This is a genomic window from Natrinema sp. SYSU A 869, from assembly GCF_019879105.1.
Taxonomy (GTDB): Archaea; Halobacteriota; Halobacteria; order Halobacteriales; family Natrialbaceae; genus Natrinema.
Genome location: NZ_CP082249.1, coordinates 2,095,352 through 2,150,879, shown reverse-complemented (window position 1 = coordinate 2,150,879; position 55,528 = coordinate 2,095,352). Strand labels below are relative to the sequence as shown.

General features: G+C 63.9%; 55 protein-coding genes, 1 tRNA gene and 1 pseudogene (2 of these 57 cut by a window edge). 27 read left to right on the top strand and 30 right to left on the bottom strand.

Going from position 1 to position 55,528, the window contains the following annotated elements; genetic code table 11:
- On the bottom strand, positions 1-87 hold the start of the coding sequence (gene merB, locus K6I40_RS18850) for an organomercurial lyase (RefSeq protein ID WP_222915382.1). The gene continues 567 nt to the left of window position 1, outside the view; the window shows 87 of its 654 coding nt (coding positions 1-87); it begins with the start codon at positions 85-87; its stop codon lies beyond the left edge, outside the window.
- Positions 88-303: 216 nt separating this feature from the next.
- Here merB and K6I40_RS18845 point away from each other — a divergent pair, with 216 nt between their 5' ends.
- The 4 genes from K6I40_RS18845 (at position 304) to K6I40_RS18830 (ending at position 3,130) form a co-directional block, all read left to right on the top strand.
- Entirely contained in the window at positions 304-1,476 is a 1,173-nt protein-coding gene (locus K6I40_RS18845) for an ISH3 family transposase (protein WP_222913236.1), read from the top strand.
- A gap of 200 nt (positions 1,477-1,676) precedes the next feature.
- Entirely contained in the window at positions 1,677-1,952 is a 276-nt protein-coding gene (locus K6I40_RS18840; protein ID WP_222920406.1) for a helix-turn-helix domain-containing protein, read from the top strand.
- 83 nt (positions 1,953-2,035) lie between these two features.
- Complete coding sequence (locus tag K6I40_RS18835) at positions 2,036-2,554, top strand: hypothetical protein (protein WP_222915380.1); 519 nt, start codon at positions 2,036-2,038, stop codon at positions 2,552-2,554.
- Between the two features lie 69 nt (positions 2,555-2,623).
- On the top strand, positions 2,624-3,130 hold the full coding sequence (locus K6I40_RS18830; protein ID WP_222915378.1) for a hypothetical protein: 507 nt from the start codon (positions 2,624-2,626) through the stop codon (positions 3,128-3,130).
- Positions 3,131-3,298: 168 nt separating this feature from the next.
- Here the strand turns inward: K6I40_RS18830 and K6I40_RS18825 are convergent, their stop codons facing one another.
- From K6I40_RS18825 to K6I40_RS18795, 7 genes are all read right to left on the bottom strand, one after another.
- Positions 3,299-3,457, bottom strand: a complete 159-nt coding sequence (locus tag K6I40_RS18825) for a hypothetical protein (protein WP_222915376.1) — start codon at positions 3,455-3,457, stop codon at positions 3,299-3,301.
- Between the two features lie 419 nt (positions 3,458-3,876).
- Complete coding sequence (locus tag K6I40_RS18820) at positions 3,877-4,032, bottom strand: hypothetical protein (protein ID WP_222915374.1); 156 nt, start codon at positions 4,030-4,032, stop codon at positions 3,877-3,879.
- Positions 4,033-4,211: 179 nt separating this feature from the next.
- Entirely contained in the window at positions 4,212-5,546 is a 1,335-nt protein-coding gene (locus K6I40_RS18815) for an oligopeptide/dipeptide ABC transporter ATP-binding protein (RefSeq protein WP_222915372.1), read from the bottom strand.
- Positions 5,539-6,705, bottom strand: coding sequence for an ABC transporter ATP-binding protein (locus K6I40_RS18810; protein ID WP_222915370.1), 1,167 nt, complete (start codon positions 6,703-6,705; stop codon positions 5,539-5,541). The genes K6I40_RS18815 and K6I40_RS18810 overlap by 8 nt, the downstream gene beginning before the upstream one ends.
- Before the next feature lie 2 nt (positions 6,706-6,707).
- Entirely contained in the window at positions 6,708-7,739 is a 1,032-nt protein-coding gene (locus K6I40_RS18805; protein WP_222915368.1) for an ABC transporter permease, read from the bottom strand.
- Between the two features lie 2 nt (positions 7,740-7,741).
- The gene (locus tag K6I40_RS18800; protein ID WP_222915366.1) at positions 7,742-8,743 is read right to left on the bottom strand and encodes an ABC transporter permease; all 1,002 of its coding nucleotides are present in this window, start codon (positions 8,741-8,743) and stop codon (positions 7,742-7,744) included.
- Between the two features lie 120 nt (positions 8,744-8,863).
- Complete coding sequence (locus tag K6I40_RS18795) at positions 8,864-10,444, bottom strand: ABC transporter substrate-binding protein (RefSeq protein ID WP_222915364.1); 1,581 nt, start codon at positions 10,442-10,444, stop codon at positions 8,864-8,866.
- A 335-nt stretch (positions 10,445-10,779) separates the two neighbouring features.
- Between K6I40_RS18795 and K6I40_RS18790 the strand changes: the two genes are divergently transcribed.
- Positions 10,780-11,199, top strand: a complete 420-nt coding sequence (locus K6I40_RS18790; RefSeq protein ID WP_222915362.1) for a PPC domain-containing DNA-binding protein — start codon at positions 10,780-10,782, stop codon at positions 11,197-11,199.
- Position 11,200: 1 nt separating this feature from the next.
- Complete coding sequence (locus tag K6I40_RS18785) at positions 11,201-14,851, top strand: DNA polymerase II large subunit (RefSeq protein WP_222915360.1); 3,651 nt, start codon at positions 11,201-11,203, stop codon at positions 14,849-14,851.
- A gap of 413 nt (positions 14,852-15,264) precedes the next feature.
- Here K6I40_RS18785 and K6I40_RS18780 read toward each other — a convergent pair whose 3' ends face one another.
- Entirely contained in the window at positions 15,265-16,176 is a 912-nt protein-coding gene (locus K6I40_RS18780; RefSeq protein ID WP_222915358.1) for an alpha/beta hydrolase, read from the bottom strand.
- A 414-nt stretch (positions 16,177-16,590) separates the two neighbouring features.
- Between K6I40_RS18780 and K6I40_RS18775 the strand changes: the two genes are divergently transcribed.
- The 3 genes from K6I40_RS18775 (at position 16,591) to K6I40_RS18765 (ending at position 18,311) form a co-directional block, all read left to right on the top strand.
- Positions 16,591-16,929 carry an anaerobic ribonucleoside-triphosphate reductase gene (locus K6I40_RS18775; RefSeq protein WP_222915356.1) on the top strand — a complete coding sequence of 113 codons (339 nt, stop codon included), beginning with the start codon at positions 16,591-16,593 and terminating at the stop codon, positions 16,927-16,929.
- Between the two features lie 104 nt (positions 16,930-17,033).
- Positions 17,034-17,327, top strand: coding sequence for a hypothetical protein (locus tag K6I40_RS18770; RefSeq protein WP_222920405.1), 294 nt, complete (start codon positions 17,034-17,036; stop codon positions 17,325-17,327).
- 75 nt (positions 17,328-17,402) lie between these two features.
- A complete protein-coding gene (locus tag K6I40_RS18765) occupies positions 17,403-18,311 on the top strand; it encodes a ketopantoate reductase family protein (protein ID WP_222915354.1) in 909 nt (302 codons plus the stop codon).
- A gap of 135 nt (positions 18,312-18,446) precedes the next feature.
- Here the strand turns inward: K6I40_RS18765 and K6I40_RS18760 are convergent, their stop codons facing one another.
- Positions 18,447-18,815, bottom strand: a complete 369-nt coding sequence (locus K6I40_RS18760) for a NifU family protein (protein ID WP_222915352.1) — start codon at positions 18,813-18,815, stop codon at positions 18,447-18,449.
- A 79-nt stretch (positions 18,816-18,894) separates the two neighbouring features.
- Positions 18,895-19,212: a DUF5783 family protein gene (locus tag K6I40_RS18755; RefSeq protein ID WP_222915350.1), complete on the bottom strand. Its 318-nt coding sequence runs from the start codon at positions 19,210-19,212 to the stop codon at positions 18,895-18,897.
- A 217-nt stretch (positions 19,213-19,429) separates the two neighbouring features.
- Between K6I40_RS18755 and K6I40_RS18750 the strand changes: the two genes are divergently transcribed.
- Positions 19,430-19,822: a hypothetical protein gene (locus tag K6I40_RS18750; RefSeq protein ID WP_222915348.1), complete on the top strand. Its 393-nt coding sequence runs from the start codon at positions 19,430-19,432 to the stop codon at positions 19,820-19,822.
- Between the two features lie 33 nt (positions 19,823-19,855).
- Here the strand turns inward: K6I40_RS18750 and K6I40_RS18745 are convergent, their stop codons facing one another.
- Both K6I40_RS18745 and K6I40_RS18740 read right to left on the bottom strand, forming a co-directional pair.
- Complete coding sequence (locus tag K6I40_RS18745) at positions 19,856-20,665, bottom strand: hypothetical protein (protein WP_222915347.1); 810 nt, start codon at positions 20,663-20,665, stop codon at positions 19,856-19,858.
- Entirely contained in the window at positions 20,662-21,597 is a 936-nt protein-coding gene (locus K6I40_RS18740) for a hypothetical protein (protein WP_222915345.1), read from the bottom strand. The genes K6I40_RS18745 and K6I40_RS18740 overlap by 4 nt, the downstream gene beginning before the upstream one ends.
- A 459-nt stretch (positions 21,598-22,056) precedes the next feature.
- Between K6I40_RS18740 and K6I40_RS18735 the strand changes: the two genes are divergently transcribed.
- Both K6I40_RS18735 and K6I40_RS18730 read left to right on the top strand, forming a co-directional pair.
- A complete protein-coding gene (locus K6I40_RS18735) occupies positions 22,057-22,545 on the top strand; it encodes an NAD(P)H-binding protein (protein ID WP_345779446.1) in 489 nt (162 codons plus the stop codon).
- Between the two features lie 334 nt (positions 22,546-22,879).
- On the top strand, positions 22,880-23,635 hold the full coding sequence (locus K6I40_RS18730) for a PHP domain-containing protein (protein WP_222915343.1): 756 nt from the start codon (positions 22,880-22,882) through the stop codon (positions 23,633-23,635).
- A gap of 385 nt (positions 23,636-24,020) precedes the next feature.
- Here K6I40_RS18730 and K6I40_RS18725 read toward each other — a convergent pair whose 3' ends face one another.
- On the bottom strand, positions 24,021-25,559 hold the full coding sequence (locus tag K6I40_RS18725; RefSeq protein WP_222915341.1) for a DHH family phosphoesterase: 1,539 nt from the start codon (positions 25,557-25,559) through the stop codon (positions 24,021-24,023).
- A gap of 74 nt (positions 25,560-25,633) precedes the next feature.
- Complete coding sequence (locus tag K6I40_RS18720) at positions 25,634-26,725, bottom strand: CapA family protein (RefSeq protein WP_222915339.1); 1,092 nt, start codon at positions 26,723-26,725, stop codon at positions 25,634-25,636.
- 202 nt (positions 26,726-26,927) lie between these two features.
- Between K6I40_RS18720 and K6I40_RS18715 the strand changes: the two genes are divergently transcribed.
- The 3 genes from K6I40_RS18715 to K6I40_RS18705 all read left to right on the top strand — a co-directional run bounded on the left by K6I40_RS18715 (position 26,928) and on the right by K6I40_RS18705 (position 29,592).
- Positions 26,928-27,800 carry an NAD(P)H-binding protein gene (locus K6I40_RS18715; RefSeq protein ID WP_222915337.1) on the top strand — a complete coding sequence of 291 codons (873 nt, stop codon included), beginning with the start codon at positions 26,928-26,930 and terminating at the stop codon, positions 27,798-27,800.
- 86 nt (positions 27,801-27,886) lie between these two features.
- A complete protein-coding gene (locus K6I40_RS18710) occupies positions 27,887-28,570 on the top strand; it encodes a DUF4166 domain-containing protein (protein ID WP_222915335.1) in 684 nt (227 codons plus the stop codon).
- Positions 28,567-29,592, top strand: coding sequence for a YndJ family transporter (locus tag K6I40_RS18705; RefSeq protein ID WP_222915333.1), 1,026 nt, complete (start codon positions 28,567-28,569; stop codon positions 29,590-29,592). Before K6I40_RS18710 ends, K6I40_RS18705 begins: the two co-directional genes overlap by 4 nt.
- 32 nt (positions 29,593-29,624) lie before the next feature.
- Here K6I40_RS18705 and K6I40_RS18700 read toward each other — a convergent pair whose 3' ends face one another.
- Genes K6I40_RS18700 through hemC form a run of 3 tightly spaced genes read right to left on the bottom strand, consistent with a single transcriptional unit; the run spans position 29,625 to position 32,332 of the window.
- Positions 29,625-30,368 (bottom strand): uroporphyrinogen-III synthase, encoded by a 744-nt coding sequence (locus tag K6I40_RS18700; RefSeq protein ID WP_222915331.1) that lies wholly within the window; start codon positions 30,366-30,368, stop codon positions 29,625-29,627.
- Positions 30,369-31,169, bottom strand: coding sequence for a uroporphyrinogen-III C-methyltransferase (gene cobA, locus K6I40_RS18695; RefSeq protein WP_222915329.1), 801 nt, complete (start codon positions 31,167-31,169; stop codon positions 30,369-30,371).
- Positions 31,170-31,183: 14 nt separating this feature from the next.
- Positions 31,184-32,332, bottom strand: a complete 1,149-nt coding sequence (gene hemC / locus K6I40_RS18690; protein ID WP_222915327.1) for a hydroxymethylbilane synthase — start codon at positions 32,330-32,332, stop codon at positions 31,184-31,186.
- Between the two features lie 184 nt (positions 32,333-32,516).
- Here hemC and K6I40_RS18685 point away from each other — a divergent pair, with 184 nt between their 5' ends.
- Together K6I40_RS18685 and K6I40_RS18680 are read left to right on the top strand one after the other, a co-directional pair.
- Positions 32,517-32,882, top strand: a complete 366-nt coding sequence (locus K6I40_RS18685; protein WP_222915325.1) for a group 1 truncated hemoglobin — start codon at positions 32,517-32,519, stop codon at positions 32,880-32,882.
- Between the two features lie 72 nt (positions 32,883-32,954).
- Positions 32,955-34,139 (top strand): HAMP domain-containing sensor histidine kinase, encoded by a 1,185-nt coding sequence (locus tag K6I40_RS18680; protein ID WP_222915323.1) that lies wholly within the window; start codon positions 32,955-32,957, stop codon positions 34,137-34,139.
- 55 nt (positions 34,140-34,194) lie between these two features.
- Here the strand turns inward: K6I40_RS18680 and K6I40_RS18675 are convergent, their stop codons facing one another.
- From K6I40_RS18675 to hemB, 3 genes are all read right to left on the bottom strand, one after another.
- A complete protein-coding gene (locus K6I40_RS18675) occupies positions 34,195-35,541 on the bottom strand; it encodes a glutamate-1-semialdehyde 2,1-aminomutase (RefSeq protein ID WP_222915321.1) in 1,347 nt (448 codons plus the stop codon).
- Positions 35,542-35,928: 387 nt separating this feature from the next.
- Positions 35,929-37,620, bottom strand: a complete 1,692-nt coding sequence (locus K6I40_RS18670) for an ammonium transporter (protein ID WP_222915319.1) — start codon at positions 37,618-37,620, stop codon at positions 35,929-35,931.
- A gap of 493 nt (positions 37,621-38,113) precedes the next feature.
- A complete protein-coding gene (gene hemB / locus K6I40_RS18665; protein ID WP_222915317.1) occupies positions 38,114-39,127 on the bottom strand; it encodes a porphobilinogen synthase in 1,014 nt (337 codons plus the stop codon).
- Between the two features lie 263 nt (positions 39,128-39,390).
- Between hemB and K6I40_RS18660 the strand changes: the two genes are divergently transcribed.
- From K6I40_RS18660 to K6I40_RS18645, 4 genes are all read left to right on the top strand, one after another.
- Entirely contained in the window at positions 39,391-40,563 is a 1,173-nt protein-coding gene (locus K6I40_RS18660) for an MFS transporter (RefSeq protein ID WP_222915316.1), read from the top strand.
- A 135-nt stretch (positions 40,564-40,698) separates the two neighbouring features.
- On the top strand, positions 40,699-40,848 hold the full coding sequence (locus K6I40_RS18655) for a hypothetical protein (protein ID WP_222915314.1): 150 nt from the start codon (positions 40,699-40,701) through the stop codon (positions 40,846-40,848).
- A 65-nt stretch (positions 40,849-40,913) separates the two neighbouring features.
- Positions 40,914-41,717 carry a helix-turn-helix domain-containing protein gene (locus tag K6I40_RS18650; protein ID WP_222915312.1) on the top strand — a complete coding sequence of 268 codons (804 nt, stop codon included), beginning with the start codon at positions 40,914-40,916 and terminating at the stop codon, positions 41,715-41,717.
- A 273-nt stretch (positions 41,718-41,990) separates the two neighbouring features.
- Positions 41,991-42,314 (top strand): ferredoxin family protein, encoded by a 324-nt coding sequence (locus tag K6I40_RS18645; RefSeq protein ID WP_222915309.1) that lies wholly within the window; start codon positions 41,991-41,993, stop codon positions 42,312-42,314.
- A 16-nt stretch (positions 42,315-42,330) separates the two neighbouring features.
- Here K6I40_RS18645 and K6I40_RS18640 read toward each other — a convergent pair whose 3' ends face one another.
- Together K6I40_RS18640 and K6I40_RS18635 are read right to left on the bottom strand one after the other, a co-directional pair.
- Complete coding sequence (locus tag K6I40_RS18640) at positions 42,331-42,495, bottom strand: DUF6757 family protein (RefSeq protein ID WP_222915307.1); 165 nt, start codon at positions 42,493-42,495, stop codon at positions 42,331-42,333.
- A 56-nt stretch (positions 42,496-42,551) separates the two neighbouring features.
- Positions 42,552-43,331 carry a PHP domain-containing protein gene (locus tag K6I40_RS18635; RefSeq protein ID WP_222915305.1) on the bottom strand — a complete coding sequence of 260 codons (780 nt, stop codon included), beginning with the start codon at positions 43,329-43,331 and terminating at the stop codon, positions 42,552-42,554.
- Positions 43,332-43,490: 159 nt separating this feature from the next.
- On the opposite strand from K6I40_RS18635, the gene K6I40_RS18630 reads away from it, so the two are divergent.
- Positions 43,491-43,778: a DUF2795 domain-containing protein gene (locus K6I40_RS18630; protein WP_180839737.1), complete on the top strand. Its 288-nt coding sequence runs from the start codon at positions 43,491-43,493 to the stop codon at positions 43,776-43,778.
- Positions 43,779-44,119: 341 nt separating this feature from the next.
- Here K6I40_RS18630 and K6I40_RS18625 read toward each other — a convergent pair whose 3' ends face one another.
- Both K6I40_RS18625 and K6I40_RS18620 read right to left on the bottom strand, forming a co-directional pair.
- Positions 44,120-45,181: a zinc-dependent alcohol dehydrogenase family protein gene (locus K6I40_RS18625; protein ID WP_222915303.1), complete on the bottom strand. Its 1,062-nt coding sequence runs from the start codon at positions 45,179-45,181 to the stop codon at positions 44,120-44,122.
- A gap of 113 nt (positions 45,182-45,294) precedes the next feature.
- A pseudogene (locus tag K6I40_RS18620) lies at positions 45,295-46,301 on the bottom strand (DUF5784 family protein).
- A gap of 181 nt (positions 46,302-46,482) precedes the next feature.
- Between K6I40_RS18620 and K6I40_RS18615 the strand changes: the two are divergent.
- Positions 46,483-46,656, top strand: coding sequence for a DUF5786 family protein (locus K6I40_RS18615; RefSeq protein ID WP_222920404.1), 174 nt, complete (start codon positions 46,483-46,485; stop codon positions 46,654-46,656).
- Between the two features lie 93 nt (positions 46,657-46,749).
- Here the strand turns inward: K6I40_RS18615 and K6I40_RS18610 are convergent, their stop codons facing one another.
- Complete coding sequence (locus K6I40_RS18610; protein WP_222915301.1) at positions 46,750-47,865, bottom strand: YkgJ family cysteine cluster protein; 1,116 nt, start codon at positions 47,863-47,865, stop codon at positions 46,750-46,752.
- 121 nt (positions 47,866-47,986) lie between these two features.
- On the opposite strand from K6I40_RS18610, the gene K6I40_RS18605 reads away from it, so the two are divergent.
- Positions 47,987-48,232, top strand: coding sequence for a hypothetical protein (locus K6I40_RS18605; RefSeq protein WP_222915299.1), 246 nt, complete (start codon positions 47,987-47,989; stop codon positions 48,230-48,232).
- Positions 48,233-48,377: 145 nt separating this feature from the next.
- On the opposite strand, the gene K6I40_RS18600 is transcribed toward K6I40_RS18605, so the two are convergent.
- A tRNA-Gly gene (locus K6I40_RS18600) sits at positions 48,378-48,466 on the bottom strand.
- A 215-nt stretch (positions 48,467-48,681) separates the two neighbouring features.
- Here K6I40_RS18600 and K6I40_RS18595 point away from each other — a divergent pair.
- Entirely contained in the window at positions 48,682-50,556 is a 1,875-nt protein-coding gene (locus K6I40_RS18595; RefSeq protein WP_222915297.1) for an ATP-dependent DNA helicase, read from the top strand.
- 302 nt (positions 50,557-50,858) lie between these two features.
- Here the strand turns inward: K6I40_RS18595 and K6I40_RS18590 are convergent, their stop codons facing one another.
- The 3 genes from K6I40_RS18590 to K6I40_RS18580 all read right to left on the bottom strand — a co-directional run bounded on the left by K6I40_RS18590 (position 50,859) and on the right by K6I40_RS18580 (position 54,377).
- The gene (locus K6I40_RS18590) at positions 50,859-52,154 is read right to left on the bottom strand and encodes a class I SAM-dependent methyltransferase family protein (RefSeq protein ID WP_222915295.1); all 1,296 of its coding nucleotides are present in this window, start codon (positions 52,152-52,154) and stop codon (positions 50,859-50,861) included.
- Complete coding sequence (locus tag K6I40_RS18585; protein WP_222915294.1) at positions 52,147-53,271, bottom strand: 60S ribosomal export protein NMD3; 1,125 nt, start codon at positions 53,269-53,271, stop codon at positions 52,147-52,149. Before K6I40_RS18585 ends, K6I40_RS18590 begins: the two co-directional genes overlap by 8 nt.
- Before the next feature lie 347 nt (positions 53,272-53,618).
- The gene (locus tag K6I40_RS18580) at positions 53,619-54,377 is read right to left on the bottom strand and encodes a creatininase family protein (RefSeq protein WP_222920403.1); all 759 of its coding nucleotides are present in this window, start codon (positions 54,375-54,377) and stop codon (positions 53,619-53,621) included.
- A gap of 142 nt (positions 54,378-54,519) precedes the next feature.
- Here K6I40_RS18580 and htpX point away from each other — a divergent pair, with 142 nt between their 5' ends.
- Together htpX and K6I40_RS18570 are read left to right on the top strand one after the other, a co-directional pair.
- Positions 54,520-55,407, top strand: a complete 888-nt coding sequence (gene htpX / locus K6I40_RS18575; RefSeq protein ID WP_222915292.1) for a zinc metalloprotease HtpX — start codon at positions 54,520-54,522, stop codon at positions 55,405-55,407.
- Between the two features lie 24 nt (positions 55,408-55,431).
- Positions 55,432-55,528, top strand: the 5' end (the start) of a protein-coding gene (locus tag K6I40_RS18570; protein ID WP_222915290.1) for a hypothetical protein. 557 nt of this gene lie beyond the right edge of the window; 97 of the gene's 654 nt are visible here — the first part of the coding sequence; the start codon lies at positions 55,432-55,434; the stop codon falls past the right edge of the window.

Sequence of the window (55,528 nt, the reverse complement as noted above, 5' to 3'; positions counted from 1 at the left end):
GCGGTCGACCGCCGGTTCGGTCTCATCCGTCGCTGTTGCAGGGTGGGTTTCGACTGTGCGACAACACTCGCAGGTTTGTTCCGTCATATACCATTACTTCGACCCACGAAGTACTTGTACTGTCGAGTCCGAAGTAATGGAGTAACTGCGGTGAACCAAAGCGATGACAGAAACCACCGACGACCGACCCGAACCGTCCGATTCGCCCTGTGACATCGACTGCTACTGTCGGTAGTTCCCATCGAATCAGAAGTTAGTCGAGACTGATGAGGTTAGATTCTCAGGAAGCGTCTGAATGGGTGTATGAAGTGCCTCTACCATCCAGACACCGTTCTTACGGCCTCTGACCTTGAAACCTTAGCGCTTGATCTCCTCTCTGAGATCCCGATCCCCGGAGTCGAAGGCTGCGGCTTCGACTCCGGGATTATCCGACAGACGCTCCTCCAGGCCGCTGTCGATCAGAAATCCATCAAGGCTGTCACTGACACCACTCGTGGAACGTACTCCGATGACTACACGCTTGCCCAACTTCACACGGTCCCGCCTGCTGAACTCGAAGCAATCGCTAACCGCCTTCTCTGTCAGCAGGCGGCGATGATCCTCGGCGCTGGGCCGAGGATCATCTGCCTCGACTTCGTCGATATCCATTATCATGGCTGTCCACACGCTGAACCTGGTGTAATCTGTCACACGAAGCCTCGCGATGGCACCTCCCAGTGCCATCGCTACCTTGCTGGATTTGTTCTTTGTCGGGCCAAACCACTGGTCGTCGCAGTCACACCCGTTCGTGGTGATGAACCGAAGAGCGACGCGGTCGAGCGAGTGCTCGACCACGTCGCGGCCCTCCCCTTTGATGTCGCTGGCGTTCTTGCCGACCGTGGGTTCTACGACGGAACGTCGATCGAGCGACTGAATGCAGTCGCATCAGTCGCTCTTCCAGTCGTGCGGCGCGGAAAACAGATGGCAGAGAAACTCGACACGACGGTGTCCTACTGGACGGAGTACGTGATGTACGAGGGGAGCGAGCGGGAACTACGCTTCCCGCTCGCGGTCTGTGTCTCCTACCAGCAGGGCAATCGAGGTAAACACGGCTTGCTCGTTCGGGCGTACGTGGCGTGCGATCTGACCGATCGCACGCCGAAAGATGTCGAAGCACTCTACCAGAAGCGCTCAGCGATCGAGACAGCTTTCCGAACGATACGTGAAGCGCGTGCACGAACCAGCACGACTGATCCAGTCGTGCGGCTGTTGTTCGTTCTGGTGAGCTTCCTGTTGCGGAATCTCTGGGTGATCGTTCGGTGGGGCGTGCTCGCCACGCCGCAGCGCGGCGGGCGAGCACTGCCTGTCTGGTTCCGGTTCGAGGTCTTCCGCGAGTGGATTGATCACGCACTCGACGACACGTTACGGCGGAAATGGGAAGCACCGACGAACTGTACCGGGATTCCGGCGACCTATAGCCAGCTGGACGCGGGCTGAGATCGCCCGCGTCCAGCGGCAACCCTATACCGGAGCGACGGCCTCGCATCGTGTCTGGCGCGACGGCTCTCTCACTGTCGTGAGATCGCCGTCTGAGCGTGCCGCAGGGAATCACTCGGTCTGATCTCTTTCAGTCCTTCTAAAAATCGAGTCAGCAATCAGGATCGATGGGAACTACCGACTGTCGGCTTGACGGGCTGATGGAGCTGCTCAGTCGCCGGTACGCGATGCAACTGATCTGCGTCGTCGGCGCGATCGGCCCCGCGCGCTACGGCGAGATCGAGGACGCCTTCGAGGACGTGAGTAGTTCGACGCTCTCGACGCGCCTCGACGACCTCGTTGAGGCCGGCTACCTCTCCCGCGAGCAGTACGCGGAGATTCCCCCGCGTGTCGAGTACGATCTCACCGATGACGGCGACGAACTCTGCCGCCGACTGCAACCGCTACTCGAGTGGGCCGCCGATCGAGAGGCGTAATTCCGGAGTCGTCTCGAGACGCAGATTCTCACGAGCGACCGGCCGCCCGTACCGTTTAGTGCACTGCGCTGGTCGCTGCCCCTATGGGGCGCTCTCGACCGCGACGCGATGCGGGACTGGACTCGAGCGACGAGCCTGGACTCCAACGCGACGACTCCCGTCCGTCCGTCGGTACCGTCCTCTCGACGCTGATCCCGCAAGCCGTTGCCCGGCGTGCGATTTCCGTTTCCGTCACGACTGACCAGGACGTCTACGAGCGCGACGCTCCCGTCGATATCACTGTCAATTTCAAAAATCTGCTCCCGGTCCCAGTCGAACTCCCGACGCCCAGCCAGCGCCGCTGGGGCTGGACCGTCGACGGCCATCTCGAGGCCAGCGATGAACGGCTCTATACCCGAGAGCAGCCCGCCACCTTCGATTTCCGCGGCGGCGAGCGAAAGCGAGTCTCAGTGACGTGGCACGGCCGCCTCGAGCGAGCACGGAACGGAAATCGTCGCGAATCCGTGATTCCGGAGCCCGGTGAGTACGAGATTCGGGCGTTCGTCGCGACGGATGAAACCGGTAGCTGCCCGAGCGATTCGACGACGATTGCCCTGCGATAGCGAGGGGTCCATCCGTCACCGATATCCATCACCGGTAACAGTTTGACCGTCTGTGCCGTGGTACCACATATGTCCCTCGAGCAGGTGTTCACGCAGCTCCCGGCACCCAGTTCGCATACGTTTCCCGACTACTCGCTCCCGCAGGGCGATCCGGTCTCGCCGATCGCGGTCACTCGAGCGGAACTCTCGCAGCTACTCGACCTGTACGAGACGTTCCGGGCCGTCGATCCGACCGGGTGGGACTCGAACTCGGTTCTCGGGGCGGCGACGACGTACATGCAACGAACGTTCGGACTGCCGCAGTATCGGCCGGACGAGCAGTTACACGACGATATCGCGGCGATGCTCAACGACTTCTCTGACGATCTCGGCGGCCGATCGATCGGCGTCGTCGACGCGACGCCCGACCATCATTGGACGCTGTACTTCTTCCTTGTCAGTTGCCGCGGCTATCACACCGCGCCCCACATTCGATTCGACCCCGACGAGGCGGCGGTAGAGACGCTCTACGACATCTACCAGCGGGTGACCGACCAGGACCTGTACGTCAAGCACCCGTCGTCGGCGCTCGATTGAATCGGGAGAGCGCGTCAGCGCCGTCGGGTTCGAACCCGAAAACGCGGCCGTTCCGGTGGCGAATACGTGCTAACTTCGGACTACGCCATCGCTACCGGGATATCGTGGATTGATTATGAGTGGGAAAAAAGGGGCCGCGTCCGCGGCTTCCGTTCATCGGATCGTTCCTCACCCAGTGAGGAAGCCACCGGGTAGAATGCGCGTCGCGGGACGGCCGTCCTCGTCCGTTGTCTGCCCCTCACCGAGCGCCGGGGAGTAAGCGATGGTTCGTCGAGCCTTCGCGATTCGCTGCGTGCCTGCCGTGACGGTGGTGAAAATCTTACTCATACATGAGTAACAAAGCGCGGCATGCGTATAAGTATTTTTGAGATGAAAGATCGTGGCAGTGCGATGGCGACGGCTGAATTTTCCCGACTCGTTTGAACGTGGGCATTGAATCTTCTCGAGCCGAAATTTGACTACGTATCCGACGGGAAATGTGGGGATCCGAGGGTGTATATCAAATATACGCAATCGGATACTACTGGTCCGATGGGTCACCGATGCGGGTGGCAGGTAGCGGTAGGCTCGCCGTGATTCGCTCTCTCTCGGTCGCAGCCGCTATCGGAATGCGGAGAGCATCGAGAGCGGCGGTGACCCGCTCTCGGAGTGCAAAAGTCATAGATCGTCCGCAACTCGCCGTATCGTCCGGGCCCCGTTCGACGGGAACCGAACCGTCGGTGCATTCGCGGCGGGTCTCGGTCTGCTTACCCGGTCAGAAACCCGCCCGGCGAAACCTGCGTCTCGGGGTGGCCGTTATCGCTCGTCTGGACGCCCGAGAACGACGGCGAGTGTTCAATCGTTCGCTGTACCTTCGCGCCGGTTTCCGTGTGTGCTGCCAGGATGGCGAGTATCTTACTCATACACGAGTTAATAATTGCGGCAGCCGTTTAAGCATTATTACGATTATCGATCGTGTTAGATAATCCTGACTCGAACTATGAGTGAACCATTCTCACGATCCCGTCGCGTCCCATTAGTCTCCCCCTGAACGGTCGGCAGAACCGCTCGGTGAGGTCCACTCGAGCGCGCGCCTCGATCATCACCGGTGCAGGTGACAGGCCGCGAAGTGTTCGCTGTCGCCGTCTCCGGACTCAAGTTCGTACGCCGGTCGCTCCTGCGCGCAGATACTCCGCTCGGCGAAGGACTTGAGCAATAGGTCGGTCGCCTCGGTCCAGCGCTCGGGTTTATCGTCGTCATCGCCGCCCGCGTTCCGGTCGCTGGCGATGAGTTCGATCGCTTCCTCAATGATTGACCCTGCCTCGCCCCGCGGCGGGTCGCCGTCGAAGAACTCGGTCTCGATCCGGGCGGCCGGCATCGGTTCGAATGTCCGTCGCTTGACCGCTCGCATGAACGCCCGTGTCTGTGCCCACTCCTCGTCGGTCCAGTTGTACGCGTCCGGGGCGATCAGGCGCGGGCACCGCGTCCGGAACCGACAGCCCGAGGGTGGATCGACCGGACTCGGAACCTCTCCCTCGAGCACGCCGCGCGAGCCGCCCTCCCGCGGGTCGGGGACGGGAATCGACTCGAGCAGGGCGCGCGTGTATGGGTGCTGTGGGTTCTCGAACAGTTCCTCTTTCTCCGCTAACTCGACGATGTGACCGAGGTACATCACCGCCACGCGATCGCTGATGTGACGGATCACCGAGAGGTCGTGAGCGATGAAGAGATAGGTGAGGCCGAACTCGTCTTGGAGTCGTTCCATCGTGTTCAGCACCTGCGCCTGAATGGAGACGTCGAGCGCGGAGACTGGTTCGTCACAGACGACGAAATCAGGATCGACCGACAACGCCCGCGCGAGGTTGATCCGCTGGCGCTGCCCGCCGGAGAAGGCGTGGGGATGGCGGTTGTAGTGGCGCGGATCGAGCCCTACCTTCTCGAGGAGGTCCTTCGCCCGCGCTTCTCGACCCTCGTCGTCGAGTATCCCATGGGCCTGCATCGGCTCCTCGATGATCTGGCCGACCTTCATCCGCGGATCGAGCGACGACTGAGGGTCCTGAAAGATCATCTGCATGTCCGAACGCGTCTGTCGCAGGGCCTCGCCGCCGAGATCAGCCAGGTTCTCCCCTTTGAAGTAGATATCACCCTCCGTCGGCTCGAGCAGGCGCAGGACCGTCCGCCCGAGCGTACTCTTGCCGCAGCCGGACTCGCCGACGAGCCCGAGCGTCTCGCCGGGCTGAATCTCGAGGGAAACGTCGTCGACCGCCTTCACGGTCTCCCGGTCGACGCTGATCGGCGGAAACTGGCTCGAATCGAACTGTACACTCGCCAGTAGTCCCGACTCCTGATCGAAGTACTTCGTGACGCCCTCGAGCTCGAGCAGCGGTCCCGCTCGGTCGTATTCGCTGTCCTCGTCCAGTCGAATGCCGCTACTCATGGCCCTCACCTCCACTCTCGTCGCCGGTCGGATTCGGTACGAGTCCGGAATCGGGGCCATCAATCCGCTGGCTGCGTTCGTCTCCTACCGCTCCCTCGAGCGGCGGGCTGTCCTCGTAGCCGACGTCGAAGACGTCGTGTTTCACGCAGGCCGCCCGATGGGGCTCGCCGTCGGCGTTGGCGACCACCTTCGCTTCGGGATGGACCCGCTTACACACCTCCCGCGCGTCGGGACAGCGCGGATGGAACCGGCAGCCCGGCGGCGGATCGATCGCTTCGGGCATCACGCCCTCGATCGCCTCGAGGTCGGTGACGGTCCGGTCGGGACGGGGAATCGAGTTCAGCAGGGCATTCGTGTAGGGGTGCTTGGTGTCGTAGAACAACTCGTCCACCGGCGCTTGTTCGACGATCTCGCCGAGGTACATAACGTTCACCCGGTCGCAAATCTCGGCGACGACGCCGAGGTCATGGGTGACCCAGATAAAGCTCGTCCCGTACTTCGCCTGCAGCTCGTCGACGAGATCGAGGATCTGCCCCTCGACGGTGACGTCCAGGGCCGTCGTCGGCTCGTCGGCGATAATGAGGCTCGGCTCGCAGGCGAGCGCCATTGCGATGAGCACGCGCTGGCGCATCCCGCCGGAGAACTGGTGGGGGTACTCCTCGTAGCGCTCCTCAGGGTCGGGAATGCCCACCTCTCGGAGCATGTCGATCGCTTCCGCTTTGGCCTCGTCTTCGGACAGCCCGCGGTTGAGTTCAATGAACTCCCGCAGTTGGCCGCCGACCGTGAAGACAGGGTTGAGCGACTCCATCGGATCCTGAAAGATCACCGCGATCTCGTTGCCCCGGATCCGGGTCCGTATCTCCTCGTTCGAGAGCATGTCGTCGCGCTCCCGGAGCTGGCCGTCGGGCCCCTCCTCGAGGCCGAAGATCGTCTCGCCCTTGTAGGTAATCTCGCCGCCGACGATCTCGCCAGGGCTCTCGACGAGCCGCAATAGGCTCATCGAGGCGACCGATTTGCCGGCACCGCTCTCGCCGACGAGGCCGACGATCTCGCCCTCGCGGACCTCGAAGGAGATGCCGTCGACTGCGCGCACTGTGCCTGCCTCGGTGAAGAACTGCGTCTTGAGGTTCTCGACGCGGAGTAGTGGTTCGGAGTTCATGGTTAGTCGTCGATTCGTGGGTCGAGGGCGTCCTGCAGGCCGTCGCCGAACAGGTTGAAGCCCATGATGGTGATCATGATCGCGATGCCCGGCCAGATCGAGAGCCAGACGTTCGAGTGCATGTAGCCGTGGGCGATGTTGAGCATCTGGCCCCAGTCGGGAGTCGGCGGCTGTGCGCCATAGCCTAAAAAGGAGAGCCCGGCGACGATGAGGATCGTCACACCGATCTGGAGCGTCGCGTACACCAGCACCGGCGCGAAGCTGTTGGGCACGACGTGTCGCATGATGATGTTCCGATCCTTGACGCCGGCCGCTCGCGCCGCTTCGATGTAGTCCATTTCGCGGACACTTAGGACCCGACTCCGGATGATGCGGGCGAAGACAGGGACGAACGCGATGCCGACGCCGAGTACCGCGTACCAGATGTTTGCCCCGCCGACGAAGACGGTGAAGACGATGATGAGGATCAGTGGCGGGATCGCGTACACCGTCTCGACCATCCGCATCAGGATGTCGTCCACCCGACCGCCGTAGTAGCCGGCGACGGCACCGACGATCGTTCCGCCGGCGAGCCCGATGAACGTCGAGACGATCCCGACGAACACCGACACCTGCGTCCCGTAGACGATCCTCGTGAAGTAGTCCCGCCCCGTGTGGTCAGTCCCCAGCGGATGCTCGAGCGTGCCGCCCGCCGGCAGCGGGTTCCACGACTGCTCGGCCAGCGGGAAGTACGGCGGCATGTGCTGTGTGCCTTCGCCCGGCGGGGGAATGTGCGTGGGATGATCGAATATCGGCAACAGCCTCGCGAACGTGTAATCCGACGCGCGGCCGAACGTGAGCGTCGAGAGATTGCTGTCCACGACGGCATAGATCGCGACGAACAGCACGACGGTCACGACGTACAGCCCCCAGCGGGCCGTCGTATCGCGTTTGATTCGCGCGACGGTGTATCGCCAGCCGACGCGGGCCTCGACCTCTTCCTCTTCGGCCGCCGATTCCGTCCCGCTCTCGAGTTGTGATTCGCCAACTGCCATGATTACTCCCTCTCACCGTAGGTGACTCGCGGGTCGACGTACGCGTATGAAATGTCGGTAATGACGACGCCCACGACGAACAACGCACCGAGAATCATCGTGACGCCCATGACCAGTTGGTAGTCGTTCTGCTGGATCGCCTCGACGAACAACTGCCCCATCCCGTTGATGTTGAACACCGTCTCGACCAGCACCGCGCCGCCAATCGCCGTCGACAGGTTGAGGCCGACGATCGTGATGATCGGCAGCTGAGCCACCTGGAAGGCGTGCTTTCGCAGGATCGTCCGCTCTGGCACGCCGTACGCGCGGGCCAGTTTGACGTACTCGCCCTGCAGCGACTCTATCATCTGCGTGCGCTCGACGCGCATAATCGTCGCCATCTGTAAGGTCCCCAGCGCAATCATCGGCAACAGCAGGTGTCTGGCTGACTCGTAGTAGAGCTCGAGGTGACTGTCGATCCCCGGATAGGACTCGGGCGGTCGCCACGGGTAGTAGAGCCCGCTCGAGGGCAACCAGCCGAGCTTGACGGCGAAGATCAGGATCAGGACGATCCCGATCCAGAACGATGGGGTACTGACGCCGACGAGTGCCGCGATCCGCGAGGCGTGATCGGTCGGTTCGTTGCGTCGGTCGGCAGCCACGATGCCGAGCGGAATCGCCGTCACCAGCGCGAACGCGTATGCTGACAGGACTAGCAGGAGCGTCGGCCCAATCCGGTCCATCATCAGGGCGGTGACCGGCCGCTGATAGTGGATACTCCGGCCGAGATCTCCCTGTAGCAGACCTGCCATGTAGGTCACGTATCGCTCGTGGAGCGGTCTATCGAGGCCGTATCGCCGTTCGATCGCTCTGACCAGTTCCTCGCTGTGTTCCTGTCCCTGGAGCATGAGGCTGACCGGATCGCCCGGGCCCAGATTGGCGAGCAGGAACGTGATGACGGAGATCCCGATCAGGACGGGGATCGCCTGCAAGAGCCGGTATATGGTGTATTTGAGCAGTTTCATTGGTTCGCAAATCGGTCCGTTCGCTCGTCGGTATCGGACTGCGTCGGCGTCGCGACGACCGGATCGACGGGCGATCTCCGCTCCCGCCGACCGCGGTCAGGCACCGTCGGTTCCGCCGACTTACTCCATCGATACGTTCGTGTGGTCCGCGATGAGGTCCGGGTTCCTCGTGACCTCCGGGTGGGCCTGGAGGTCCTGGACGTAGTCCCGCGAGGCCATCGTGTTGTCCTGCGTGAACGCGGGCAGCGCGGGCAGCTGGTTGACGATTTCCCGGATGACAGGTTCGTAGAGGTCGTATCGCTCCTGCTGGTCTGCCGAGTTACGCCCGTCGGCGATCGCCTGATGGAAGCCGTCGCTGCCGCCGTAGTAGTGGCCCTGGTTCGTCCCCGCCTGGCTCTCGTGGAACAGCGAGTAGAGGTAGAAATCGGGATCGGGGCCGCCGGTCCAGCCCAGCAGGTACATCTGGTAGTCGTCGGCGCTCCCGCTGGTATAGGTATCGACCAGCGTCGCGAAGTCGAGCACCTGCACGTCGGCTCCGTAGCCGATCTCGTCGAGCCGGGTCGCGATCCGTTCTGCCAGTTGCGCGCGGATCCCCTCCGGCGTGATAATCGTCGGCGTAAAGCCGTCCGGCGCGTGTTCGTCGAGCAGCGACTGGGCCTGGTCGGGATCGTACGACGGCAACATTTCCTGATACTCGTCTTGGGGAAACTCCCAGACCTCATTGACGACCGGCGGAATCGGGCTGTACATCGGCGAGGTCACGTTCGCCGCGTTGGACTCGATGAAGTCCTGCATCGAGAACGAGTGGGCGATGGCCCGTCGCACCTCGGGGTTCGTCGTCGGCCCCTCGTTACAGTTGAAGGCCATGTACATGAACGTCGGACTCTCCGCCGAGTGGAGAGTCACACCGCCCTCGTTCTCGAGGACGTCCCAGTCGTCGTTCGGAATGCCCGCGATGGCGTCGGTGTTCTCCGCTCGGATGTCCGAGACCCGCCCCGCCTCGTCGTCGTGGGCGACGAAGCGGACCTGCTCGAGGTTCGGCTCGAGGTCATCCCAGTAGTCGTCCCACCGTTCGATCTCGACGTACTCGTTCTCCTGGAGGCCGGCAAATGTGAACGGCCCGGAGCCGATCGGATCCCTGTTAAACGCCTCGCGGTCCTCGGTCCGAACCGACTCGGGGACAACCGTCACGCCCATCGTCTGGAGTTCGAACGGGCCGTAGGGATCTTCTCCGAGGTCGACCTGCAACTGGTAGTCGTCGATGACCTCGGTGCTCTCGATCATATTGTACTCCGAGGCGTTCTCCGTCTCCTCCTCGACGGGTGCGGTAAACGAGTGGGCGACGTCCGAGGCGGTCACATCGTCGCCGTTGTGGAACTCCGCGGCCTCCTCGATTTCGAAGATGTACCGGGTGCCGTCGCGCTCGACGGTCGGCTCGCCCGTCGCGAGATTCGGCTGGAGCTCGAGGCCCTCGTCGAACTCGTAGAGCCCGTCGAAGACGTGTTGAATGATCTGGAAACTGTACGCGTCGTTCGAGACGACGGGGTCGAACTGCTCTTCGCGCGACTGTTCCTGCGTGAAGTGAAACTGCTCCCCGTTACCGCCACCACCACCACCGATGCACCCTGCGATAACTGCCGCCGAGACGGCGGCCCCCGAACCGAGAAGTCGCCGTCGCGTCGTTGACTGATTCGGCACCATCTTGGTAGGTGATATCAACCCACCTATTTTGGTATCTACAGGGTAAGATATGCAAATCAGCCGTTACTGACGGATAATACACTAGTACCGGATCGAATGGGTCCAATTCTTGTACACTGATGCGGTTCATTGCACATCGCTGCCGACTTTTTCCACGTGCGAAACGTATATCATATATTTCACGATAGAATACAGGTTTCTCTACATATACGTTACTGCGGCTCCCGGCCGTTGGATAGTTGCGAGCGGGGAGTCCACGCCCACGTTCGAGGCCGGTCGCCGTCCGTGCGACGCGACCGGTGGGCTTTTTCTGCCGGCCAACACAGTAGACCAGTATGAACTATCGAGCCGTCGAAACCACGGGTGAGTACGTCGCCCGCCTCGAGACCGGTGCCGACTGGCGGGCCGAGATCGAGTCGCTCGCGGACGACGTCGAGGCCGACGCCGCTTGGTTCACCGCGCTCGGCGCGGTCCAGGACGCCGAACTGTGGTTCTACGATCAGGATGAGTGTGAATACTACCCAATCGAGTTCGATGAACCGCTCGAGGTCGCCGGCTGTACCGGGAATGTCTCCTGGCTAGACGACGAACGGTTCGCCCACACGCACGCGGTCCTCTCGGACGACGAGGGAACCACCTACGCCGGCCACCTGAACGAGGCGACGGTCTGGGCCGGTGAGGTCCATATGCGCGTCTTCGAGGAGCCCCTCGAGCGCGAGTACGACGAGACCACCGAGCTGGACCTCTGGCTCTGACATGCGCACGGAAGACGAAGCATATTTTCAGGGGCTCGAGGACCAGCTCGACGAGGCCCTCGCGGTCGCCGAGCGGGCCAAACAACGGGGCGGTGACCCCGAGCCCGAGGTCGAGATTCCGGTCGCCAAGGACATGGCCGACCGCGTCGAGAACATCCTCGGGATCGACGGCGTCGCCGAACGGGTCCGCGAACTCGAGGGCCAGATGTCCCGCGAGGAGGCGGCCCTCGAGCTCGCGGAAGACTTCGCGGAGGGACGCGTCGGCGACTACGAGACGAAAGCGGGCAAGGTTGAGGGGGCAGTCCGTACCGCGGTCGCCCTACTGACCGAAGGCGTCGTCGCCGCCCCCATCGAGGGGATCGACAAAGTCGAAATCCTCGAGAACGATGACGGCACGGAGTTCGTCAACGTCTACTACGCAGGCCCGATTCGCTCCGCGGGCGGGACGGCACAGGCGCTCTCGGTGCTCGTCGCCGACTACACACGCGCACTCGTGGGCATCGAACAGTTCACTGCCCGCGAGGAGGAGGTCGAACGCTACGCCGAGGAGATCGCCCTCTACGACAAGGAAACCGGACTGCAGTATACCCCGAAGGCAAAGGAGGCAAAATTCATCGCCAAACACCTCCCGATCATGTTAGACGGGGAGGCCACCGGTGACGAGGAGGTCTCCGGATTCCGGGATCTCGAGCGAGTCGACACGAACAGCGCCCGGGGTGGGATGTGTCTCGTCCTCGGCGAGGGAATCGCGCTGAAGGCCCCGAAGATCCAGCGGTACACCCGCAACTTGGACGAGGTCGACTGGCCGTGGCTGCAGGACCTCATCGACGGCAACTACTACGATGACGACGGAGACGCTGCCGGCGATGACGATTCCGACGGCGAGGCTGACGACGATGCGACTGCCGAGGCCGATGCAGACGAAACGGCGGCAGACGACGAACCCGACGGCGACGAAGCGGACGGCCCGCCCCGCGTCGAGACCTCCGAGAAGTACCTCCGGGACCTGATCGCCGGCCGGCCGGTCTTCTCTCACCCCTGTTCGAAGGGGGGCTTCCGACTGCGCTACGGCCGCGCGCGCAACCACGGCTTCGCGACCGCCGGCGTCCACCCCGCCGCGATGCACCTCGTCGACGACTTCCTCGCGACGGGTACCCAGATCAAGACCGAACGCCCCGGAAAGGCCGCCGGCGTCGTCCCCGTCGACTCCCTCGAGGGGCCGACGGTCAAACTCGCGAATGGCGACGTCCGCCGGATCGACGACCCCGAGGACGCCCTCGAGATCAGAAACGGCGTCGAGGCCATCCTCGATCTCGGTGAATACCTGGTCAACTACGGCGAGTTCGTCGAGAACAACCACCCGCTCGCGCCAGCTTCCTACACCTACGAGTGGTGGGTCCAGGATCTCGAGGCTGCGGGCGTAGACGTCCAGGCGCTCGAGGACGACCCCCGTATCGATCTCGAGTTTCCCGACACCGAGGAAGCCCTGGAGTGGGCCATGGAGTACGACGCGCCGCTCCATCCCGAGTACACCTATCTCTGGCACGACATCGCCGTCGACCAGTTCCGGACGCTGGCCGCGGCAGTCGCGGACGGCCACGTCGACGGCGACGTCGAGAGCGACGACAGCGTGCTCGTCCTCGAGTACGACGAACCGGTCCGTGACGCCCTCGAGACGATCGTCCTCGAGCACCGCCAGCGCGCGGACGAGGACCACATCGAGATTGACGACTGGCGACCGCTCGTCCGGACGCTCGGCTGTGAGCCCCGACGAACCGCCGCCGACGGGGCCGCGCTCAAGCCCGAGGCACGGGACGGGGAGCAGGCGACGACCGTCGAACTCGAGCGCACGTGGTCCGACGACGATCTCACCGAACGCGCCCGGACATGGGGCCATGAGGTCGATGGCGACAACGCCATCGAGGCGGTCAACGAGGTCGCGCCGTTTCAGGTGCGCGAGCGAGCGCCGACCCGGATCGGTAACCGAATGGGCCGTCCCGAAAAATCGGAGAGCCGCGACCTGAGCCCGTCCGTTCACACGCTGTTCCCGATCGGCGAAGCCGGCGGCGCACAGCGCAACGTCGCCGACGCCGCCAAACACGCCGAGACGATGTCGGACACGCCCGGCGTCGTCGAACTGCAGGTCGGTCGCCAGCGCTGTGAGTCCTGTGGCACGGAGACGTTCAAGAACCGCTGCCCCGACTGTAACACCCGCACGATACCGGACTACCGCTGTCCCGACTGTGACGAGCGTCTCGAGCCCGACGAGGCCGGCCGCGTCGAGTGCGATCACTGCGAGCGCGAGGGCACCTGCGTCGAGCCCCGCGAAATCGACGTCAACGAGGAGTTTCGGAACGCCCTCGAGTCGGTCGGCGAACGCGAGAACGCCTTCGAGATCCTGAAAGGCGTCAAGGGACTCTCCTCGCAGAACAAGGTCCCCGAACCGATCGAGAAAGGAATCCTGCGCGCGAAACACGATGTCTCCTCGTTCAAGGACGGCACCGTCCGCTACGACATGACCGACCTGCCGGTCACGTCCGTCCGCGCGACCGAACTCGATATCGACGTCGGTCAGCTCCAGGCGCTGGGCTACGAGGAGGACATTCACGGCGAACCGCTCACCCACGAGGACCAACTGGTCGAGCTCCGCGTCCAGGATATCGTTCTCTCGAACGGCGCGGCCGAGCACATGCTCCAGACCGCCGACTTCATCGATGACCTCTTGGAGCAGTACTACGGCCTCGAGCCCTACTACGAGTTCGAGGACCGCCAGGAACTTGTCGGCGAACTCGTCTTCGGGATGGCGCCCCACACCTCCGCAGCAACTGTCGGCAGAGTGATTGGTTTCACGAGCGCGGCGGTCGGATACGCTCATCCGTACTTTCACGCCGCGAAACGCCGAAATTGCGATGGCGACGAAGACTGCGTAATGCTCCTTCTTGACGGATTGCTTAACTTTAGTAAATCGTTCTTGCCGGATCAACGAGGCGGGAAGATGGACGCCCCGCTCGTCATGTCCTCCCGCATCGATCCCTCCGAGATCGACGACGAGGCCCACAACATGGACGTCGTCACGCAGTATCCCCGCGACTTCTATCTCGCGACCCGCGAGCAGGCCGACCCCGGTGAGGTCGACGTCGAGATCGCCGAGGACACGCTGGGTACCGATACGGAGTACACCGGCTTCGAACACACGCACGACACCACCGACATCGCCATGGGTCCCGATCTCTCCGCCTACAAGACGCTCGGCTCGATGATGGACAAGATGGACGCCCAACTCGAGCTCTCGCGCAAACTCGCGGCCGTCGACGAGACGGACGTGGCCGAGCGGGTCATCGAGTACCACTTCCTGCCGGACCTGATCGGGAACCTCCGAGCGTTTTCGCGGCAGGAGACTCGTTGTCTCGACTGCGGCGAGAAGTTCCGACGAATGCCCCTGACCGGCGATTGCCGAGAATGCGGCGGCCGCGTCAACCTCACCGTCCACAAGGGGTCGGTCAACAAGTACATGCAGACCGCGATCCAGGTCGCCGACGAGTACGACTGTCGAGACTACACGAAACAGCGCTTAGAAGTACTCGAGCGGTCGCTCGAGAGCGTTTTCGAAAATGACAAGAACAAGCAAAGTGGGATTGAAGACTTCATGTAAGCCGAAATTTTGCTCTGTCGTTCGAGAGAGCTTCGCTCTCTCGTGATGACGAGACGCCGAAGGCGTCTCGAACCACGGTCTATCGCGCTGGCGGCATCGCCGCCAGCGCGATGTCCCTCGGCAAAATCTTCAAAAGAGCGCGCAGCGCTCTTTTGGACTGGGCGATTCCGGAGGAATCGCTTGCAGTCGGGCGGCAGCGCCGCCCGACGACCTCGCGGAGCTTCGCTCCGCTCAGTTACGATCAAAAGCACTCCTCCTTCCGTTCCGGGACGCAGAACGCCCCCTCCACGTCAGTCGTCGGCCCGCTCGCGGTCGGAATTGGGTAGCGGCCTGCCCTCCCCCGGGTCGCACGGCTCTTGCGTTGCTCGAGCCGTGCTCCCGGCCGAATACAGAATGAGACGAACGAAACGGAACTAGTCGCCGCTGACGCGAGTCACGCCGGGCATTCCTTCCTTGGTGTACTGCGGTGTCGGTGAATACCGGGGGTCCGGGAGCCAGTTTCGGAGGCTTTCGTTGAACCGCTCGGGGCGCTCTCGAGGCGTCCAGTGGCCGCAGTCGTCGACGAGGTCTAGTTCGGCATCCGGAATCAGATCCGCCGCTCGCTTTGACCACTCGACGGGGACGAGGGGGTCTTCCCGGCCGTGGATCAGCAGCGTCGGTACGGACAGGGACTCGAGATCGTCGACGAAGTTCGTCGCGACGCGGCCGTTGAAGGAGAGTTCGTTGTTCTGGAACTCCTCGAATGCCTGTATCGACCCGGGTTCCATCAGTTTCCGTCTGATGTCGTCGACGAAGCGATCGGGCAACCCACCGGCGTCCGCGACGAGACCATCGAGGACCATGCGGACGCTCTGGGTGGAGGTACTGGCCGCGATTTTTCCGAACTCGGTTGCGCCGGGAACCTGTGACAGGACCTTCCACTGGAGTGCATTCGGCAGTTTATTGCCGAGTCCGTAACTGTCGACGAGCGCCAGTTGCTCGACGCGGTCGGGATTGTCCAGTGCGTAGCCGAGCGCGACGCCACCGCCCATCGAGATGCCGGCCAGCGAGACGCGCTCGAAGGGAAGCGTCTCGAGGAACCCTTCGAGGACGTCGACGTAGGTCTCGATAGTGTGATCGACATCGCCCGTACTGTTCCCGTATCCGGGCCAGTCGAGCGCGTAGACGCGATAGTCGTCCGCGAGGGCGTTGATCGCGTGTCGCCACGAGACGGTCGCGTCGTCGAGCCCCGCGCCGTGACAGAGGACGATCGGTGGCCCGCTCGTTCCAGCACGCCGGTAGGCGATTCGACAGTCGCTGATGGTAGCGACACCGGTCCCGCTCATGATCGAATCACGTCACAGAGAGGAGTGGCCGAAGCCGTATTAGCAGTCGGGTTTCGTCCGATGGCCACGTCGGTCGGACGCAATGATGGGCTTCTGCCCGTCGATCGTACCGGTTTCCCATTTCCTGCCACCGTGACACTGACCGATGGCTTCCCCGGTCCGCATGGCTCGAGCAACCCTATCTCGGCCGGAAAGACACCATCAGGAGAATCAGATATGAGAAAAGATATCATATCACACGCCTCTATCCTAGGAGCGTATATTGGTTTCTATTACCGTATTGTATTCTGGCATGGCGTGTCTCATCGTGTACCCACGACGCTCCCATGTCATATCGGACGCCTCACGGTCTCGAGGGGCCACTCGCACAATGCGCGCTGTGACTTTATCGCCGTCGCCGGTGTGAATACGGCTATGGTCGAAACTGGCGAAACACCGGCGAAGGAAGGCGAAGAAGAGGCCATTGAGGCGGTGGAGAACCTCCATTTCGGGCAGACGGTCTACGACGAAGACGGCAACCAACTCGGTCGCATTCGGGGCTTCGAGCAGAGCGGGTTCTTCGTCACTACCCGTGAGGGAGCCGAGGGGATGAGCGTCGAACACGCCCGTTCGGGCCACGAGTTCGGTGAGGCACACCTGATGTGGCGGTGCATGGAGTGTGGCGAGATGGGTGAGATTAACGAAGGACTTCCCGACGAGTGTCCGAACTGCAACACCGAACGGGAGGACCTGATGTACTGGACCGAGGATTGATCCATCGCCGATGCCGCTCGAGAAATCGCCGGCGATCTCCTGTTTCTATATAGCACGTGAGGATTTATCCCGATTCGCGGCGTAGGTCCATGTTGGTGTCTACCATGGAAAAAGAACGACCGCGACTGGGGTTCGGGACAACGGTTTACACCGAGGACGGGACGAAAATCGGCCGAGTTCGCGGGGTCGACGAGAACGGGCTCTACATCACGCTTCGGGACGGAATCGAGGGGATGAGCGTTGAACACGTCCGCTCGGGGCAGGCGTTCGGCGAGGCTGAACTGATGTGGCGCTGCTGGGAGTGTGGCGAGTTGGGGCGACTCGATCGCGACATCCCCGACGCCTGCCCCGCCTGCGGTGCTGATCGAGAAGACCTGTATTACTGGACGGAAGACTGAACCCGACCGTCCAAACGACGGGGTAAGCGTCGCCGGACGAAAACCGTTTTCACCCCGCTCGTTTCACCTCGAGCCATGGATATCGTCGTCTTCGGTGCCGGCAGCCTCGGCAGTCTCGTCGGCGGGTTGCTCGCCCGCGAGCACGACGTCACGCTCGTCGCTCGCGAGGCCCATGCCCGCGCCGTCCGCGAGTCGGGGCTGCGTCTCGAGGGGGCGGTAACGGGCTCTCCCACCCGCGTGTTTCCGGCGGCGACGACCGACGGAACCGGACTCAAGGCCGATCTGGCCGTCGTGACGGTCAAATCCTTCGACACCGCGTCGGCGGCCGACCGGCTCACGACGGGATCGTTTGACGGCGTTCTCTCGCTCCAGAACGGCATGGGAAATGAAGCGACGCTCGCGGCACGACTCGAGGCCCCGGTGCTCGCCGGGACGGCGACCTATGGGGCAATCTTGCAGGATTCAGGCGTCGTCGAATGCACCGGCATCGGCGAGGTCGTCCTGGGGGCTCGAGGGGGCGGACCGTCGGAGCTTGCAGCCCGGATCGGCAAGGCATTCGCGACTGCCGGTCTCGAGATCACCGTCGTCGAGGACATGCCTCGTCGCCTGTGGGAGAAGCTCGCGGTCAACGCCGGCATCAACCCGGTCACGGCCCTGTCCGCGACGGAAAACGGGGCTGTGTTCGAGGAACCGGCCGACGCCCTTTCGCGCGCGGCCGTCCGGGAGACTGCCCGCGTCGCTCGGGCCTGCGACGTCTCCCTCTCGAACCGCGAGGCGTTAGCCGCGATGGCGGCGGTTGCCGAGGCGACGGCCGCGAATACGTCTTCGATGCGCCAGGATATCCTGGCCGAACGCCGCACCGAGATCGACGCGATCAATGGCTACGTCGTCGATCGAGCGGCCGAAACTGGACTCGAGGTGCCGATAAACCGGACGCTGACCGCGCTGATCAGAACGTGGGAACGCGGCCAGGGCCTGCGGTGAGTCGCGGCCGTCTCACTTCGGTTTCGATCGTTCTCGTCCGCCCGTCTGACCCAATTCCACCGAGAACAGCGCGGCCGCTATGCGATCGAAAATAGCAAAAACATCGAGTCGGATCCGTGTGGGACGACCGACGGATTAGAACGGTGCTTCCGGTCCTTCGTCGACTTCGCCGCCGTCGTCATCGTCGACGGTCTCGCCGGGGAAGGACGGACTCATGCCGTCTACCTCCTCTTCACCGCCGTCCATGCCGGTGGAGGCGTTGACTTTCTCGATTTCGGGAATCTCCTTGACCATCCGGCTCTTGATCGCCTGGATCGTCATCGGCGAGATCCCACAGCCACTGCACGCGCCACCGAGGGCGATACTGACTTCGCCGCTCTCGCGATCGATGTCCTGAATTGCTGCGCTGCCACCGTGCATCTGAATCTGCGGGAAGTTCCGTCGCAGGAAGTTCGTCACGCGGTCCTCGAGGTCGTCCCCGTCATTCTGGGTCTCGGTGCTCATAGAAATCCATTGGGTATCAGCCCCCCTAAACCTTCCGTCCTCCATGTTCGCCTGCCGGCGTCGGTGGCGGTTAGACGCGCTAGTTGAACCCGAAGACCCGCTGCAGCTCGGTCTCGATTTCCTCGACGTGAGCCGCTAAGATTTCCTCGAATCGCTCTTCCTCGACGAGCACACCCGAAAGTCGGCCGTACGGATCGTCGGGGAGTTCGATACGGAACTCGCCGTCGCCCTCGTAGAAGGGCTCGCTCTCGTTGAGTACCTGCTGGTCGATCGCGTGGACGAGTTCGGAGTCGTAGCGGTCGTTCATCCGGTTGAACGCGTTCTTGTACGCCTGCTGGAGTTCGGGGAAGTAGTTAGCGTACTTGTCCTCGAACTTCTCGGAATCGAAGTCGGCCATATCCTAGTCCAGCGCTACCGGAGACAAAAGTCGGACGATCGACCTCGCGTCGCGGGCACGCTCCGTTCTCGGTCGATCGGACCGGCTCATACTGATACCGATGATCGACCACTGACCGGAAAACAAACCAGTTCGTTGACGTAGTAGGGGCTTCCTATATAGGAGCACGCGCTCGCAAGCGGAACGGACACTCCCGTTCTCGGCGATACCGATGTACATGGCTGTTGATCAGGTCCCCATCCCCCGGGAGGCGCTCCCCCCGAGATGGGGGCTCGCCGAACTCTGTGACGATCGGTTCACCTATCGGCACAGCTGTCCCCCGATCGAACTGATCGCGGAGACCACCATCGCCGATCGATCACATCCCGGCCTGGGAATTTGTCGGTGCTGGGAGCTTCGCTACCGGTACTTCCTCAACGACCGGGCGATCACCGAGTCGATCGGCCGCGTCTCGACCCAGCGAGCTGCTGTCGACGGGTTGCTCGAGTGTATGCATCGCATTCACGACACCGTCTCGGCGGCCGACGACGCGCTCGCGGTCGGCGAGGTCCTCGATAGCGTCTCACTCTCTGATCTCGTGCCCAATGGCCTGCCCGCGTCCTCGGAGTAGCGCTGTCCGAGCTCCGAGACCGGTCCGGCCGGCTCACACGCGCCGTGACAGGTGTGTTCGAACCGTCCGCTGACAGTCACCGCAGATCCCGTACAGTCGCGTCGCACTCGAGAGGAGCGGGTACCGGACCGAACAGTCCGAATAGACGGATTCGACTAGCGTTCGATACCGAGTCCCGCCCGGTCCGTAGCGATTCGTTGAATGGGTAAACTGTGCCTGTCGGTCCGTCGTGAGCGTCTCGAGTCGATCCCGATAGATCGCGAGTCGCTCGTGTTTTCCTCGGAGCGTCTCGAAGTTACACTGCAGGAGCGACTCGTCGGCCGTCGTCTGGAGCCACGCGAGGATTTTACCAATCTCCTCGATCGCGTCCTCGACCGCTTCCCGTTCGTTCCGAAGGATTTCCTGAACCATCTCTACTTCTCGCTGTCTGGTCTCGATTTCCTCGCAGACGGCCGCTTTGAGCACCGGCGTCCAGCCGGTTTCCGACGCGAGCGCAACGGCGATGTCTTCGCTCAACTCTGCCGCCATCGTCTCGATGAGCGGTTCATCTGCCTCGCGGTCAGCGATGCTGTGGGGACGGACGATTTCGGCGAACGCCTCTCGAGCGGTGACACACCGGGTGCCCCTCGCCGACGGGGCCGGTTGCTGTGACTGAATCGCCGTCGCCATCGCCGTTGGCGTCGCTGCGGTCGCTTGCCGGGTCCATCCCGCCGAGGGACTCTCTGTTGGGATATCGCGAACGCGCCGTGCGAACGTCTCGAACGCCGCTCCTCGCTCTGCGACGGCCTCCTGTTCCTCGTCGAGACACTCGAGCGCGCGATGGACGGCCGTCGATCCGGTCATCGGCCGTCACCCCGCGTACAGACGAGTCCGCTCGACGCGGCGTCGCTTCGCAGGACGAACTGCCAGTCGCCGTCGCCGAGCGCGGTGACGTCGGTCACGCCCAGCGGCTCGCTCGACGCGGCCGACCGGCGCAGAATGTCGATTCCGATCGGCAGCGTGGGGAACCGGGACTCGCCACACTCGATGGCGTACCCCCGCAGGGAGACGGTCCAGACGTCGCCGTCGGTCCCGTCGATTCCATCGCGCGTCACGCCGTACTCCCGGACTAACGACAGCGAGTCGAGGAAGGAGAGGCTCGCTTCGACCGGATCGTCCGCCGGTTCGACCGGTGTGAGGTTCGTCGCCGCGGCCCGCAGTACCTGCATCCGTTCGGTCGCCTCGAGATGGTCTTCGAGTTCCGACGCCATGGTCTCGAGCAACACCAGACAGAGCGTGTTTCGGTCGGTCGTCGCTTCGGCCGCGGTCAGGTACGTCTCCATGATCGCTCGCTCGGCGGCCTCGTGGTTGCGGGCCGAGAGCGACTCGAAGACGGCCCCCGAAACGTCGTGGCAGAAACTGATCAGCGGGCTGTCGTCCCAGGGTCCCCGGTTGCAGTCGGCCGACGGTCGGTCCTCCTCGTCCGCGATTGCTCGCGTGACGTCGCGTCGATCCTCGTCCGTCTTCGCCTCTGTGCCCGCGTCCGCGTTCACCAGTCGTTCTTGGCAGACGACCGGATCGTAAAACGGCAACTGCGGATCGTATCGCCTGAGTGCGGCGCGGTACTGTTCGGTCGCTTGTGCGGCGTCTGCCGCGTCCGTCCGGGTCGCGAACCGCTGTCCGGCGACCGGGACGGGCCGTTCGCCGGAGCGCGCACAGACAACGTAGTATTCCCCATCGTTGCTGGCCAGTCGTTCGATGTGTTGGCGAATTTCTCGGAGTGTCGTTCCGACCATGTATGTTCCTCCAGTCGTATTCGGGTTCTGTCGTGGACCGCGGACGCTCCTGACCGCTCACGCGGACGATCGAACCGCGCTACGGCCGGTTTGTCACCGTCCCGTCCCCATCGGGTTGTCGGGGACCGCTCTTATCGTTTAGGCTAACCTAAACTGTAATAAGTTCACCGGATGTTAGGTCTCCCTACTTATGGCTCGAAGCAGCTCCCGTTTCACCGGCTGGCGGAATTTGGTATCTCGGTATGAGATTTATTATTTACATGGTCGCCCGATACGATCCGTTCTCTCGTTCGCATGCCGCGAGTCGACGGAGTGGTTCGATACAGCGGCCGCTCTCGAATGACTTGCTACCGTCCGTGCAACTGGGTAACATGATCGTTCGCGAGCGCCTAAGGCCCCTCCGAATTCGCGTCCGAACCCCCTTCTCTTCGATGCGAGCGGACGACGAATTACAGCGGAATTACTCGAGCGCGGCCGCGCCATCACGGTGGCTCGCGCAACCGACGGTATCAATCACCCGACTTCGAGGCCATCGCCGACGACGTAACCAATCCGGACGAGGTAGCGATACTCACACCGAGTCACGATGCCGTCGCCTCGGCGCTCGGCCCGGGTGAAGACGACGAGGTTGACGTACTCACGGACCTGACCGCCGATCTCATCGAGGAACTCCGGCGGACGGACGTCGACCGCGTGCTCCGGGTCGGCAGCGCGGGCCGGTTCTCGGTCAGGCCTGACACGACACTGATCGAGACCGATGAGTACCCGGACGAACTCGTGGCCCTCGCACGGACCCACATTGACGCGCTCGAACTCATTTGGGAGGCCGACGTCCTCGAGTGGTCCGCTCTCGTGCCCGCGATCATCGAGTCCGGAAAAGAGCGGGCGAGTACCGAACCGCCGCGGGTAGACTCGTCGCCAACGAGGACGAGAGCTACATTGCAATGAACGATTGATCGCGTTCGTTGATGAACTCGAAAACGGAGACGTCGTCCACACGCAGTTCGATATCGGCTACTGAGTGCCAGGTACTGCCATCGATGCGTCCCGCCATTCTCGTCCATCGGTAACTATTGACGTGGCTTTTCGATCGGCTTCGACCGCGTGGCCGCGTCTCGCGCCCTTGAGCGTCGAATCACAGAAGCGGGGAATATCCACCAATATATTCTATAATGCTATATTGAATTCTGGTCGGCCTATTATTGCCGGGCGGCAGCACAGTGTTTATACTGGATAACAAGCTATTGGTGGTACGACCCCGCAGTACCCGCTCTTGGACCCCATGACCACTCAGATTCCGTTCGCGATCGACTTTCACGTCCACTCCGACGACTCCTACGACGGGCACGAACCAATCGAACTCATCCTCGAGCACGCCGCCGATATCGGACTCGACGGCGTGGTCATCACCGATCACGACGAGATCGAGGAATCGCGGCGCGCCGCCGATCTCGCGCCCGAATACGGACTAATCGGCATTCCCGGCGTTGAGGTCTCGACGCAGCACGGTCACCTGCTGGCGATCGGTGTCGAGACGCGGCCCGATCCCGGCCAACCGTTCATGGACACTGTCGAGACCGTCCGCGAACTCGGCGGTGTGGCGATCGTTCCCCATCCCTTCCAGCGCAGCCGTCACGGCGTCCGGAAAGGCACCATCGACGACGCCGATGCGATCGAGACCTACAACTCGATGGTCTTTACCGGCTACCGTAATCGCCGCGCCCGGACGTTCGCCGAGCGCCGCAACTATCCACAGATCGGTGCCAGCGACGCCCACTACCTGCCGAACGTCGGCAAAGCCTTCACTGAGGTCGTCGTGACGCCCGACACGACGAACCCGACGAAGGCCGACATCGACGGGGAGCACCTCGTCGAGGCCATCCTCGAGGGCCGGACCCAAATCCGCGGGAAGCGGACGCCAATCCGCAAAAGCGCCGTCCAGTACGGGAAGGGTGCGGTGCGGAAAACGGCCTACCTGTTCACCTCGCGCGCGCCGCTCCTCCCGACGGTGCCGGCCTCGATGGACAGATCGACCTGACGACGAGAAGACATAGATAAGCAAGCACGCGTTCTGCTGATGCTGGCAACAAGGGGGGACCACTCTCTCCCAGCCGATTTCTCCTCACGGGTGCGAAGCACCCGTTTGGATGGTTCGCGGGACCGTCGGTCCCGCGCTACCGCTCAGTCATTCTTCCCTCGCTCATCCACTGTCAGAGCGGGCTCTGACAAGCTGCTGAAAAATTGAATATGTTTCGCATCACGAGATGGCTTCGCCGTCTCGAACGACTTCGCTCGCAAACTCGCGAGGACCTCACGCAGTATCAGTGGCCGTCCTCACTGTCGTTCGACCGACTCACAGCGCGCGCCACTGCATGCTAGATATCGACCGGAGTAACACGTAGATGACCCGTTCGCTGACTCCGCTAGGAGAGCTGTTTGCCGACAATCTCGTCTGCACGTTCGATGAACGACTCTTCTTCTCCCTTCGGAACCGTCGCCCCTGCAGCGACGTCGTGACCGCCACCGTCGCCGCCGACAGCGCGGGAGGCCTCGCCCATTACGACCGAGAGGTCTAGTCCCTGCCGGACGAGCGAGTGGGTGCCCCGCGAGGAGACCTTGACTTCGTCCTCGTTCTTGTCTGCAAAGGCTATAATCGGCTTCGAGCGGCTGATCCCCTGGTTCCCCATCGCCATTCCGGCGACGATGCCGACGATGGTCTCGCGGATCTCGTCGCTTGCGTGGAACCACTGGATGTGCTCCTCTTGGGTCGTACCCTCGCTCGTGACGAGATCGATACCCTCCGAGAGGTTTCGCCGGTGTTCCCGCAAAAGTTGGCGCGCACGCTCGAGCGCGCTGTCCCGGTCACCGAGACAGACCCCAAGGCCGACGTCGGCCCGCTCGTAGCGGGCGGTCGCGTTCAGCAGGGTCGAGAACTCGCTGGCGTCCCGGAGTTCAGTCCCGACGGGCTCCTCGCTGAGGACGTAGGCCGTGCTCACGAGCCCGTCGATCTTTGTTGCGGGGACGCCACTCGAGACGGCCCGCCGGACGAGCGCGCTGGCGACGGTCTGTTTCTCCTCGTTCGTCAATCCGGCCCAGCGCCGCCACTCTCCGTCGCGTTTCAACTCGAGGTCGAGGCCGTCGAGGAACCGCAACGCGCCGTTCTCGTCGTTCGAGATGCCGGGGATGTGGACGTCCGTGGCGTACTCGAGCAGTTTGGGGAGCGGCCGGGTCTGTTTGCCGTAGAGTGCGAGGTCCTTGCCCGTCTCGAGGACGCCGGCCGAGACGCCCTCTTCGACGATGCCCTCGTTCGCGCCGTGGAGTTCGCCCCCGGAGGCTTGCATATCGCCGACGGCGCCGACCACGGCGAGGGCTGCGAGGTCGCAGTTGTCGGCGCGGGCGTTCGCGGCTCCCGACGCGGTAACGGTGCCACCGTCAGAGCTTTGCTCTGACGAGGTCCGCCTCGTTTGACTCGGCTCACCACCGTCGGAGCGCGGCTCCGACGGATCCGGGCCGCTGTCGGAAACGTCCGCCAACGCTCGCGCGAGGACGTAACTCGCGCCGGCCCCCGAAAGCTCGGAGGCCCCGTTGATACCGAATAGAAGGGGATTGAGGTGGTACTCGGTATCTCGGTCGGCGGGTTGGTGATGATCCGCGATGATCGGCGTGAAATCGCCAGCATCCTCGTGGTCGCCGATACGATCGAGTTGGCCGCTCCCGAAGTCGGTAAACAGGACGGTCTCGTAGTCGGTCGCTGCGATCGCGGCGAGCACGTCCTCGTCGAGTTGCTTCTCGAAGACCGTCTCGAACGGAACCCCCGCCCGCTCGAGCGCTTGCGAGGCGATCGCGGCGCTGGTGAGTCCGTCGGCGTCGATATGCGAAGCGAGCAGTACACCATCGGCCTTGCACAGCCGCTTGGCGCACGCTATCGCGCGATCCTCGAGTTCGGGAACCGGCCCTGCCATCGAGGGATTGTGGGGCGGCTTCGTTCATAAACCCGCGGATCGTCCCGGTCGACCGTGCGGTCGGGATCGGGGGCTCACAGCGAGAGGACGAGATCGTCGCCATCCCGCTCGTAGGTCGTCTCGAACGGGTTCGATCGGTCCCGCATCGTCTCTCGAAGCCAGGCTGCCGCGTTCTCGTCGGCTCGAGAGACGGCTCGGTCGTCGATTGCAACCGGAACGAGCCGAAGCTCCTCGAGGCTCCCGCTCTCGAGTCCGACTTCAAAGAGGAAGCTGCGGTCGTTGCGCAGCTTTTCCTTTGTTATGTAGTCGTCGACGATGTCGCCGGTATCGTGGAGAATGAGGCCATCGCCGTAGCGTTCGACGCCTTGGACGACGTGGGCGCTGTGGCCGTGGACGAGGTCAACGCCCTGATCGACGAGCCAGTGACTGAATGTGACGTAGTCCTCGTCGGGGTACTCGACCCAGTTCGGTCCCCAGTGGACCGAGGCGACGAGCAGATCCGGCTCGCTCGCGTTCGCCCGGTCGATCGCCTCGCCGACGATCCGGCGGCTATCGGACGACTCCGGATCGAATTCGACGTAGGCCGTCCCAGGTCGATCATTGGTCGCGCCGTACTCCGAGTAATGGTCCGCAAAGGAGACGACCGCGACATCGATATCGCCAACGGAGACAGTCGCGGGTTCGCGGGCTGTCGCTGGGCTCTCGCCAGCACCTGCGTATCCGATGCCCCCATCCTCGAGGGCGTCGACGGTGTCCCGAAGCGCTGCCGGCCCGTAATCCAGCATGTGGTTGTTCGCCAGTGACGCGAACTTGACGTTCCCGGCCTCGAGAGCGGGGACGGCCCACTCGGGATCGGCTCGGAAGTAGTACGTTCGGTCGGGGAACCGGTCGCCCCGCCTCGACAGACAACACTCGAGATTACAGCAGACGCCGTCCAGCGACTGCAGTCGGGGCTGGAGGTCGCCCCAGACGGTCGCCGGGTCGACGCCGGCCCGCCCGTAACGGCCGTCGACGTTTCGGCCGAGCATCGTATCGCCCGCGAATCCGATCGTCGTGTCGTAGCGCTCGTGGTCCTCGAACGCGGTCGGTTCGGCTGCGGGCGCGGTACAGCCGCCGAGCACTGCCGTCCCCGCCGCTGCCAGAAACCGTCGCCGGCCCCCGCTCATCGGTCGGATAGGTGTGCCCGCGTGTCTCCGCGAGTATCTTGGTTCGCGATCGCTCGAGTCCGTTCGGGTCGGCTCATCGATCCCTCGTTTGAATTCTAGGTTCAAATAGCCCGTCGGGCTGTCATCTCCCATCTTGTCCTACCAGCCATCGTCTCTGTTCAATGAACAGTACAGTTAAGATTCCACGATAGAAGGGACCGGTATGGATGTCCTGGTCGCTGGCGGCTCGGGATTCATTGGGCAGTCCCTGTGTCGCGTCCTGCTCGAGCGCGGGCACGCGGTGACGGTCGCCTCGCGGACACCCGACGCGGCCGGGTTGCCAGCGGCCGTCGACACGGTCGCTGTCGACGTGACCGTCCCGGGACTCGACGACGTCATCGACGGCCACGATGCCGTCGTCAATCTCATTGCGCTCCCGTCGCACGTCCAGCCGCGAGGGCAACGCCACGAGGCAGTCCACTTCGACGGGACCCGCCATCTCGTGGCGGCGAGCGAGCGAGCCGGGATCGACCGATTCGTCCAACTGAGCGGACTGGGCGTCGAATCGGGCGTCGAGACGGCCTACTTCCGGGCGAAGCGGCGGGCCGAACGCGTCGTCCGCGAGTCCGAGCTGGCGTGGGTGATCTACCGCCCGTCGGTCGTTTTCGGCGACGGCTGTGCATTTATCCCGTTCGTCGAGCAGCTGGCACTGCCGCTGGTCACGCCGCTTCCGGGTGGTGACCAAACGTGGCTCCAGCCGATCTGGGTCGAGGATCTCGCACCGTTGCTCGCGGACGGACTCGAGGACGACCGTCACGTCGGCCAGTGCTACGAGATCGGCGGACCTGAACGACTCACGCTCGCCGAAACGGTCCAGCGGATTCGCGGCGGGGGTGTCGTCGTGGCGATCCCGATGGGCCTTGCCGCGGTCGCGGCGATGGTCGTTGATCCCCTCCCCTGGATTCCGTTCGGCCGCGACCAGTACCGCGTGCTGGGGCTGGACAATACGACCGCGGACAACGACGTCACGGCGTTCGGAGTGTCGCCGGACTCGCTCCGGACGCTGTCGGCGTCCCTCGCCGACGATCATCGATAGCGATACGGAACTGATCGAACTATGAGACCGATACGAACCCGGACCCGCCGATTCGCGTCGTTTGTCCACCGACCAGAGGGACCGCCGTGACCGGCCTGTTCGAGCGCGAGGTCGGCGACGCGTGGGAGACGCTCCACCCTTGCGTTCGCGACCGGTACGGCCTCGAATCGGACGAGGGCCGCGAGGCGGTTGGCGCCGGTCAAATGTACGACCTCGACCGGACCCCCCTCGCAGTGCCGGTGCTCTGGCTCGGCACGCTAGATGACTTCCTCTTTCCGGAGCGGGGCACTAACATTCCGTTCACGATTATCACGGAGCCGTTCGTCGATGACGAAGGCAACGAGGCGCTCGTCCTCCGCCGGCGCTTCGATACCTCGCCGCCGCGGACGTTCGTGGACACGCTGCGATGGAACCCCGCTCGAGGCTGTCTCACCGACCTCTTCGGCAGACACGGATACGTCGCCGCCGACGTCCACATCGACGCCGAGGATGGCGCGCTGGCGCTCTCGATTGGCACACAGTGGCTCCGGGTCGGCGGTCGGTACCTCGAGCTTCCGTCTCCGCTCTCGGCCGGCGGACACCTTCGCGACTGGTACGACGACGATGACGGCCGGTTTCGGGTCTCGGCCGCGATCACTAACTCGGTCCTCGGGACCGTCTTCGAGTACGAGGGAGCGTTCGAAAACGAGCTTCGACCGCGCGAGGCCGTCGCCGACGCCGCGCCGCCGTCGGCCCTCGGCGGAATCGATCTGCCGGGTGAGAACGCGTGAGCGATTGCGAGACGACCGCCGATCGAGCACAGGGTCCGTCGACGACTGCACACCCTCGTCCCCGAGTCGCCGGTCGACGCGTCACCGATCTGAGTGTGGCAGCCGGTGGGATTGTCTGGCTGGGTCTCGCCGTCGGGACGATCAGCGGTGTGATCCCGATCATCCCCGTGGCGCTGTACGTGGCACTCGCCGCACTCGTCCTCGTGCCGCTCGGTCTCAGTGTGGTCGACATTCCTCGAGACGCGATGACTGCGACGGTCGCCTATCGGGCCGCCGTCGTTGGACAGGCCCCGGCCGCGCTGGCGCTCGTCGCCGCACTCGCCGCGCCACAGGGATCACCGGCTGCAATTGCGCTCACCCTCCCGTGGCTCGGGGTCACCGGTGCGATCGCGCTTTGTGGGCTCGGACGGCTCGCGGCCCGCGGCGGCGGACCGCTGCCGGAACTCGCCATCGACGCCGGGCTGCTGTACGTACCGATCGCCGCCGCGTTTCTCTGCCTGCACGCGGCCGGAATCAGTCTCCGATTCGCACCGATAATCGTCCTGCTGACGGGTGTCCACTTCCACTACGCCGGGTTCGCGTTGCCGCTCGTCGTCGGCCTGACCGGTCGAATCCTAACGGGCGCAGACGGGACGTTCCCAACGACGATCGCGGGACGCGCGACGGCCGCGACGACGGTCGTCATCGTCGTCGGTATCCTCTTGATCGCGATCGGAATCACGTTCTCACCGATAGTCGAGGTCGTCGCCGCCGTCGCCTTTACCGCCGCTGTCGTCGGATTCGCAATCCAGACGCTCTATAATGCCGTTCCCGCCGCGCCGCGATTGCCGGGACTCTTGCTCGCCGTCGCCGCGCTGTCGGTCTGCTGGACCATGGCACTGGCGCTCGCCTTCGCGTTCTCTTCGCTCCCCGGGACGCCATCGCTCGTTACGATTCCCGAGATGATCCGCTGGCACGGGAGCGGCAATGCGTTCGGATTCGCGCTGCCAGCCCTAGTCGCGTTCCGTCTGCTCGAGGCGTGATACGCGCCGAAAAGAGCGGTCTTCGGAGTACGCTACGGCTCGCGTGCCGCCGTCGCTGCCATCGTCTCCCGAGCGAGCGCGTCGAACGTCGCTTCGTCTGGGACGACGTCGACGTCGATTCCGAGCGACGCGGCGGTCTCGGCCGTCGGCTCGCCGATGACGCCGACGACGGCATCCGCGAGCCCTTCGAGTGCGTCCTCCCGAATCCCTCCCTCTGTTGCGGCCTCGAGGAAGTGTTCGACGGTCAGCGACGAGGTGAAACAGGCGGCGTCGAGCCCGCCCTCGGCTGCCAGCACCGCCGACTCGCCGCTGCCGTCGGGCCGAACCAGCCGGTAGAGAATCGTTTCGTGGACATACGCGCCTGCGTCCTCGAGTCCCTCGAGCAACACTGGACTGCCGTGATCGCTGCGGGCAACCTCGACGCGCGCGCCGTCGACCCGGCTCTTCAGGGCTGCGACCAGCCCGCTTGAGGTAAACTCCTCGGGAACGAGGTCGACCGTGTACCCTTCTGCGCGGAGCGCATCGGCCGTTGCGGGGCCGATCGCACAGACGGTCTCGCCGCTCGGTTCCCAGCCCGCGTTGGAGACGAGTTCCGCGCCGGTCTTGCTCGTGAAGACGACGTAGTCGGCGTCGGTTCGCGGCGTCGCGTCGGTGGCTTCGACGGACAGCATCGGATCCGGAACCGGCTCGGCACCGAGTTCCGAGAGCAACTCCTGAGCTCGCTCGAGGCGGTCGTCGTCGGGCCGGAAGACGGCGACCGTGGGCGTGGCACTCATCTATTGTTCCTCGTCCTCGGCAGTCCCGTCGTCGTTTTGCAAAAAGTCGACAACCGACTCGCGCGTGCCGGCGACGTCACCGATCACCGTCACCGCGGGCGGCGAGATCTCCGCCTCGTCGCGGGCGTCGACGATCGTCTCGAGAGTGCCCGTCGCGACCTGCTGGCCGGGCCAGGTGCCGCGTTCGACGAGTGCGACCGGCGTTTCGGGAGCCATGCCGGCCTCGAGCAGCGCTTTCGTGTAGTCCGGGAGCCGGCCGACGCCCATCAGGACGACGATAGTGCCGCCGGTTGCGGCCAGAGCCTCCCAGTCGACCGCCGACTCCGCCTTGGTCGGGTCCTCGTGGCCCGTGACGAAGCTCACCGAGGAGGCGTGATCGCGGTGCGTGACCGGGATGCCGGCAACCGCGGGCGCGGCGATCGCCGACGTGATCGCGGGCACGACCTCGAAAGGAACCTCGTGGGCCGCGAGATACTCGGCCTCCTCGCCGCCGCGGCCGAAGACGAACGAGTCGCCGCCCTTGAGCCGGACGACGGATTTCCCCTCGCGGGCGAGTTCGACCAGTCGCTCGTTGATCTCCGACTGGGGCGTGCGCTCGCCGCCGGCGCGCTTGCCGACGTCCTCGCGGCGGTCCTCGGGGAGGGTCTCGATGATCTCCGGGCCGGGAAGTTTGTCGTGGAGGACGACGTCCGCGGCCTCGAGCAGGCGCTTTGCCTTGACGGTCAGGAGATCGGGATCGCCGGGACCGCTGCCGACGAGGTAGACGGTGCCCGGGTCGGCGTCGATAGCGTTGTCTGACATTCGCTACTTGCTAGCTATTTCCCCTCGGGCTTATCTTCCTCGGAGACGCCCTTGTCGTCACCCTCGTCACCGTCGGCCTCCTTGCGTGCCTGCTCGATTAGCTCCGCTGCACCGCGATCCGCGAGGTCCCGCGCAAACTCGCGGGCGGCGTCGGCGTGGGTCTCGACCGGCAGATCCCGACTGGCAGTCACCGATTCCTCGCCGTCGCGGTCGAAGACGCTGACGGTCGCGCGGACGTACTCGCCCTGGACGATCGCGTAGATGCCGACCGGTGCGATACAGCCGCCGCCCAGTTCCGCCAGAATCGTCCGCTCGACGGTCGTCTCGACGCGACTCCGCGGGTGATCGATGTGCGTCTGAATGTCGCGGGCCGTCTCCCCGTCGGGTGTGGTCACCGCGAGCGCTCCCTGTCCCGGTGCGGGAACGAACGTCGACGTCGGTAATTCTTGGTAGTCGACGTAGTGGGCGAGCCCGCTGCGCTCGAGGCCAGCCTGCGCGAGGACGATCGCGTCGTACTCGGTCTCAATCTCGCGGCCAAGCGCGCCCTTCTCGAGTTCCGAGAGGTCGTCAAACCACTCGTCAGTGGTGCAGTCGTACTCGGGCTCGAAGTCCTCGTCCCCGGTGTTGCCCTTGCGTTCCTTGTCCGCTTCCGTTCTCTCGTGATGTTCGTCCTGCAGCGCGGGCGCGAGCAACTTCTCGATGCGCGTATCGACGTTTCCGCGCAGCGGCTCGACCGAGAGATCGTCCCGGTTCGAGAGGAGTTGTGCGCGCCGGCGCAGACTCGAGGTGCCGACGGTCGCGCCATCGGGCAGTTCCTCGAGCGTCGCGCCGTCGGGCGTGATGAGGGCGTCGCCCGGCTGTCCCCGTTCGGGAACCGCGGCGGTCACGAGTTCCTCGGGTTGTTCGGTCGGCATGTCCTTCATCGAGTGGATCGCGGCATCGAGGTCACCCTCGAGAACGCGCTCGTCAAGTTCGCGGACGAACGCGCCGGTCTTCCCGAGTTGATGGATCAACTCGTCTCTGATCTGGTCCCCCGTCGTCTCGACGGTGACGAGTTCGACCTCGTACCGGCGTTCCTCTAAGGCCTCCTGTACTAGGGCGGCCTGTCGCCGGGCGAGTGCGGACCCCCTCGTCGCCAATCGCAGCGTCCCGCGCGTTCTCATAGCAACCAGTCGGGTCCTCGAGTATGAAAAGCGCACGCTTGTCCGACGCGGCAGTTACGGATCGACTTCCGATGCAACGAAGACACGACGCGGTGGATATCCGTTCTGTATCGTATAAAGGGCCGATTTCGAACGAATCTGTTCGGCCCGAATCTTATCAGTATCAGTTCAGTATACACTCCCGATGAGCGAAACGCTCTATGAACGACTCGGTGGCGAAGACGCGATTACGGCCGTCGTCGACGAATTCTACGACCGCGTCATGGCGGACGAACAGGTTGCAGGCTACTTCGACGACGTCGATATGCAGAAACAGCGCGCACATCAGGCCCAGTTCATCAGTTCGGTCACTGGCGGGCCGGTCGAGTACGCCGGCGGGGAGATGGAAGCCGTTCACGCGGACATGGGCATCACGCCGGCGGATTTCCAAGCGATCGCGACCCACCTCGACAACGCACTCGCGGCATTCGACGTCGACGAGGGCGACCGCGAGGTGGTCCGCGAGGAAATCGCGAGCTATCAGACTGCAATCGTCACGGCCGCGGACTGACTTGTTCGCAACGGGGCCGGCTGGTGGGAGGTGGTCGGAAACGCTAACCGCGTCGACCGTCGTTTGCAGGATATGCAATGGCCGTCGGATGTCAGTGTCCTCCCGAAAGACCAGATTCCGACGTATTTGATCGGGTTTGGAATGGGACTGTCGTTCGTGGTGCTCGCTGAAATCGGTCTCCTCTTTTCGTTCGATCCGGCACTCATCTTCAACGGCGAGTTTCTTGTCGGGGTCGTCACGACGATTCCGTTTCTAATCGGGATCACGTACGCCGGTTATTGGCTCCGCTCGTCCCCGCTCTCATCAGCCCGGTACCCGCGCATCGCGTGGTGGTGGCTCGGTGGCCTGCTCACCTTTCTCTCCGTCAATATCGCCCTTATGGCGGTCATTCCGACCGAATCGTGGGCCGTTATCGTTTCGTGGGGTCGGTGGGCCACGGCCTTCGGTGCCGGGACCGGGCTGCTCATCGGGTGTATCGAAGGCCGTACCATCGAACGAACCCTGACCGCCGAACGCGCCGCGCTCCGGGCGGAACATCTTGAGGAGCAACGTGATTACCTCGATTACCTCAACAGCATCCTCCGTCACGAGGTGTTGAACACCGCAACGATCATTGACGGCTACGCGTCGCGGGTCCTCGATGAGGAGTCAGCGTTGGACGACCGCAGCCGGCAGTGGCTCGAGATCGTTATCGACCAATCCGAGGAAATGTCGACGGTGATCGACGACGTCCGCGTGTTGCTCCAGACGACCGAGGGGAGCTACCAGCCTAAGCCCGTCGACGCCGCCCAATTGCTGGCCGACGAAGTTCGAAAACTCGAAACCGAGTGGGAGACGGTCGACGTGGAGACGTCGGTCCCGGACCACGTCTTCGTCCGTGCCGACGACTTGCTCGCCCGGATCTTCGGCAATCTCCTCTCGAACGCGGTCGAACACAATGACGCTGCGACACCCCGCGTCTCGATCACGGTCGAACCCGGCCCCGAAACCGTCCGGTTCGAAATCTCGGATAACGGACCCGGGATCCCCGAATCGGAGCGCGACTCCCTCTTCAATCGGGTCGAGAGCCGCGGGAGCACGCACGGACTAGGCCTCTATCTGGTCGACCAATTGGTCGCCCGCTACGACGGGACCGTCGAACTCACCGAAACCGGTCCCGAGGGAAGCCGCTTCGCGGTCGAACTCCCCATGGCCTCGAGCGAACGGGATGACGAATCGATCGCCGACGCAACGAAGGCAGCGCTCGTACTGGAGTGAGATGGTCCTGCTCGTCGTCACCCTGTTCGAGCCAACTCATCCACTGTCCGATCGGCTACAGCGCTTCCTTGTACGCCTCGAGCGTCTCCTCGACGTCATCCTCGGTATGGCCGTAACTGACGAACTGGCACTCGAACTGGTTCTGCGAGAGGAAGACGTTCTGCTCTTTCATCTTCCCCCAGAAGATGCGCCGCCAGCGTTCGGTCTCGGCATTCTTCACGTCGGCAGCGTTCTTCGGTGAGTAGTCATAGCGGGGACAGGTCGGGTCCTGTTGGCAGCCGGCTTTGCACTGCTCCTCGAGCGAGTTCGGGCCCGGCCCTTCCCGCGTGAAGATCACTTTGAACATGCTGTCGGTGCCGGTAACGGTGTAGCTGGGTGCCTGATCGGCGACGATGTCGGTTAGCCCGCTTCGGAGCCGATCGCCCAGCCCGTTGACGTGGTCATAGACGTCGTTTTCCGCGGCGAATTTCAGGGTCTCGAGGCCGGCGGCCATTGTGACGGGGTGGCCGGAGAAGGTGCCGGCCTGGAAGACATCGCCGGTCGGCGCAAAGTGCTCGATGATTTCGGCACGACCGCCGATTGCGCCGACGGGGAAGCCGCCACCGATGATCTTGCCGAACGTGGTCAGGTCCGGCGTGACGCCGAACTCGCTCTGGGCGCAGCCGAGGCCGCCGACGCGGAAGCCGGTGATCACTTCGTCGAAAATCAGCAGCGAGCCGTGCTCGTCGGTGATCTCCCGGAGGAACTCGTGGTAGCCCTCTTCGGGGTAGACGATGCCGTAGTTTCCCAGAATGGGTTCGGTGAGGACGGCCGCGATGTCGTCCCCGTGTTCCTCGAAGACCTCTCGTATGGCGTCCTCGTCGTTGAACGGGACGGGGAGCGTGTGCTCGGAGAACGACTGCGGAATTCCCGCGGAGGACGGTCTCGGATCGTCGGCGTCGCCCTCGACCAGTGTCGACTCCTGGGCACCGTGGTAGCCGCCCTGCATGACGACGATCTTGTTTCGGCCAGTGTACCCCCGCGCGAGTCGCACGGCGGAGGTGGTGGCTTCGGTCCCGGAGTTGACGAAGCGGATCTTCTCAACACTGGGGACATGGCGGACGACGAACTCCGCGAGGTCGACCTCGACCGGCGTGGGCGTCCCGTACATCGGTCCCTCGCTGGCCTTCTGCTGGATGCCGGCCCGGACCGGTTCGGGCAGGTCGTGACCCAACAGCAGCGGGCCGAGTCCCATGACCCAGTCGATATAGCGGTTGCCGTCAGCGTCGATGACGTGGCCTCCCTCGCCCTTCCGGACGAAGAACGGATACGGTTCGATCGCTGCCCGGACCGCGGAGTTGACGCCGCCAGGCATCACCGACAGCGCCCGGTCATAGAGCTCACGTGAGTTGTCTTCGTTCATGCCCGGCCCTTTGCATCCGGACGGCAAAGTAGTACCGAGGTTCGGCTCCGAACCGCCGACCGAACGGCCGAACGTGTACGCGTCGGGCTCGAGTTCCGCCGGTCACCCACCGGAGTCCTGTCGCTCGAGGAGCCGTGACGGACCGCGAGAAAAGCGACGAAATCGCATCAAATCCAGTACAGCGTCACACCATCGAAACCACGGGGGACTGCACTGGGTGTCGGCCGCGGGCCGGTCGGGCCCGGCCGACGTGACGCCCCGTTCGGGGAGGCGTCGAGTCGCCGAAGAGCGGTTGTCAGAGGCCTCGAGAACGCGGGTCGCGTGAGTCACCTCACGTCGCGGTCCGTCGGCGGGCGGACTGCGATCGGTCGACCGCGTGTCCCGAGCTTAGACGGCGTCAGGGCCGGTCTTGCCGGTCCGGATCTGTGTCGCGCCCTCGACGGGCATGACGAAGATCTTGCCGTCGCCGGGCTCGCCGGTTTCGGCGCCCTCGCGGATGGCATCGACGACCTCCTGGGCCGGGATGTCCGCGACGACACATTCGATCTTCACCTTCTGGTGGAGATCGACCGTGTACTCCTCGCCGCGCCACTGCCCCTTCTTCGCGGGCTGGGAGCCGCGGCCGGAGACGTTGGTGACGGTCAGCGATGGCGCGCCGGCTTCGGCGAGCGACTGCTTGATCGCGCCGAGACGGTCGGGGCGGACAATCGCCATGACCATCTTGATCTGGCCGTCGTTCGGCTCGCCGCCGTCGGAACGGAGTTCCGACGAGGATCGCGATTCATCGAATCGCTCACCGCCGTCGGCGCGGATGACCTCGTCGCCCCCGTCGGTGGCGACATCGGGCTGGCCGAACTCGGGGTAGGTGTCGACGCCGTGTTCGGAGACGTCGAGTCCGTCGCGCTCGTGTTCCGGCGAGACGCGGGCCTGTCCGGCGGCTTTGAACGCGTACCAGATGACGGCGGTCGCGACGACCGTCCAGACGGTGATAACGGCGACGCCGATGAGCTGGGTGATGAAGGCGTTCGCGATGTTATCGACGACGCCGGGCGCGGCCACGAAGGGGAACAACAGCGTTCCGAGGACCCCGGCCGAGCCGTGGACGGGGAACACCGCACACACGTCGTCGATCTTCAGGTACTGCTCGACGAACTCGAAGACGATTGGCAGCTGTGCGCCGGCGAGGCCGCCGACGACGAACGCTCCCCACCACGCGGTCGTTTCGGGAATCGCGGTGATGCCAACCAGGCCGGCCAGCAGGCCGTTCGCGACGTATAGCGTGTCAACCTTGCCGGTCTTGAGCCACGCGATGAGTCCGGCCCCCATCGCACCGCAGGCCATCGAGACCGTCGTGGTCATGGCGACGCGACCGAGCTGGTCGCCGAGGAACGCGCCCTCGCCGATGATCGCCGAGGTACCGACGTTGAAGCCGTACCAGCCGAAGGCGAGGATCAGCGTTCCGAGCACGGCAAAGGTCAGCGAGTGACCGGGGATAACGTTCGCGGTCCCGTCGCTGTTGTACCGGTCCATGCGCGGACCGAGGACCCACGCTGCTGTGAGGCCGGCGATGCCGCCCATTCCGTGGACGATCATCCCGCCCGCGAAGTCCTGGAACAGGACGTCACTGTATGCGATATGTTCGCCGGCCCACGTCAGCCCGGTGACGACCGGGTAGATGACCGCGGCCAGCAGGAACGTGTAGGTGACGTACGCACGGAGCTTCGCCCGACCGGCGACGGCTCCGGAAACGATGGTCGCCGCAGTCATGGCGAAGACCGCACCGTAGAGCCAGTCCATCCAGCCTGTCGCGTCACCTTGGAAGCCGGGCGCGAAGCCGTTGCCGGCGACGACGCTTTCAACGCCAGCCCCGATGAGGAAGAATACCGTCACACCGACCGACCAGGTCAGCAAGTTCTTCGTCAGCTGGTTCGCGACGTTCTTTGAGCGGACCTGCCCCGCCTCGAGCATGGCGAAGCCGGCGTGCATAAAGAAGATCAGGAACGTGGCGATCAGGATCCACGTATAGTTGATCGACTCGATCAGCATCTCGGTGTCGGCCTGTAGGAGCGTCGGCTCCATCAGCCACCCACCTCGAGTTCCCATCCACCGTTGCTCCCATCGTCCGTACAATCGTCTTCTTCTAGTGCACTCTCGTTCATGTTCGTCCTCCTAATCACGTTCGAGTCCGTTGTACTTGTATTATTTAAGGGTTAGCCTTTACAAACACACAAAATTGCGGGCATAATAGGGCCATCCGTTCAAAGCTAAATCAGATATAATGTGTATAAGGGTATCAGAAATCACGTCTTTTTCGAGCAACGGTTATATTCTACGCGTTTGTCAACCCCTACTGAACGACGGACCCGTTCGGAATCGAGATAGTTACCGCGATAGTGGCCCCTGTACGGGGCCTATCGGCCCATCTTTGCTCGCGCGCGGCAGATATTGCCGGCCTGCCACTCGGGGGCGAACTGATATTGACATTCGTCTAATCGCCTGTCCAAAGCGAGAGAAAGTGGTCGATTTGGACCGAGTCGATTGCCTGACGAAACGATCTCGAACGCCGTCGATTCTACAGTTGCTCCGCGACGTCTTCGGCGAAGTAGGTTAGAATTAGGTCCGCGCCCGCACGTTTGATCGACAGCAGCGATTCCGTGGCGACCGCCTCGAGATCAAGCCATCCCTTCTCGGCGGCGGCGTGGAGCATGGCGTACTCGCCGGAGACGTTGTAGGCAGCGACGGGATGGTCGAACTCGCGGCGGACGTTGGCGATGATGTCGAGATACGGGAGCGCGGGTTTGATCATCATCACGTCCGCGCCCTGCTCGGCGTCGAGGCGAACCTCCCGCATGGCTTCGCGCGAATTTGCGGGATCCATCTGGTAATGACGCCGGTTGCCGAACGATGGCGCGCCGTCAGCGGCGTCCCGGAAGGGGCCGTAGAACGCGCTTTCGTACTTCGCTGCGTAGCTCATGATCGGGACGTGTTCGAACCCCTCTTGATCGAGCGCCTCGCGGATGACCTCGACCATGCCGTCCATCATCCCGCTTGGCGCGACCATGTCCGCTCCCGCACGGGCGTGTGAGGTGACAATCCGCTCGAGGGCTGCGAGCGTGGCGTCGTTGTCGACGGTCATCGTCGGCTCGCAGGCGGGGCCGTCCGCCTCGACGACGTCCTCGCTCCGGAGTTCCTCCTCAAGCGGCCCGCAGTGGCCGTGATCGGTGTACTCGCAGAGACAGACGTCGGTGATGACGTAGGCGTCCGTCTCGCTCGTGATCCGGCGGAGCGCCTCCTGAATGACGCCGTCTTCGGCCCAGGCTCGGCGTCCCTCGGGATCCTTCGACTCCGGAATGCCAAAGAGCATGATCGCCTCGACGCCCGTCTCGAGGACTTCCTCGACACGGGCAACGATTCCGTCGATTGGCACTCGGTCGTGGCCGGGCATCGACTCGATCGGAATTCGTTCGTCGGTCGTTGCGTCGACGAACACCGGCGCGATGAGGTCCGCTGACTCGAGGCTCGTCTCGCTGACGAGGCCGCGAACGCGGTCCTGTCGGAGCCGCCGGGGGCGATGGGTGAGATCCATACCCGTGTATTCGCCGGGAGTCGCAAAAGCGCCTCGCTCGCGGATCGCAGTATCGAGCCGTTGATCCGGCTGTTCGAGCCTGTCACTTCGGCTCTTCAGTGCTCGAGCCGCGCCCGGTTCCCGGCTGTTACCTCGTCACACCTTCGCTTTCGATCGGAGCGGCGGCTGCCGGTAGCAGTGTCCTCATCTGTTGGAGTCGATGACTGTCGAGTGGACTTTCGTCCCGATCACCGAGCAACGATGCTGACAATGGAACTCGACTAATGCGCTGGCGATACGAGGAGACGGTGCTGACGATGTGTACGCTCGCCTTTCTGGCGACGATGGCCGGCAGGCTGGTGATCAGCCCGGTCGTGCCGCGAATTACAGCCGAGTTCGGCGTCTCGAACTCGGTGATCGGGCTCGCGCTGACGGGGATGTGGATGGCATATTTCCTTTCGCAGTTCCCCAGCGGCGTCTTCGCCGACAGGTACGGCGAGCGCCGCGTGATTCTGGTCGCCGTGGGCGGGACAGCCGTCGCGAGTGCCTTCCTCGCGATCGCGCCGCTATTCCCCGTCTTCGTGGTTGGGACCATCGCGCTCGGGGCCGTCGCGGGCCTCCACTACAGCGTCGCGACGTCGCTGCTGACCCGAACGTATGACGAGATCGGGGTCGCGATCGGTGTCCACAACAGCGGCGGTCCGATCGCGGGGCTCGTCGCGCCGCCCGTCGCCGCCTTGGTCGCCGTCCGGTACGGCTGGCGGGCCGCCATCGCCGTCGGGACCGTCGTCGCCGTCCCACTATTCGTGCTGTTCGCCTGGTCGGTTCGGCCGACCGAACCCCAGCGGCCCAATCAGCCGATGGCCGAGCGCTTCGAACTCGAGCCGCTGGTTGAACTACTCTCGCGGCCGAAAATCGCCTTCACGTCCGCTATTGCGGTTCTGGGAGACTTCGTCTGGCAGGCGACGTCCTCGTTCCTGCCGGCCTTCCTCGTCGCCTACCGCGGCCAGCCCGAGACGACGGCGAGTCTCGTCTTCGGGGGCTACTTCGTCGTCCAGGGGATCACGCAGGTCGGCGTCGGCGCGGCCTCCGATCGCTACGGTCGCGAGGTCACGACTGCGGCCTGTATGGCATTTTCCGTCGCCGGCTTCGTACTGTTCATTGCCGTTCCAGGAATCGCCGCCGTCGTGGCCGGCGTCGTGCTCCTCGGGATCGGTCTCGGCTGGGGTGCGGCGCTCCTGCCGCGGTTCATGGACGAACTTTCCGCCGCTGAACGCAGCGCCGGATTCGGGCTCGTTCGCACCGTCTATGGCTTCGTCGGTGCGCTGGGTTCGGTCGTCACCGGGCTCTTAGCGGATCACTTCGGCTGGGGCGTCTCCTTTGGCTTCCTCGCCGCATTGCTCGTCATCGTCTTCGTTGCACTGGTTGTCAACCGGGCGTTCTCGCTCGGCTACTGACTCGAACCCCCGCTCTCTCTTCTCGCGAGGCGATACCCGATGGCCGATCCGGCCGTTGTCACAACCGGAGTACACGGCCGTGGACTCCTCGGAAACTCACGGTCTGCTTATATATCGAACGAGAGAAAAATGTCCATGGAAGCGCAATCACGACAGAAGGGTGCGGCACGGTGTACGGACTGTGGCAGAGCGCTGGCAGTCTGGGTCATGGGGAACGAGGTTCGTCCGATCGGAAGCACCGACGGCTGTCCCTGTGGCGGGACCTCCTTTCGGGTCTTCTCCTAGTCAGCATATAACGGCGTGGCGCGAGAAAGCCGCGTTCTTTCCCAATTTCGGCGTGTGGATCAACCGTGTCAGACGCTGAGGAAGCAGTCAAAACCCTCGAAGAACTGGGCCTAACCGAGTACGAGGCTCGGTGTTTCGTGGCGCTCGTCCGCATCTCGAAGGGGACCGCCAAGGAGATCAGTCAGGTCGCGGATATCCCCCGATCACGGGTGTACGACACGATCGAGCGACTCGACCGAAAGGGACTCGTCAGCGTCCAGCAGACCGAACCTCGCCAGTACAAGGCCGTCCCGGTCGACACGGCGTGTCGGCGAATCCGCGAAGACTACGACTCGCGGATCAACGCCGCCGAGAACGCCCTCGGCCAGCTCGAGGAGCCCGAATCGATGGACGACGAGGGAATGTGGGCGATCACGCAGAAGGAACACGTCACCGAACGCGTCGCCCTCTTCCTCGAGGAAGCCGAGGATACCGTCCATTACCTCGTCCCGGCGATCGAGGTCGCCGAGCAGCGGATTCTTGACGGCCTCCAGTCAGCCGCCGACCGCGGCGTCAGGGTGTACGTCGAAGTCCCCACCGAGGACGCCCACGAGATGTTCACGGAGGCGGCTCCGGACGCGGATATCGTCGTCGCGCCCGACCTTGAGACGACCAACAACGTCCAGCAAGAGTGGCCAGCGCAGTTGCTCATGGCCGACCAGGAAGCGATCGTCGCGGCCGGGATCAAGGAGAGCGATCTCCCCAACGTGGTTAACGAGATGGCGGTCTGGACCTATGGCCGCGACCACGGCTTCGCCGTCTGGACCCGCGAACTGCTTGACGACCGCCTCGAGGACCGTGATGAGGTGCCCGACTCGATGGACGAGTGAAACGACCGCACAGGACATGCGGCTGACTGGATTCGACATCGTTCAGGGCAGCAGACCCCGAATCGAGAGAAACAGGCCGATGAGATCACAGCCGATCCCGACGCCTCGGGTCGCTCGGCGACGGTCACGACGCTCGTCCCTCGGTAGCCGACTCGAGTCGTTCGTCTACACGCCCTGTGGCGAACTCACTACCATTTTCTGGCGATCTCGTTCGATATCAGTTGTAGCGAGTACGCACTTTTAAGTGCGCGTCTCTCATTTAATCTGCTAGCAATGGCCATAGACCCACAGTTCCACGAGAACCGCGATCAGGTCGACGAACACGAGGGACACTCGGTCTGGGGTCCCGTCGACGAACCCGAAGAACTCGGCATCCACGGCACGCACGTCGCCGTCGACTTCGACATCTGCATCGCCGACGGTGCCTGCGTTGAGGACTGTCCGGTCGACGTCTTCGAGTGGATCGACACGCCGGACCACCCCGAGAGCGAAGAGAAGGCCGATCCCGCGAACGAAGCGCAGTGTATCGATTGCATGCTCTGTGTCGACGTCTGTCCGGTCGACGCCATCGACGTCGACGCCGGACGAACGGCCTGAAAAGACGCGGCTAGCCTTATTCAGCGCGATCGACGTCGACTTTCTCCTTCAGGCTCTCGAGCCCGTCAGCTTCGGCGAGCTCCTGTAATCGCTCGCGGAAGTGTTCCTCGCAGAGGCCCACTTTGAGTCCATCGGACTCAGCTGCGAAGGCGGCCTCGTGGTCACAATAGTGGCAGTTCATATCCGCCCGTTAGCACCACGATGCATTGAACCCTCCGCTAGCGGCCAGCATTTGGATCAGTTACCTGTCAGCTCGAGTCGCTCGTAGGCCCGCCGAGAGAGCCCGTCGATGCCGAGGCGTTCGTCATGGGCGTCGCTGCCGCCGGTCACGAGCAGGTCGTGGCGCTCGATCGCTCGTTCGACGGGCTCGCGGTCGACGTCGCGGCCGTAAGGATACTGGAGTTCGACGGCGTCAAGGTCGGCCGCCAGCGCGAGCGCGCGCTCCGGATCGCGGTATCGAAGCGGATGTGCGAGCGAAACGAGCCGGCACGATTCGGCCAGTGCCGCTCGTCCCGTCTCGAATGACGGCACGTCTCGGGGCACGTAACACGGACAATCGGAGCCGATGACGTGGTCAAACGCGCCCTGATAATCGTACTCAGTCTCGGGATGGGCCTCGATCGCTCGCGCGATGTGTGGCCGCCCGAACCCGCCGTCGATGGTCACATCGAGGTCGATCCCCAGTCGCGACTCCACGCAGTCGACGATCGCCTGCCCGCGCTCGATCCGGTTTTCCTGAATGTTCGCGAGAATGGCCTCGAGGGCCGTGCTCGGCTCGAGTCCGTAGCCCAGCAGGTCGATCCGCTGTCTCCCCGGCGTCTCGACCCGTAACTCGATTCCGTGGACGAGCGTCACGCCGTCGCGCTCAACGATCGGTCCGTCGAACGGCTGGACCCGATCGTGGTCCGTTACCGCGACGACCTCAACCCCGCCGCGGCGAGCGGCCTCGGGAACCGCCTCGAGCGTGAGGCTGCCGTCCGAGCGCGTCGTGTGGACGTGTAAGTCCGCATATGGCATACGATATCCGAACCGGGCCGCTCATAAAGACGTTTCTCCGAGCCCGCGTCCGGTTTTCCGTAGTCTCTAGGGTAATACTAGGTATATTAGGTCTACAGTGCTACTAGGAAACATGGATGGACAATGTTTATAATTATCTATCACAGAGGATAGGGCGTAATGCTGCTCAATGGCACCGGCGAGGTCATCGACGACCACGAGTACCCCGCGACGACCGAGGAACTGATCGAGGAGTACGGCGACCGTACCCTCGAACTCCCGAACGGTAGCGAGACGGTCGGCGATGTACTCGCCCGCCTCGAGTCCGAAACCTTCGAAAATCCGGAGGAGGCGCGCTTCGCCGTCTACTCCGCCGTCAGCGACAAGGCTGTCGGCCGCGTCGGCTACAGCGATCGCGACCCAACCCCGGTCGGCAGTCCGTACGCGCCCGACGCGGTTTCGTTCTAAGGAACGAAGTTATTTACTCTCGGGTCGGCCGGAGGCCGACCGCTCGAGCAAAAAAAAATTCGATTAAAAAAGGCCGAGCGCGCCAGAGGCGCGCTCGGTACAACTGCTTGCACTCGGTAGAGGCGAAGAGCGTACCGCCGCAGTCCGGTCAAGCACTGCACCCGCGAACGAGCGAAGCGAGTGAGCGGGCCAAGGTACCCTCGAAGTCGCGGCAACGCCGCGGCTGAATGGGTGACGCCGTGATTTTCATCAACGTTTTGCCGAGTGCGGTCGCTTCGCGACCGCACATGGTTCGAGACGCCTTCAGCGTCTCGTCATCACGAGAGAGCAAAAGGTTGGTTCTAGAACGTGTCGATGACCGGAATGCCGACCGTCTCGAAGTCGGTCATCGCGTCGAGTTTGTCGCTGACGTCCTCAAGGCCAATGGTTTCGGAGACGACCGTCTCGGGCTCGAGTTTCCCCGTCGCGACCATCCGGAAGATCTCGTCGTAGCGGGTCGGGGGCATGCCCAGCGAGCCGATGAACTCGATTTCCTGCATGACCATCGCGTCCGTCGGCAGGTGGACCATGCCCTGTTCCTCTTGCGTCGTGAGCCCGACCTGGATGTGTTGGCCGCGGGTGCCGAGGCTCAGCACGGAGTTCTGACTGGTCGTTTCGATTCCCAGCGCGTCCATCGCGATGCCAGCCCCGCCGTCGGTGATCGCCTGTACTTCACCGGGAACGTCGTCGACGTCCTCAGCGTTGACCGTCTCGACCGCCCCGAGTTCGCGAGCCTTCTCGAGTTTCTCGTCTTTCAGATCGACTGCGACGACGTTGCCACCCAGCGCGTCGGCGATGTGGACCGCCGAGAGGCCGACACCACCGCAGCCGTGGATCGCCACCCAGTCGCCTGCACCGATGTCAGCGCGATGGGCGAGCGCATGGAACGAGGTCATGAAGCGACAGCCAAGGCCGGCCATGTCGACCGAGGAGACGCCGTCGGGGAGTTTTACGAGGTTGTGATCGGCGACGGGGACGTGGAGTTGTTCGGCGAAGGCACCCTGTGCCTCCTCGATGAATCCTAGCGGCATGACGTTCTCGCAGGTATTAGAGTGACCCCGCTGACACTGCGGACAGACCCCGTCGCCGAGGTTGAACGGTACTGCGACGTGGTCGCCCTCGGCGACCCCCTCGACGTCCTCACCGACGGCGACGACCCGACCGGCTGGCTCGTGGCCCAGAATCTGGCCTGGCTGGGTCTCGAGGCCGAGCCACCCCCAGTCGCCCTGCCAGCCGTGCCAGTCGCTCCGACAGACACCGCAGGCTTCGACCTCGACGATCGCGCCGTCCGGCGTCGGATCGGGCGCGTCGACGTCTTCGATCGACAGCGGTTCGCCGTGTTCCTCGAGGACTGCTGCACGCATGGGTATGACTGTCAATGTGATGCTACAAATAGGTCACACTCCGTTGCAGTGTCTGACGGAGACGAACGAGCGGAGACGAACCGAGCAGCATCGACCGTTCTGTATCGTCCGGCTCAGTCAAGAAAGGTCATCGCGTCGCCTAATTCGATGGGCACTGCGCCCTTCTGGTAGCCTTCGACGTGGCCGTTCGGCCGGACGCGATAGACGACGGTGGGGCGGTGGCGAACGTCGGGCTGTTCGCCCCGAACCGCAGCCCAGGTGTCGTCTCGGAAACTCGAGCAGTCGACGAAGAGGACGGCACCGCCGCCGTGTTCGGCCAGTTGGCCGTTGGTCTTGGTCTCGGCGGTGTCGCGGACGGCGGCGACGGGACCGGACGCGGCGCGGTTCCCCGGCGGTTGCGGGCGCGTGACCTCGACGAGGACGTTGGTGTCGTCGTTTTCGGCCCGGAAGTCCAGCGAGTGTCCGGTCGTGACCTCGATCTCCGGGACGACGTCGTAGCCCGCGTCGGTGAGGATTTCGCGGCGATGAATTCGGCCATCGCGGCACTCATTCGGACGCGGTCGACGTGGTCGCTGGTGCCGAGTTTACCGGACATGACGTGTCGGTACTCGTCTAAGACGCCGGTCTGTAGGAAGTCCTCGAAGAAGCGGGTCGTCTCTCGGCGGCCGGCGTCAGGAAAGCCGCCGGCGTGCTCGCGGAAGAACGAGCGGGTCGAGCCCCGACCGTCTTTGGACATGAACACCGGCAGGAAGAACCACGAGAGGTGCGGATAGTCGGCGAGCCAGGGGTCTTCCTCATGCAGCGTTGCGATCAGCTCCCGCTGGGCCCACCGCGAGACGTGATAGGGGACCTCCCGCCAGCCGAACTTGTCGGTCTTCCACAGTGCGGAGGGCGTCTCCGTGTTGCCCATCCAGTAGGCGTCCGAATCAGTACGTGCGAAGAGCGCGATATCACCGTTTTGCATCTCGAAGCGGTGTGTTTGCCAATCGCCACCGCTCTTGAACCACGGCGAAACTTCCTGTGCGCCGATATTAGATTGGAGCGGCTGGAGAATATCGTGTTTGACTCGCCTGTCGCTCCAGGACTGAGGCGAGTATCGAAAGCGAAGCGGCCGTGCCACGACCCGTTCTACGCCATGGGGGTGCATATATCGTTCGTTGTCAGCCAGCGGACGAATTACTCCATCTGATCGGTGTCGTCGGTAAATCGTTCCACAGGCTGGACTACGTTTCACGCGATTGGCGGGTGTGATGGACCGTTACATTAATAGTCGCCAGCGCCCTACTGTGTTCATACTTACCATGTCAATGGGTGCCTATGACGAAGACGAACACGAGCGCCGCGAACAACAGGCCTCGAGGGTCGACGCCGATTTCGACGACGAACGGACGATCTACCACGGTAAGGTCGAGTATGACTCCGGCGACTCCGCCGAGGAGCTCTTAGACAAGTTCGAACAGATCAAGTCGGACTAGCGACGACCGACTCGCGTTCTCCTCCTCCCTGCCGGTGGTCTCGTCCGCGAGTCCATCATCCCTTCCGACTGCCTCCGGAGCCGCGCCGCCGTGTCACTCGAGGGCGTCCCAGCCCGGCGTTTCAGGTGCGCCGCGGTCCGTTTCGACGGCGTCGGCGACGACCGGTGACGGGACCGTCTCACCGGTCTCCCGGTAGCGCCAGTACCAGTCGCGGATCGCCGGGCCAACCCACGACTTTTCGTCCCCGGGATCCGATTCGATATCCGCTCCCTCGAGAACCCGTGTTTTCGCCCATTCGTAGTGGTGATCGGAGATCGCCAGCGTCCCGGGACTCGAGGCGGCAGCGACCGCGATAGGCTCGGCGCGCTCCTGTCGGGTGAGCTCGCCCGCCGCGGCCCGGTCGACGATCCCCTCGAGATCGGCCGGCCGGGGATGGCAGAAGAGCTTCGCGCCGATCGCCTCCGTACCGAGCAGCAGTCCATCCGGATCGTCGTGATCGGCCTCGAGCAGGCGCTCGCCGCCGAACGCCGCTTCGACGCGCTCGCACTCGGTTTCCTGCTCGAGCGCGAGGTTGTGTTCCGGATACGCACTACACTCGTCTGGGTAGAGTTCACTCTCGTGGATCCGACACTGCAGCGTCCTCGGGTCGAGAAAGACGCAGGTCGGCAGCCACATCGGGTCCTCGCGACCGAACGGGGCCACCGGTTTCGGCGGCTTCCGCAGTCCCACGAAAAAGACGGGGCGACCCGCGACGGCCGCGACGGTGTGGCCGTCGATTTCGATGCCCTCACCCTCTCGCGAAGCGTCTCCGCTTGCCGGTCGTTCCTCTCCACTCGCAGCAGCGGAGCACTCGTCTCGTTCGCGCTCCGCACCGCTCGAGGACTCCGTAGTGTGTGACTCCTCGTCGTCGCGGGCGTACCAGAACCGCGGCGTCAGGGCATCGGCCATTCCCGCCTCGAGGAACGCTCGCACCTCATCGCGGGTCAGCGGGACGAAGGTAGTATCGTCGTCGAGCGGCGCTCGAGTGGCTTCCTGTTTGGTTCCGCCCCCGTCGAACGTATCGCGCGGTCGCTGGCGTCGACGGTCAGTGTCGTGCTCGGTTTCGCCCCCGTCGCCGCCGTCTCGGGCAGCGGTTGCCGCCGTGCCGTCCTCGAGGAGTGGTCGCCAATCCATACAACAGCCGGCACAGCCCTCACAGTTCACCTCCATGTGTGGCGGTACGGCGCTGTCCCCTATAACCGCTATGCGGGGTATCGCCACCCGGCTGCCGCGAGCAGCGCGAAATCATACCGGGCGAACGATTTTCACCATCGGGTACCCATTCTCGCGTATGTCGAAGGATTCCTGTGACGGCTGCGGCCGAACGGTCACCGTTTCGGGCGGGATCGCCAACCTCTGGTCGTTCGGTACCGACGCCGGCACCGTCGGGACCGCGATGACGCTTGAACTCGAGGATGGGACCTCCCACCTGCTGTGTTACCCGTGTATCGAGGCCGTTCCCGATCATCCGACCGCCGAGGACATCGAGCGGTTAGAGCAGGTCGACGACGAGACCTCTGGGCTCAGTGCGCTGTAAATCGAATCCAGGTTGCACACGTTCCAGTGACTGTCCCGGATCAATCACCGCAAAAATGGCCGAGTGGGGAATGGAGGCGAAAGTGACGGTACCGGTGTACCGCCCCATGACAAGCACAATCACAACCGCGGTCCGCAGCCGCGAGCGGAAGGGGTGGGATTTGAACGCCACGAGGCGAAATGCCGCCGCGGAACCAGGTGGCACCACGGTGCTCTACCGCTGAGCGACCCTTCCGCAGGTCAACCCGACGGCGGATTTCGTATTTGTAATCGGCCGGCTACCCGCCGGGCTGCCGGTCGCTGTCGATCCGTAGGTGGTTGATACCGGCCGGTAGCCGCCGGTTTCGGTCTCGTTTGACTGGCCCATATCGGCCCATCGGTATCCGGCCGCTCTTCATCGCGAGCGACGGTCCGTAGCCTTTAGGACGCGGCCGCGCCCTGAGTCGAACGGTGAATACCGAGCGGATCTTCGAGGAGTTCCCCGCACCGAGCTATCGCGGAACCCAGGAGCAGGCCCTCCGCGACGTTCGCGACGCCTTCGCGGCCGGCAACGACGTCGTGCTCGTGCGCGCGCCGACGGGCAGTGGCAAGTCCCTGCTGGCCCGCGCCGTCGCCGGCTGTGCTCGGCGTGCGGACGAGGGCAACCCCAGCGATGCCACGGGAGCCTACTACACGACGCCACAGGTCTCCCAGTTAGACGACGTGGCCGCTGACGACCTGCTGGCCGATCTCAACGTCATCCGCGGGAAGTCGAACTACACCTGCATCCTGCCGGAGGAACGCGATACGCCTGTCAACCAGGCACCGTGCGTCCGCGAACGGGGATACGACTGCTCCGTCAAACACCGATGTCCGTACTTTTCGGACCGAGCGATCGCCTCGAACCGGGAAATCGCGGCGATGACGCTCGCCTATTTCATGCAGACCGCCGGCAGCGAGGTCTTCCGCCAACGCGACGTCGTGGTCGTCGATGAGGCCCACGGTCTCGCCGAGTGGGCCGAGATGTACGCGACCATCCAGCTCGGCCCCCGAACCGTGCCGTTCTGGGATGACCTTCGCGTTCCCGAGGTCGAGAACGTAGAGCGGGCCGTGCGCTACGCCGAGAGCCTCGCACAGACGTGTACACGCCGCAAGGATGACCTGCTCGCACAGGACTCGCTCACTCCCGCCGACGTGCGCGAACGCGACCGTTTACAGGAACTCATCGGCGAACTCGAGTGGTTCGTCTCGGACTACCGCGACCCGCAGAGCCCGACGACGTGGCTGGTCGATCAGTCCGAACTGCGGTCCCGCGACGATGGCGGTACCGGAGACGACGGCGATGACGAACCGCAGGGCGGTCCGCTGACGATCAAGCCGATGAACCCCGAGAAGTACCTCCAGCACACCGTCTGGGACCGGGGCAACAAGTTCGCGCTCCTCTCGGCGACGATCCTCAACAAGGACGCCTTCTGCCGGCAGGTCGGACTCAATCCCGACGACGTCGCCCTGGTCGACGTCGAGCACACGTTCCCCGTCGAGAATCGGCCGCTGTACGATGTGACCCAGGGGAAGATGACCTACGACGAGCGCGACGAGACGACGCCGAAGATCGCCCGGACGATCGTCCGGCTCATGCAACACCATCCCGAGGAGAAGGGGCTGATCCACGCCCACTCCTACGACATTCAGGAACGGCTGGCCGATCTCCTCGAGGACTTCGGCGTCGGCAACCGGGTTCGAACCCACGACCGCGACGGTCGCGACGCCGCCCTCGAGGCGTGGAAGGCCAGTGACGATCCCGGCGTCTTCCTCTCGGTGAAGATGGAGGAGGCGCTGGATCTCAAGGGCGATCTCTGCCGCTGGCAGGTCATCTGTAAAGCCCCGTTCCTCAACACGAGCGACTCGCGAGTGGCCCACCGACTCGAGGAGGGACAGTGGGCGTGGTACTACCGGACGACGCTCCGGACCGTCATTCAGGCCTGTGGCCGGGTCGTCCGCGCCCCTGACGACTACGGCGCGACGTACCTTGCGGACTCGAGTCTGGTGGATTGCTTCGATCGCGCCCGGACGGACATGCCGGACTGGTTCGAGGCACAGGTCGATCGCATGTCGCGACCGGACCTCCCGGCCTTCGAACCGCGGGCCGCACTCGGCGAGACACCATCGAATTCGGGCGGCAGATCCAGTGTTGGGTCGAAAAGCGGATCGTCACGGCAGGGCCGAGCCAGCGGGGCGGACTCGGATACTGGCGGCCACAGCGATCGTTCGTCGTCGCGCTCGCGCCGATCCGGACGATCCTCCCGCTCGAGCCCGCTGGCGGACGTCTGGGACACGGACGAATAGCGGCGGCCGACGACCACTCACCGGCGTCCAGTTCGGAACGAGGGGCGTCGTCGCTCGCGTCACGGCGTCGCGTTAGAACATCGCGATCGCGCTCCCGGCGACCATCGAGGTCATCATGAGGACTGCAAAGACGAGAGCGATGAGCTGACTCTTATTCATACGCCAAGGGATTCGCTCCGCAAGTATCAATGTCACGACCGCTCCGCGTCGCCGTGAGCCATCTCGGCCGACGCGAGCGCCGGGTCCGAGTGCTCTGCATCGGGCTCATCCGATCTCGCGGCTCGTGATGATTCGGGAGATCGTTACTCGAATCGCGCGTCGACGACGACGTGTGCGACGCCCGCGCTATGGCTCTTCACCCGTCGCTTCTCGAGGACCTCGAGCTCTCGGTCTGCCGCGGCGGCGGCTGTCTCGAGGCGCTCGAGCGGCCGCTCCCACAGCCGCGCTTCGGGGGTCGCCTCGTGGTAGTGGACGACACCGCCGGGGACGAGCGCCGCGAGGGCATCCTCGAGGAAGTCATGTGCCTCGTCGGTTCGGGTTCCGTGTGCTGTCTCCTCGTCGCTCTCGCTGGTACCGTCCGCGCTCCCGTAGTAGCCCATGACGACCCGATCGGCCTCGATCTCGCTCGCGAGGTCGCGGCAGTCGGTCATGTACGCGTCGACCCGATCATCGACGTCGTTGAGCATCGCGTTCTCGAGCAGGTACCGAAAGGCGGTCGGGTTGATCTCGGTCGCCGTCACCTGCGCGCCGGCCCGGGCCATCGGGAGGGTGAAGTAGCCGATACCGGCGAACATGTCAAACACGCGTTCGTCGGCGTCTCGCGGCGATCCGTCCGCAGATCTATGATCCGCGGACACGACCTCGCCCATTCGGGCGCGCTCAGCCTGATTCCCGGGCGAGAACATTACCGTCGCGGGATCCAGCCCGTATCGGGTTCCGTGCTCGGTATGAACCGTCTCCGTGTCGTCGTCCCCGGCGATCAGGCGAGTGCGTGGTTCGCGATAGGTGCCGGACGCGCCGTCGTTCGCGATTCCCTCGTCGGCCAGCACGCTGTCAGCTTCGCCGTGGAGTTCGAGCAGGGCCTCGCCCAACTCGCCCTCGTCGGGACAGCCCTCGGGGACCGTCACGAGGATCACCGAGCCGATCACCGCCCACGAGCCCGGAACCGACTCGAGAGCATCGTCGTGCCAGCCCCGGTCGGCCAGTAGCGCCTCGAGATCCGGGGTTCGGGGCTCGGGCTCGAGTTGCTTGACGACCTCGAGCACCGCGGTCTCGGTCGGCGGTTCCGTGATCGGCAGCGCGACCCCGTCGGGTCCGTCCTCACGGGTCGAAGACCCGTTCGCATGGTCTGAGGGCTTTGCTCCGCTTCGCCCTCGCGCCTCGCGCACGCGCCGCGAATCATCGTAGACTCCCTCGGCGCGCAGCGACTCGATGGCCGTCTCTGCGCGCGGCTTCTCAACGATCGCTGCGAGGGGCGCGTCCGCTACCGCGGGTTCGAGGACCTCGTCGACCGTCCGTTCGAGGGTGTCGTCGGACGCCGACTGGTCCGTTGCGTCCTCGTCAGCCGCGTCTCCACCGGTCGCGTCCTCGTCAGTCATCACTCTCGTCGGGCAGAATATGCAGTCCGGCGCGGCTCTTCAGGACGGGCACGGTCTCGGCGTCAGGATCGAAGTAGTCCGGCCGCGAGACGGTCTTCGCCTGAAAGGTCTCGGGATCGAGTACCTGTACGGCGTTCTCGTCTTCGACGGTGACCACCGTGGCTTCGGCGGCGTCCTCGAGGTCGCCCAGCCTCCGCGCGTCGGGCGAGTTCCCCTCCTCGTAGCTCGCCTCGTAGCGCTCGCCGGTCGTCACGCGGATGCCCTTGAGGTTGCCGCGGGCGCTGCGGACGAGGACAGGGCCGCCGTCGTCATCGGCGAGGGCGATGACGTTGCCGGGGGTATAGGGTGGCAGACGAACGGCGAAGGTAACCCGATAGACCTCGTTGCCGTCCTCGTCCTCGGTGACGAGGGTCTCGGCGTCGTTAACGGTGCCGCCGAACTCCTCGAGCATCTTGTTCGAGATCTTCTTGCCGATCTTGTTAGTCGAGACCCTGATGTTCAGTCCGTCGTCGGTCTCGCTCGTCTCCGTGACGAAGGCGTTGCGGTCGCCCGTGGCCTCCATGTCAGCGACGATCTGGGTCGAGATTTCCTTCGCTCGCTCGATCTCCTCGGTCGTCGGGGTGCGGTCCTCGGCGCGGATCTGGACGATGCTGGCGTAGTAGTCGCCAGCGATCCGCCCACAGCGGGTGCAGGTCTGCCGGGCGATCCTAACCGGGACTGTCACCTGCTCTTCGACTGGAGTCCCGCGGACGACGCCCGTGAAGAAACAGTGCATCCGGATCGTGTTCTGGTCGACCTGTTCGGGATCGATCTGCCAGGCGACGTCTTCGACGTCGACGTGGACGGCCAGCGCCTTACTGACCTCCTCGATGGCGATGTCCGTGTAGTCTTCCGCACCGACATCGACCCATCGATTCCCCCGGTAGACTGCACCACAGCGGGCGCAGACGCGAACGTCGATCCGGTCCGGTGCGTCCACGAAGTCGAAGTCCTCGAAGTAACAGGAATCGCAGAGTTCGACCTCGGCACCGGGCCGCAACGGATTGTTCGCGTCGCTCGCCGATCGTTCGGGGACGGGGTCCCCACACCGGGGACAGAACGCACGCGACTCACTCATTGGCCCCGTTTGGGGTCTCGCGGAGTTAAGGGACGCGTTCCATCGCTCGAGTCGATCGTCTCGCTCGAGGCGACCGAATTCTCTCATTCGCGAGTCACGACCGGTTCTGTTCCGTGACGCTCGGGTCGCTCTATACGAAACGAAGGGGGATCGGGTGAATAAAAAGTCAGACATCAGTTACATTACTACCGACTCGATTGCGTCAGACGTGACTCCGTCACACGGTCTCCATGCGAAACGAAGGGGTTCGATCGACCGGTGACCAAAATGTATGATATACGTACAATACTGACTGTAGTTACTGCGGAGAGGTTTCGAGACGAACTGCAGTGTCACTGCCGCTCGTCTCACACGACATTGCGCTCGGCTTCGATCCGTTCGACGTACGCGTCGGTGACGGTGTCGAAAATCTCCGCACCAGCGTCGGCGATGGCTTCGCCGGGGTCTCCGAGAACGCCGTTCTCGGTGATCGATTCGAACCCCTCGCTGAGTAGTCGCGCGGTGGAAATCGACCCTTCCGGTCCTGCCTCGAGCCGATCCGTGCGGACGAGCCCCTCCTCGATTGCGAGGATCATGGCCGTTTCGGCGGCCCCAGCGTGGATAACGTCCTGCTGGTACTCGATGCCGGCCTCGCGAAGCCCCTCATTCAGCAGTTCCATGTGGTCGTCGAGGTCCGCGAGGGTGATCACGGATGCGTCGATCTCGCGGGCAATTTCGGGCGCGACGGTCGAGACCGGCGCGAAGTTCCCGCCGTGTGTCGGGACGAGGACGACGTGCTCGAACCCGTGATCATCCAGTGAGCGGCAGTAGGCGCGGATCACGTCCATCAGCGTCTCCGGCGGCATCGTGATCGTTCCCGGGAACGCCATATGATGGCCCGAGCAGCCGGGCCGAATCGTCGGCGCTGCCAGTGCGTCACCGAACTCTTCGACGATGCGTCGCGAGAGTTCGTCGCCGTCCAGCGTATCCATATTCAGCGGCAGGTGCGGCCCGTGTTGCTCGATCGAGCCGACCGCCACGATCACCGTCCGCGTTCCGTTTTCGAGCGCCGTTTCGACTTCCGGCCACGTGCACTCCTCGAGGAGTACCGAATCAGGGGAGGGCATTCGCTGTTTCGACGGAACGAGTCGATCCAAATACATCTTCGGAATGACTCGTCGGGTCGGTTGGGTCTGCCCCGTGTTAGGACGGTTCACGGGCAGACGTATCGTCAGGGTACTTATTTCTCCGGAGCCCGTTGCTCTAGGTATGAAATGGCAGGCGGACTGGGGATTGCGGTTCCGAATGTTTGTAACGATGTTTCTGCTGTTCGCGTTGTACATCGTCTTCGCGGGCGTGATCACGCTCTACGTTGGCGGTGGACTGTTGCTCTTCGGGCTCATGTTCGGCGGGTTCTCGCTCGTGCAGTACTACTTCAGCGACACGCTCACGCTACGGAGCATGGGCGCGAAGACGGTCTCGGCCGATGAGTACCCGCAACTGCACGCCTCGATTGAACGACTCTCACAGCAGGCCGACCTCCCGAAACCGAAGGTGGCGGTCGTCGACTCGAAGGTCCCGAACGCCTTCGCGACCGGACGCAACCAGAAAAATGCGGCCGTCTGTGTGACGACGGGGATCATGCGGACGCTCGATGCCGACGAACTCGACGGCGTCCTCGCCCACGAACTCTCTCACGTCAAAAACCGCGACATGATGGTGATGACGATCGCCTCGTTCCTCTCGACCATTGCGTTCATGATGGTCCGCTGGGGCGCGTTCTTCGGCGGCGGCCACGGCCGCGGCCGTCAGGGCGGTGGCGGCGGCATCATTGTCGCGATCCTCGTCTCGCTGGTCGTCTGGATCATCAGCTACCTGCTCATTCGGGCGCTCTCGCGATACCGCGAGTACGCTGCCGATCGCGGGGCCGCTGCCATCACCGGCAACCCGTCGGCGCTCGCCTCCGCCCTCCTGAAGATCTCGGGCGAGATGGATAAGGTTCCGAAAGACGACATGCGCGAGGAAGCCGAGATGAACGCCTTCTTCATCATCCCGATCAAGTCCGGCGTCGTCGGTCGGCTCTTCTCGACACATCCGCCGACCGAGCGCCGCGTCGAACAGCTTCGGGACCTCGAGCGCGAAATGCAATCTTTCTAAGGAACTGCGCCCCTCACTCAAGATATGGGACTGCTGGACGGACTCCGCGCCATCCTCGGATCGCGCGCCGAGGCCGACGCCGGACGCGACGCCGACCCCGACGACCTCTTCGGGATGAGCA

Excerpts from the sequence above, each read along its gene's own strand:
- K6I40_RS18845 (WP_222913236.1), top strand. The coding sequence starts at position 304 with ATGAAGTGCCTCTACCATCCAGACACCGTTCTTACGGCCTCTGACCTT.
- K6I40_RS18840 (WP_222920406.1), top strand. The coding sequence starts at position 1,677 with ATGGAGCTGCTCAGTCGCCGGTACGCGATGCAACTGATCTGCGTCGTC.
- K6I40_RS18835 (WP_222915380.1), top strand. The coding sequence starts at position 2,036 with ATGGGGCGCTCTCGACCGCGACGCGATGCGGGACTGGACTCGAGCGAC.
- K6I40_RS18830 (WP_222915378.1), top strand. The coding sequence starts at position 2,624 with ATGTCCCTCGAGCAGGTGTTCACGCAGCTCCCGGCACCCAGTTCGCAT.
- K6I40_RS18825 (WP_222915376.1), bottom strand. The coding sequence starts at position 3,457 with ATGAGTAAGATTTTCACCACCGTCACGGCAGGCACGCAGCGAATCGCG.
- K6I40_RS18820 (WP_222915374.1), bottom strand. The coding sequence starts at position 4,032 with ATGAGTAAGATACTCGCCATCCTGGCAGCACACACGGAAACCGGCGCG.
- K6I40_RS18815 (WP_222915372.1), bottom strand. The coding sequence starts at position 5,546 with ATGAGTAGCGGCATTCGACTGGACGAGGACAGCGAATACGACCGAGCG.
- K6I40_RS18810 (WP_222915370.1), bottom strand. The coding sequence starts at position 6,705 with ATGAACTCCGAACCACTACTCCGCGTCGAGAACCTCAAGACGCAGTTC.
- K6I40_RS18805 (WP_222915368.1), bottom strand. The coding sequence starts at position 7,739 with ATGGCAGTTGGCGAATCACAACTCGAGAGCGGGACGGAATCGGCGGCC.
- K6I40_RS18800 (WP_222915366.1), bottom strand. The coding sequence starts at position 8,743 with ATGAAACTGCTCAAATACACCATATACCGGCTCTTGCAGGCGATCCCC.
- K6I40_RS18795 (WP_222915364.1), bottom strand. The coding sequence starts at position 10,444 with ATGGTGCCGAATCAGTCAACGACGCGACGGCGACTTCTCGGTTCGGGG.
- K6I40_RS18790 (WP_222915362.1), top strand. The coding sequence starts at position 10,780 with ATGAACTATCGAGCCGTCGAAACCACGGGTGAGTACGTCGCCCGCCTC.
- K6I40_RS18785 (WP_222915360.1), top strand. The coding sequence starts at position 11,201 with ATGCGCACGGAAGACGAAGCATATTTTCAGGGGCTCGAGGACCAGCTC.
- K6I40_RS18780 (WP_222915358.1), bottom strand. The coding sequence starts at position 16,176 with ATGAGCGGGACCGGTGTCGCTACCATCAGCGACTGTCGAATCGCCTAC.
- K6I40_RS18775 (WP_222915356.1), top strand. The coding sequence starts at position 16,591 with ATGGTCGAAACTGGCGAAACACCGGCGAAGGAAGGCGAAGAAGAGGCC.
- K6I40_RS18770 (WP_222920405.1), top strand. The coding sequence starts at position 17,034 with ATGGAAAAAGAACGACCGCGACTGGGGTTCGGGACAACGGTTTACACC.
- K6I40_RS18765 (WP_222915354.1), top strand. The coding sequence starts at position 17,403 with ATGGATATCGTCGTCTTCGGTGCCGGCAGCCTCGGCAGTCTCGTCGGC.
- K6I40_RS18760 (WP_222915352.1), bottom strand. The coding sequence starts at position 18,815 with ATGAGCACCGAGACCCAGAATGACGGGGACGACCTCGAGGACCGCGTG.
- K6I40_RS18755 (WP_222915350.1), bottom strand. The coding sequence starts at position 19,212 with ATGGCCGACTTCGATTCCGAGAAGTTCGAGGACAAGTACGCTAACTAC.
- K6I40_RS18750 (WP_222915348.1), top strand. The coding sequence starts at position 19,430 with ATGGCTGTTGATCAGGTCCCCATCCCCCGGGAGGCGCTCCCCCCGAGA.
- K6I40_RS18745 (WP_222915347.1), bottom strand. The coding sequence starts at position 20,665 with ATGACCGGATCGACGGCCGTCCATCGCGCGCTCGAGTGTCTCGACGAG.
- K6I40_RS18740 (WP_222915345.1), bottom strand. The coding sequence starts at position 21,597 with ATGGTCGGAACGACACTCCGAGAAATTCGCCAACACATCGAACGACTG.
- K6I40_RS18730 (WP_222915343.1), top strand. The coding sequence starts at position 22,880 with ATGACCACTCAGATTCCGTTCGCGATCGACTTTCACGTCCACTCCGAC.
- K6I40_RS18725 (WP_222915341.1), bottom strand. The coding sequence starts at position 25,559 with ATGGCAGGGCCGGTTCCCGAACTCGAGGATCGCGCGATAGCGTGCGCC.
- K6I40_RS18720 (WP_222915339.1), bottom strand. The coding sequence starts at position 26,725 with ATGAGCGGGGGCCGGCGACGGTTTCTGGCAGCGGCGGGGACGGCAGTG.
- K6I40_RS18715 (WP_222915337.1), top strand. The coding sequence starts at position 26,928 with ATGGATGTCCTGGTCGCTGGCGGCTCGGGATTCATTGGGCAGTCCCTG.
- K6I40_RS18700 (WP_222915331.1), bottom strand. The coding sequence starts at position 30,368 with ATGAGTGCCACGCCCACGGTCGCCGTCTTCCGGCCCGACGACGACCGC.
- cobA (WP_222915329.1), bottom strand. The coding sequence starts at position 31,169 with ATGTCAGACAACGCTATCGACGCCGACCCGGGCACCGTCTACCTCGTC.
- hemC (WP_222915327.1), bottom strand. The coding sequence starts at position 32,332 with ATGAGAACGCGCGGGACGCTGCGATTGGCGACGAGGGGGTCCGCACTC.
- K6I40_RS18685 (WP_222915325.1), top strand. The coding sequence starts at position 32,517 with ATGAGCGAAACGCTCTATGAACGACTCGGTGGCGAAGACGCGATTACG.
- K6I40_RS18680 (WP_222915323.1), top strand. The coding sequence starts at position 32,955 with ATGCAATGGCCGTCGGATGTCAGTGTCCTCCCGAAAGACCAGATTCCG.
- K6I40_RS18675 (WP_222915321.1), bottom strand. The coding sequence starts at position 35,541 with ATGAACGAAGACAACTCACGTGAGCTCTATGACCGGGCGCTGTCGGTG.
- K6I40_RS18670 (WP_222915319.1), bottom strand. The coding sequence starts at position 37,620 with ATGGAGCCGACGCTCCTACAGGCCGACACCGAGATGCTGATCGAGTCG.
- hemB (WP_222915317.1), bottom strand. The coding sequence starts at position 39,127 with ATGGATCTCACCCATCGCCCCCGGCGGCTCCGACAGGACCGCGTTCGC.
- K6I40_RS18660 (WP_222915316.1), top strand. The coding sequence starts at position 39,391 with ATGCGCTGGCGATACGAGGAGACGGTGCTGACGATGTGTACGCTCGCC.
- K6I40_RS18655 (WP_222915314.1), top strand. The coding sequence starts at position 40,699 with ATGGAAGCGCAATCACGACAGAAGGGTGCGGCACGGTGTACGGACTGT.
- K6I40_RS18645 (WP_222915309.1), top strand. The coding sequence starts at position 41,991 with ATGGCCATAGACCCACAGTTCCACGAGAACCGCGATCAGGTCGACGAA.
- K6I40_RS18640 (WP_222915307.1), bottom strand. The coding sequence starts at position 42,495 with ATGAACTGCCACTATTGTGACCACGAGGCCGCCTTCGCAGCTGAGTCC.
- K6I40_RS18635 (WP_222915305.1), bottom strand. The coding sequence starts at position 43,331 with ATGCCATATGCGGACTTACACGTCCACACGACGCGCTCGGACGGCAGC.
- K6I40_RS18630 (WP_180839737.1), top strand. The coding sequence starts at position 43,491 with ATGCTGCTCAATGGCACCGGCGAGGTCATCGACGACCACGAGTACCCC.
- K6I40_RS18625 (WP_222915303.1), bottom strand. The coding sequence starts at position 45,181 with ATGCGTGCAGCAGTCCTCGAGGAACACGGCGAACCGCTGTCGATCGAA.
- K6I40_RS18615 (WP_222920404.1), top strand. The coding sequence starts at position 46,483 with ATGTCAATGGGTGCCTATGACGAAGACGAACACGAGCGCCGCGAACAA.
- K6I40_RS18610 (WP_222915301.1), bottom strand. The coding sequence starts at position 47,865 with ATGGAGGTGAACTGTGAGGGCTGTGCCGGCTGTTGTATGGATTGGCGA.
- K6I40_RS18605 (WP_222915299.1), top strand. The coding sequence starts at position 47,987 with ATGTCGAAGGATTCCTGTGACGGCTGCGGCCGAACGGTCACCGTTTCG.
- K6I40_RS18590 (WP_222915295.1), bottom strand. The coding sequence starts at position 52,154 with ATGACTGACGAGGACGCGACCGGTGGAGACGCGGCTGACGAGGACGCA.
- K6I40_RS18585 (WP_222915294.1), bottom strand. The coding sequence starts at position 53,271 with ATGAGTGAGTCGCGTGCGTTCTGTCCCCGGTGTGGGGACCCCGTCCCC.
- K6I40_RS18580 (WP_222920403.1), bottom strand. The coding sequence starts at position 54,377 with ATGCCCTCCCCTGATTCGGTACTCCTCGAGGAGTGCACGTGGCCGGAA.
- htpX (WP_222915292.1), top strand. The coding sequence starts at position 54,520 with ATGAAATGGCAGGCGGACTGGGGATTGCGGTTCCGAATGTTTGTAACG.